This window comes from Moraxella nasicaprae (assembly GCF_025643275.1).
GTDB lineage: Bacteria > Pseudomonadota > Gammaproteobacteria > Pseudomonadales > Moraxellaceae > Moraxella > Moraxella nasicaprae.
The window spans coordinates 978411-1036081 of record NZ_CP089977.1; the positions used below are offsets into that span (position 1 = coordinate 978411).

Here is a 57671-nt window from a genome sequence, read left to right on the forward strand (position 1 = left end):
GTACCAATATTGACTTTGGTCACTCTTAGGCGGTCAGCGTCAGGGTGCTGAATACATTCGATGACCTCGCCCACCACCACGCCTGTGAACGGTGGAGCAACCATTTCCAAGCCGTCCAACTCCAAACCTGCCATCGTCAGTTGCTCGCCAAGCGTCTGACTATCTACGCTTGGATTTGCCCATTGTCTTAGCCATTGTTCACTGATTTTCATTGTATTTGCCTCATTAATTTTTTGTGTTTATGCGTTTTTAATTGAACATTCAATTAACCAAATTGTTTTAAAAATCTTAAATCATTTTGGAAGAATAAACGCAAATCATCAATGCCATAATACAACATGGCAAATCGCTCAATACCCAATCCAAAAGCAAATCCTGTATATTCATCAGGATTGATGCCACAATTACGCAGCACTTGTGGGTGTACCATGCCACAACCAAGCACTTCTAGCCATTTGCCATTGTCGGACAAAATATCCACCTCAGCCGATGGTTCAGTGAATGGGAAAAAGCTGGGACGAAAACGCACGGTCATTTTTTTACCGAAAAATGCGTCCAAAAATTCATGAATCAGCCCTTTAAGCTCAGCAAAATTTGAAGATTTACTAATCATCAAACCCTCCATCTGATGAAACATGGGCGAATGCGTTTGGTCGCTATCGCAGCGATAAACTCGACCAGGGCAGATGATACGAATTGGCGGTTCACTTTGTTCCATCGTGCGAATCTGCACGCTGCTGGTGTGCGTACGCAACAAATAATGAGCATCAAAATAAAAAGTATCATGCATGGCACGAGCTGGGTGATGGTCTGGGATATTTAGTGCCTCAAAATTATAATAATCGCTCTCAACCTCAGGACCTGTCGCCACGCTAAACCCTGCTTGCACAAAGAACTGACGCATACGCTCGGTGGTCTGCGTGATGGGGTGTAATGTTCCTTTGGCGATACCACGAGCAGGCAGTGTGATGTCGATTTGTTCGCTGGCAAGTTTGGCATTCAACGCAGCAGCGGCAAGCTGTGCTGATTTTTCATCAAGTGCTGCACCAATGCGTGTGCGAAGCTCGTGCAAGTAGGCACCGTACTGCTTTTTTTGTTCAGCATCAAGACTGCCCATTTGCTTGGACAAAGCGGTCAAAACCGCTTTTTTGCCAGTCAGTTGCACACGAAATTCTTGCAAAGTTTTTTCATCGCTGGCGGTATTGATGAGCAAAATCGCCTGATCGCCAAACTGTGTCAGCATCTGGGCATCAATTTGTGCCAAAGGCAACTCTAAACTGGGTAAATCAACTAAAATATCTGACTGAGTCATATCATCATCTTATTGTTTTGGATAAAAAAATGTGCCAAATTTTGGTGTACGCCTCGCCCACATCATCTCATGCCAACTTAGTACACGCCAATCTGACGGCTGATTCTTGGGAATTTATTTTAAAGAATTGATAAAATTTTGTAAATATTTTTGGGCAGTTTTCTGATGTTTTTCGATGATTTTTTACAAATTTATCATCAACTTACATCACTTACCGCCAAAAAACAAAAACCCCACTCCAAAGAGCGGGGCTTGTTGTCTTGTATTGGCAACAACTTATGCCAAAGCAGCTTTTGCTCTTTCTGCGATTGCAGTGAAAGCAGCAGCATCATGCATGGCGATGTCAGCCAAAATACGGCGGTCAATCTCAATGTTTGCCTTTTTAAGACCATTGATTAGACGGCTGTAAGACAAACCATTTAGGCGAGCACCAGCGTTGATACGAGCAATCCACAGACGGCGGAAAGAACGCTTTTTGTTGCGACGGTCACGATAAGCATATTGACCAGCTTTCATTACCGCTTGTACGGCAACACGATACACACGAGAGCGAGCACCATAGTAGCCTTTTGCACGGGCTAGAACTTTTTTGTGACGGCGGTTAGCTTGTACACCACGTTTTACACGAGCCATTTTATTCTCCTAAATATCCACAATTGATTAGATGTATGGGCACATACGGCGGATTGACGCAACGTCAGACGCATGAACCATCACGCAACCACGAAGTTGGCGGATACGCTTTGGAGATTTTTTGGTCAAAATGTGACGCTTGAATGCTTGCTTACGCTTGAAGCCATTTGCGGTTTTTTTGAAACGCTTAGCGGCACCGCGTTTGGTTTTTAGTTTCATAATTACCTCTTGTCAATCAAAAGCCAGATGGCTTGATAAATACCTGTTCGCCAAGCAAATGCTTGTCTAAAGGTGGGGACTTGCCATTATACGCCAAAATCACTGGTATCGCAAGCATTATTAAATATTAGCGACTGCTTTTGGCAATTTTGGTGTCTTTTATCAAAATCATCGTCATCTTAGCATCAATCCAACCATGTCCAATGTGTCATTATTTTGTGCAATTATGCCCAAATTGTGATAAAGTAGCTAAACAACCAAGCAAGCCACACTTGAAATGCTTGCAACGACCAAACACAAGAGAATCAGGCTGTTTTCTTGTATTTTTTTCTGATGATTTAATTGCAAAACTAAATATCATGACGATGTCCAACACCACCAACCAACATTGGCTTGATGCCATCAAATTTAACGCAGACGGCTTAGTGCCGACCATTGCCCAAGACCATCAAACAGGACAGATTTTGATGATGGCTTGGCAAAATCGTGAAGCCTTATTATTGACCAAACAAACAGGCACGGCGGTTTATTTTTCTCGTTCTCGTGGCAAACTGTGGCACAAAGGGGAAAGCTCTGGACATACTCAGCTTGTGCATGATATTTTTACCGATTGCGATGGCGACACGGTCATCTTATCCATCACTCAGCTTGGTGGCATCGCTTGTCATACAGGTCGTCAGTCCTGTTTTTATCAAAGACTTGACGATGATGGGCAATGGCAAATCAATCAGGCGGTCATCAAAGACCCTGCCCAAATCTACACAGCAGACAACCAAGTCGCCAAATCAAACCATCATGCAATGGTCAGCGTATTGACCACACTTCACCAAACACTGCAAGAACGAAAAACTGCCGACAAAGACACCTCCTATGTGGCAAGCCTATATCACAAAGGCATCAACAAAATCTTAGAAAAAGTGGGCGAGGAAGCGGTCGAATCCATCATCGCTGCCAAAGAATTGCAGCTAATCAAAGCAACCAATGGCAAGGATTTGGCACAAAAACAACATGATTTTGTCTATGAAGTGGCGGACACTTGGTTTCATCAGATGGTGGCGTTGTCAGCATTAGATTTGTCAGTGTTTGATGTCATTGATGAGCTGGCTCGTCGTGTCGGGATTAGCGGTATTGACGAAAAAAACAGTCGCACCCAATGATTGACCCGAATCGTCAGAAAAATAGACAAATTATCTCAACTTATCGTCCAAATTTACCAAATTCATCGAAAAATCTGGACGACAAATTCCCAGCAATGGATAAATGTGCTATGATGAGATAACATCAATGATGACACGATTTTAAGGAGTTTTTATGGGTACATTTTCTATCACACATTGGCTGATTTTGTTGGTGGTGGTTGTGGTTGTGTTTGGCACAAGCAAACTACGCAACGCTGGCAAAGACTTAGGTCAAGCGGTCAAAGGCTTTAAAGATGCCGTCAAAGATGGCGAAAATGGCGACACCAAAACGCTGGACAATCAACCCAAAGTGATTGTTGCCGAAAAAGTAGAAATCAACAAAGATAACACCTAATTTTTTCAAAGCGACAGACACCGTGATGAATCTTGGTTTTTTTGAACTGGCGCTATTTGGCATCATCGCCTTAGTCGTACTTGGCCCTGAAAAACTGCCCATCGCTGCTCGCACCATTGGCAAATGGTACGGTATGTTTCGCCGTGCCAGCACTCGCCTGCAATCTGAAATTACCAGCGAGTTGCAGCTACTAGAAGCCCAAGAACAGCTCAAAGTAGAACTTGCCAAAATCAAAGAATCTGAGTCAGCGATGAAAGCACAAATGACTCAATTACAGCAGTCACTCAATCAGACCCAAAAACAGCTACAAGACAGCGTCTGGCTTGATGAATCTGGCAATAAAGAAGAAAAGAGTGCTTGGCAACTCATTGCTGAATCTGCCGATGATACCACGCAACATCATCAGGACTTTCACCAGCAAGCTGCAACTGAGAATGCCTTGAACATACCGTTGGTCAATCGCTGGTTTTTGCTTGGCGATTACGACAAAAAACGCCGTCTGCCGTCTGCTCCATTCATGCCAAATTATGTCGCTGACCCCTTATTACATCAGAGTTCATCATGACCGCACAGCACGAACAAGACATGCCTTTGATGTCGCATTTTGTGGAATTACGCAGCCGACTGATTCGCATCTTTATTGCCGTCATTGCGGTATTTTTGGCGTTGGTTGGGTTTAGTAGGCAGCTTTATGACTACATATCCAATCCTTTGGTTGCACTACTACCCAGTGAAGCCAGTATCATCGCCACCGATGTTACCTCAGGATTTTTAGCACCGATTAAGCTGACTTTTTTTGTGGCATTATTTGTATCCGTGCCGTTTATTTTGGCTCAAATTTGGGGCTTTGTCGCACCTGGCTTATACAAACACGAAAAAAAGATTGCCTTGCCACTTTTGCTCTCCGCCATCGTCCTGTTCTATGTTGGTGTGGCGTTCGCCTACTTTGTGGTGCTTGTCCCTGCCCTCAAATTTTTTGTGATGTTCTCTCCTGACAATGTTTTGCCAATGACCGACATTGACAGTTATTTAAGTTTTGTGGTGAAGCTATTTTTGGTCTTTGGCGTGATGTTTGAAATCCCTGTTGCCACACTCATTTTGGTCATCATGCGATTGGTCAGCGTGCAAAGTCTGGCCGCCAAACGCCGCTATATCATTGTTGGCTGCTTTGCCATTGCCGCCATCGTCACGCCTCCTGATGGAGCGAGCATGGTGATGCTTGCTGTGCCGATGGTGCTGTTGTTCGAATTTGGGCTGCTGATGGCAAAACTACTGATTAAAGAAGCCCACACCGACCAAACACCCGCCCTGCACGAATGACCCACAAAAAAGCGAGCTTATTGCCCGCTTTTTTATTTGGATTTCTTTTCAAGTAAATAAACACCCGCCAGCAAACTGATGATGATTGGCAAAATCGCCATCACCAAAGGCGAAAACCCTGTGGCAAGTGCGACAAATCCTGTCAAATCGGTCAGATAACTAAACAACAGTCCCGTCAATAGTGCCAACACCACACGAATGCCCAGACCCTGAGAACGCAGCGACCCAAACACAAAAGATGACGCCACCAGCACCAACGACAATACGGCAAATGGCGAGAGTAATTTTTGCCAAAATGCCAATTCATGACGAATGGAACGAGATTCTTGATGTTTCATCAATTTGCCATGTGCATACAAATCCGTCAGGGACAAATCCTCTGGCTCTTTGGTCAAAAGATGTACATCATTTGGTGCGATTGGCAAAGTCAAAGAACGACTAACGGTATGATTTTTTTGCACGCCTTGTGCATTGATGGCAATCTCATCAATGTCAGATAATTGCCACACATAGCGTCCATCTTGCTGATTGTCTGGCTGATAAATGCCCTTGCCTGCTTGTATGGCGTGCGTCAAGTTGCTGTCCAAAAGCTGATATTGCTTGATTTGTCCCAATTTACCATCGCTGTCAGCATAATTGATGTAAGTGATTTTTTTGCCAGTCTCCTCATCAGTAACCGACCAATAACCATTGATGGTAACCAGACGATTTTTGGCGGTATCCGACTTAATGGCGTGAGCATACTGATTGGCGATGGGTAAGGCAAACTGATTCACCCCCAATGAAATGGCAACGAATAACAAGGCTGGCAACATCGCCCAACCGATGATGCGATACAAGCTGATGCCAGCTGCACGCATGATGACCAGCTCGCTATTATTGGCAAGCAATCCTAAGCCAATGACCGCACCCAATAATGCACCTGTTGGGATAAACTGCACCAAAAAATACGGGGAACGATAGAAAATAAACCACAACGCATCGCCCAAAGTATAGCTATCATTGATATTTTCAAGCTCTGCCAAATAAGCAAAAATCATTTGTAGCAGCCATAAGCCAACCACTGCACCCAGCATCGCCAGTAGTGCCGAGCGAATGACATATCTGGGTAAAATATACGACTTCATGATGATTGCTCGCTATGGCGTTTTAGGCGTAATCGTGCCACAATAGTTTGATGATAATTTAGATACAAGGCAAACGCCAGCAATGATACGACTGCCACAGGATAAGTCCAGATGGACAATTTGCCTTTGGTGATGCTTTCTTTGAGGGAAATGAGCACCAACACATTTGCCACAAAAATAAAAATCGCTGGAATCAGTTTTAGCCACCTGCCCTGTCGTGGACGCACATAAGACAACGGCACAGCCAGCATCACCGCCAAAATAATCAACCACGGTAAACTAAACCGATAACCAATCTCCGCCAATACTTCATTGACATTATCTCGCTTGGCGTTGCCAGACAGCACCTCAAACAGCTGAGCGGTACTCACGCCCTCAATACGCATTGAGCGTTCTTCACTTTTTTGGGCGGCTGACAGCGTGATACGATAGCGTTCAAAGCCAATCTGACTGTATTTCTTGCTCATCGGATTGACTTCATAGCGACGACCTTGATGCAAATCTAAGGCAATCGTCCCATCATTGGTATCCACCTGCGTGGCTGATTTGGCAAAAATCAAGGTATCTTGACTGCTGATGAATTTTTCGGGGATTTTTTGCAAATCCTGCTGGTCGATTGCCACTTGGTTGTGAATGGCGGCGTCAGTGTCTGGCTTGACATTCGTCTGAATGACAATGACCTCATTGAGTGATTCTCGATTTGCACCCACTTGCCCCACATACAGATGATAATCGCCACTACTGATGAATTCTTTTGGACGAATCATCTCAAAAATCTTTGTCACCGATTGCTCTTGCCAGATGTTGGTCGCCCTCTCCATGCCCCAAGGCTTGGCAATCAAAGTTGTCCACGCCTCAAACAGCATGAGTAGCAGTATGAGCGGTGCAAGCAGTCTTGCCAATCTGCCACGACTGATGCCTGCACCATTGATGACTGCCATCTCATGGTCCGAATACATTCTGCCAAGCACCAGCATCAAGCCAATAAAAAACGACAGCGGTAAAATCAGCTCCAAAAAATAGGGCAGATTATAACCAATCAGCGTAAACAGCACGCTCACATCAAGACCTCCCTCTGCCGCCATACCAAAATAGCGAATCAATCGCCCACCAAGCAACATCACCACCAAAAACCCTAATACTAAGGCGGTGGTCATCGCAACTTGACTGGTCATGTATCGGCGTAAAATCACAGCTTCATCTCTATGGCAAGCACTAAAACAGATTATCATACCAAAAAAGTGGTGTTTTTTTAAGACAAAGACCCATTTTATTTTGTTGCCAGATGATACAAAAATTATCGCCAAAACCGATGAGAAAAATCATTTTTTCAAATGTTCAATCCACCGCTTTTGTGCTACACTAATCAAGATTTTTCACAACAAGGCAACTTTATTAAGGAATTTTTATGCCGACATCAAACATCGCTTTGGCAGTACAAGCCAAGCTGACACTCAAAAAAGCCAGCAAAACCAATCCACTACCTTTGATTGTTCTGTTCGCCACCGACAAAGGTGAAATTTTGGGCAATCTTGAACACGCTGAGTACATCGACCGTGCTGGTGCGTTGATTAAACAAGCCAATTTTAAAGGCGGCTTGGGCGAAACCGTGACTGACTACGCCCTACACGCCACCGACTTTCCAGCAGTGACCATCATCGGTACAGGCAGTCTAAACAAACTGGCTGACAACATCGCCAAAGTCGCCAAAGCCACTTATCAAGCCATCAAAAATAACAAATCTGCCGCCATCTTGTGGGGCGACACCATCTGCCAAAGACACTTCACGCAGTTTGTCATCGCACTATTGGACGGTGCGTATCGTTTTGAACGCCATAAAGCTAAGCCAAAAGACGCTGATGCCATCACCAACATCACCATCATCTCCAATAAAGACGAACAGCAAGACTACGATGCCGCTCTTGCTTTTGCCATCGCTACTGACAGCGGTATTGTACAAGCCAAAGATGTCGCCAATGAAGCACCAAACATTCTGACTCCAAGCCAGCTTGCCAAAGCCGCCAAACAACTTGGCAAAGACTTTGCCGATAGCATTGATGTGACCGTGCTTGGCGAAAAAGACATGGAAAAATTGGGCATGGGCTGCTTCTTATCTGTGTCACAAGGCTCTGACCAAGAAGGCAAACTTGCCGTCATCGAATACTATGGCAAATCAGGCAAAGGCAAAAAAGCCAAACTGGACAACCCTATCGCCCTAGTTGGCAAAGGCTTGACTTTTGACAGTGGTGGCATTTCCATCAAGCCATCAGCAGGCATGGAAGAGATGAAGTTTGACATGGGTGGTGCAGCGGCCGTGCTGGGTGCAATGCGTGCAGCAGCAACCGCTGGCTTGGAACTGGACATCGTGGCGGTGCTTGCTTGTGCTGAAAATATGCCATCGGGCAGCTCAGTGCGTCCAAGCGACATCGTGACAGCGATGAACGGTCTGACCGTAGAAGTGCTAAACACCGATGCTGAGGGTCGTCTGGTATTGTGCGATGCTCTATGCTATGTCCAAGAAAACTATACCCCAAAAGCCATCATTGATGTGGCAACCTTGACAGGGGCTTGTGTTGTTGCACTAGGCTCACACCGCTCAGGTCTATACAGCAATGATGAAGACACTCTATTTGCCTTAGAAAATGCTGGCGAATTCATCAATGACCTAGCATGGCACATGCCGCTTGATGCCGCCTATGATGAACTGATTAACTCAAACATCGCAGACATTCAAAACATCGGTGGCCCTAAGGGCGGTTCTATCACCGCAGCCTGCTTCTTGCAACGCTTCATCAAAGAAGGTCAGGCATGGGCTCACTTGGACATCGCTGGCACAGCTTGGATTAGCGGTAAGGACAAAACCTCAACAGGTCGTCCTGTGGCACTTTTGACACAATATCTACGCAGTCAAGCCAAATAACTGACGATTTTACCAAAAAAACCGCTTGTTAAGATGACAAGCGGTTTTTTTATCATCAATATTTTAAATTGATAGATAAACCATAATTTCGCCCCTGCTGCGGCACAAAAGGCAAAAACGAATTATGCACATAGATTTTTTCATTAAGCAAATTATTGGCACGAATTGACCATGTGGTATCCAGACTACCAAAGGATTTGCGATAATCTAGCCCCACATTAAGAAGATTGTAGCCAGCAGTGGCATCTTCTTGAATATAGATGGGGCATAGCTTGTCTCGTCCTGCATCATGATAAGGGCATTCGCTGTCATATTTGCTGGCAACCGATTGCGAGGTGCGTTTTTGTCCACGCACATGAGTGTATTCTAGCGATGATGAGAGATTGCCATGCTCGCCATTCACACGAAAACCGATGCGGTCAGGCGATAAGCGTGGGGCATGACGGTCAGGGCGTGCGATGGTCTCTTGCCCGATGATGGGGCGTTTATAGATGGCACATTCCTCTTCATAGTCAGGGTGAGTTCTGCTCCACCCGCAATCCTCTGGGTCTTCATAACCGACCAGCTCTGGCTTGCCATAGATATTACCCACAAAAATCGGCTCAAATCCATACAAACGACCACGCACTTTATCGCCAAACACCGCCACTTTATAATTTGGGCTGATTTGATAGCCAATTTCAAGCTCCGCTCCACGAATCTTGGCTTTGGACTGAGTATAGCGTCTCATTGCTAAGTTGCCCAGTTTGTACAGATTTTCTGGGTGAATAAAATTATCAAAGTTATTGCCATACACGCTGCCTTTGATGCTCCACTGCTCACCCTTGAAAGTCGCTCCAAATTCTAGGTTGTCTGATTTTTCTTTGGATAGATTTTTGTTGCCAAACATAAAGGAGTTGGTCGCCAGATGTTTGCCATGATAATACAGCTCCATTGGGCTTGGAATGCGTTCGTTGTGCGAGTAGGTGGTGTCTAGGCGAAGTTTGGGGCTGATGTCCCACAAAGTTGTGATAGCATAGGATTGAGCGTGATTTTTATAAGGCGTTAAATCAGGATACTCTTGGCGAATGCGTCTGCCAAAACTTTTTAAGGTATGGTCAATCTCGTTCAAATCATAACGCACAGGGATTTTTGTATCTTCATAGCGATAGCCTGTTTCTAGCGTGACATCGCCCAGCTTGGTGCTGGTTAGGACAAATGCTCCCAGCGATTTTTGGGTATTATCGACCAAAGAACGGCGATTGTCTGATTTTTCCTTGATACTGGGTGTCAAAGCGTGCGTGCGATTGCGTTGATAATCAACACCCCAAATCAGCCCAAATCTATCGCCAGCTTGATGATGAAAACTTAGCTTGCCAAGATAGGCATCATTACCAAAATAAACAGGCTCGCCCCGACCAAACATCTCCCTACGACCACTAAAATAAATCTTGCCCTCGTCCATTTCGATGTGCTTATAATCACTTACCCCCAAGTTTAGACGAACTTTATCCAGCCAAGACAATGGCTGATTTAACTCGCCTTGTATGGTGGTGCTGGCAGATTTCATCGTCAAAGTAGGCCCTGCATGGCTTAGGTCATGTTTATGCCCATACACATGCTCATGGTCATGCTCTGGGTCAGAGGTCAAATCGCTAGGGCAATGAAAATGCAGCGAATCAATCATGTCTTTATCGTCCATCAAATGCGGATAGATGGTCAGATAATGACGACCCCAGCCCAATCTGGCTTTATCGGTGTCTTGTACATGGGCGGCACAATCATCAAATTTGTGATTATGCCCCACCAGCCCATAATTTTCACGGCGATGGCTGTGTGCAATGCCAAAATAGCCCTTTTGACCGATGTAAGACAATCCAATCGTGCCAACTTTGGTGTTGTTTTGAGAATCTGGCAGATGATTAAGTAGCGTTTCATCAAATTTGATGGCAGGGACATTATACGGGTTGGCGTCTCGGTGTAGCACTTCGGCACGCAAGACCATCTTGTTGTCTATCGGCACAGTCACGCTGGCAGTGGCAAGTTTTTCATCACTACCTGTATTAAATCGCAATAAGGTCTCGCCTGTAACACCGTCTGGCATGTCGGACGGCACTCGCCCATCGATGACATTGATGACCCCAGCAGGCGAGGCATTGGCGTGCATCAGCGTACTCGCCCCACGCACCAGCTCCACTCGACTGGCAAGTAGCGTATCGACCGCAACAGCATGGTCAGGGCTGATATTAGACATATCTGCCACCGCCAAATTGTTGTTCAAAATCTTAACTCGCACACCCTCTTGCCCACGCACCACAGGAGCAGACGCACCACCGCCAAATGGATTGCTATGCACACCCAGCTCGCCTGCCAACGCATTGCCCAGCGTCGATGAACGCTGCTGCAAGACTGTTTTGGCAACGCTGGTGTCAGAGGCTTTTTGATTGGCGGTAAAGCCTGTGGCGGTCTGACCCTCTTTTTTAACGGTAACGACCACCGCCCCCAAATCCACGCTCTCATCATCGCTCGTATCATCAGCATACGCCATGACACTGCCAAGAAGCCCAATAATCGCAAGGCTTAACGCATTGTATTTCATCATCTTTAACAATCCCTGAACAAGAAAAAAGTATATTATAACATTGATACATTATTGTTACAATATTACATTATAATAATGTCGTGATTGTACTGCTTATCCATCTTAGCAGACATGATAACCCAATACACCAACAATAAAAAAACACCCATCGCTGGGTGTTTTTTTGGGTGGATATTGATATTTGGTGGTGGTCTAAACAGTATGCCAAACTGGTTTTTTCGTTCGCCATTAAGCTTGTCTGCGGGTGGGAAAACCGTGACGGTTCGACAAGCTCACTACGAACGGTTTTCTTTGTAGCATACTTTTTTGAACCAGAACCTAATATTTAAAGTTCACGCCCAAACTAAAATTTCTGCCCATTTGTGGAATGTATGGCAGGTAGGTTTCGTGGGCATATACCTGCTGATTTAGCAAATTATTCGCCTTAAAGAACACCGAATAATCGCCCAAGCCTAGCGTGGTTTGATAATCCACACCAAGATTTAGCAAATGATGTCCTTTGGTTGGGCTTTCAAAATTAGAAGTTTTGGTTTGTTCAAAGGTTTTGACATATTCCACATTGCCCGACCAACGCTCATTAAAGTTGGCTTTGATGTTCGCACCCAATCGCATTGGCGGCAAGCGTGGCGTATGACGGTCATCAGGTTTGGTGTACTCAGTTACACCATTGCTCCAAAAACTTGGTGCTTCATATTTGCTGATAATCGGTGGTAAATCGTGCAACTTGCCATCAATATAATCGCCAAAAATCGACCCATAATAGGTGTCATTAAATTGATAGCCAATTTTACCCTCAAAGCCATAAAATCTAGCAGGACTCTGGTCATAGCGATTGATACGCAAATGATAAGGGTGGGCAACTTTGGCAGTGCCTAGATATTCATTGATGGTATGCAAGTAGATATAATTATCAAAATCATACAAATAGCCAGACAGTTTATAATCCAGCTTATCGCCTTGATACGCCAAGCCCAACTCATAATTATTGGCTTTTTCTTTGGTGAGATGGCGATTGCCCACCTCAAATGAGTTGGTAGCAAGGTGCATACCGTGCGTATAAAGCTCTTGGCTATTAGGCAGTCTTTCTTGCTTGCCAATATTTAAGGACAATTTATAATTAGGCAAAAATTTCCAATGCACGCCCAGTGCATAAGAATGGGCAGTTTTTTTGTGTGGCTTGGCTGCCTCTTTGCCGTAGGCGATGACCTCTTCTAGTCGCTCTGGCGTTAAGCGAGTATGACGACGGCGAGTTACCTCCTCGATATAATCCAAATCATAATCCATTGAAACCTTTTGTTTTTCGATACGGCTGGCAAGCTCTACCTGAACTTTGCCTGTATCGTATTGCCCCATTGCAAACAGGCTTTGATTTTTTAGATTATTTTGGGTTAATAGTGGCAGTTTTCGCCACTCAGTTTGTGGTGATAATCCTTGATTATCCTGCTCAATATATTGTACACCCCACAAAGCTTTTAGGCGGTCGCTGAGCGTATGGGTCAATTCAAGTCGTGCTACTTTGCCCTTGTTAATGAATGAGGTATTAATAATATCGCCTTCTTTTTCGTCATGTTGATAATCCACATAGCCGATATTGCCTCGCACCTTGCTCACAAAAGGCAGCGGATTATCCCACTCGGTGCGTAAATCATAACGGCGAGTGGTTAAATCCACATAAGGCGGTGTGGCATGGTCGTGCTGTCTATGCACGCCGTGCGAGTGGTTGAAATTCTCGTGGGCATGTGTGGCACAGTCAGGGCGTGGATTGATATAATTGATGTCCGCCTCGTCCAATAGTTGTGGGTATCTTGCCAAATAAGGCTTGTCTCGCAAACTGTCGTGCGTGGTAATCACACCACAACCCTCATACAGATGATTGTGTGCAGGCAAGCCATATTTATCCTTTCGCTCGCTGGCGGCAATGCCAATATATCCCTGATTGCCAACCCAAGACAAACCGATACTACCCGCCTTAGAGTCCGCCCAACTTTCTGGCAAGCGGTCAAGCTGCTGATATTTTGCCCCTGCCAAATCCTTATCCAAAATCGCTTTTTGTTTTAGATAACCTTCCTCATCTTTGATGAAATAGGTTTTATCACGCCAAGACAACGCCACACCCTCTTTAAGTGCCGTCCATTCTTTTTCTAGGGCGGCTAAGCGTTCTGGTGCTTTGGTATAACGATTTAAAGTTTCCCAGTTTTCAAAATCCTGTTTGGTATAATTTGGTGTTTTATAATCGTCAGAAGTTTTGTGCAAACCCTCTGCTCGCCATACCAAATTTGAACCCATTTGTACCGTAACGCCACCTGTCAAAAGTTTTTCATTATTGCCTGTGTTATAGCGGACACCTGCTTCTAGTTCGGTGCGTTTTTGCGGCAAAGCAGTTGGGATTTTATTGTCAATAATATTAACCGCTCCCGCCAAATTACCTGATTTATACAACAAGGTACTTGCTCCACGCACGACCTCAGCACGATTGGCAAGCACGGTATCCACCATCACAGCGTGGTCTGGCGATAAATGTGCCATATCAATGACATCAGCATTGTTTTGCAAAATGGTAATGCGTTTGCCCTCTTGTCCACGAATAATAGGAGCTGATGCACCGCCACCAAACTGATTAGAATAAATGCCTAGCTCGCCATCTAAGGCATCGCCCAGTGTGGTTGGGCGTTGTTTTAGCTCTTTGGCTTTGATGGTTTGGTCAGAGATGTTTTGGCGTTTGCCCAAAAGATTGGCTTGATTTGGCACTGCCGAAGAGATTGTGATGGTCTGCACACCCAAATCAACCTCGTCATCATCGTGCCCAGTATCATCAGCTGTGGCAGCATTCATCGCAAAAACCACGCTCATCGAAAGCGTCAAGGTGGTCAGTTTGGCTATGGTCATGGGAAATCCTTACAATGGCTATTTTTTGTTAAAATAATGTTATAAAATTGCTATTTTGTAAAAATTCGTAATAATATAGTATAATAATAAGCAAGTCAATAAATGCTCATTCAAGTGATTATTTTTTGTACAAATACGGATTTGTAAGAAATTTCGTACAAGATTTGACGAATTTTGCCACTTTATCGAACAAGGTGCATTTGGCATAATACACCCAAGCAGCAACGGAACAACGGCAAATGACTTGCCAACTAAGGATAGACTGGCTGCGATATGGAAATACCTTATGGATAGTTAGCATGAATGCTCCAAAAAAAACCACAAGCGAAAGTTTGTGGTTTTTTGCCATTTTATCAGGCGAATTAACAGCCCTCCTCGTCCAAAACCTGCCCAAACACGCCCAAACTTTCGATGAATGCTGACCGTTTTGCCAAATCCATCTGCACGCTCATCTGCACCTGATTGGCATAATCTACCGTCACAATCTGCCCATCTACGGCTGACACCAGATAGCGGATTTGGGCTTCGTGAGCAAAAGTTGTCTGTACAGTCACCTGACAACGAGCCACGAACGGCACTAGCACCATCTGCTCTACCGCAAGCTGTGCTGCTGTACCGTACGCACGAGTCAAGCCACCAGCACCAAGCTTAATACCGCCAAAATACCGAACCACGACGATGATGACATTACCAATGCCTTTGTGCTGCAACACATTCAAAATCGGTCTGCCTGCCGTGCCATTCGGCTCGCCGTCATCATCAAACCCTGCACTGGTGGTGTTGTGCGGATTGCCAATCACATAACCATAGCAATGGTGGCGAGCATCTGGGTATTGCTCTTTTAGCTGCATCACACAAGCCATCGCCTGCTCCCTATCATCAATGGGATAAGCAAACGCCAAAAACTGACTCTTTTTGATGTCGTAGATGGCTTGACAAGGTGCGGCAAGGGTTTGATAGCTCACAAACAGTCTCCAAGTGGTTTTTGGGTAATTGTTGGTAAAATGGGATAAATTTTTACAATCTTATACAGCCAAGTCAAATTGTACCAAACAAAATGTGCTACACTAAGCATATTTTTACATTGAAGTCCAATTTTGACCAAAAAACTATGCGTTTAGATAAATTTTTAAGCAAAGCCACCGAGCTGTCTCGCAAAGATGCCAAAAAAGTCCTGCACGCAGGCGAAATCACCGTCAATGACATCGTTGTCAAAGACAGCAGTCATCACATCGACATCGCCAATGATGAAGTGCTATGGGCGGGCGAACCTTTGTCTGTTGCTGAGGGTAATCGCTATATTTTACTGTATAAACCTGATGGTTTTGAATGCACCCTAAAAGCCAAAGAGTACCCCATCGTCACTGATTTGATTGCCGTGCCAGAAGTGGCAAGCATTCGTATCGCAGGACGGCTTGATGTGGACACCACAGGAGCGTTGCTACTGTCTGATGACGGCTCTTGGCTACACCGTGTGACCAGCCCAAAACGCCATCAACCAAAACGCTATGAGCTGACCCTTGCCGACCCAATGGACGAAGCCGCCCAAGCACACGCCATCAAACAAGTCGCCAATGGCATCTTATTAGAAGGCGAAACCGAAAAAACCCGTCCCGCCACACTGTCCTTCGTGGACGAGACACACGCTGTCTTAATTTTGACCGAAGGCAAATACCATCAAGTCAAACGCATGATGGCATATTTTGGCAACAAAGTCATCGAGCTACACCGTGCCAGCATTGGGACAATCACACTTGATGGGCTAGAAATGGGCGAATGTCGCTTTTTGACCGCTGATGAAATTGCACAATTTTAACTAAGAAAATACAATATGACTATTAAACAATACTACAAATTAGCACTGGCAAGCTGTTTAACCTTTTGTTCGATTGGCAGTCAGGCAGGCATTGATACCCAAACAATCCAACAAACCCTAAATCAAGCAGGACTAAACGCCCCTGTGCTTGGCACGCAAGACAGTCCACTGTCGGGGATTAGCACCATTAAGCTGGGCAATGGCGGGCAGATTCTCATCAGTGATGACTTACGCTATCTGGTGGCAGGTTCGCTAGAAGCCAATCCCAGCCCCATCACGCCCATCAATCCTGCCGTGATGGCAGACCAGCCTGCTGGCACACCAGTATCGGCAGCATACAAAAAAGCCTTGCTTGCCAATATGAGTGCCTTGCCAAACATGAATGAGCATTCAGCATTTTTCCATACCAACTTACCCAGTCTGCTTTGGGGTGTGTCTGGCAAAGGCGGTGTGCCATTTTTGGTCAGCAAAGATGCCAAATATCTAGCCAGTGGCGATATTGGCGTACTTCATGATGGGCAATTTTCTGCCAATGACGAAGCCTTTGAGATTGCCAAAAATCGCCATGTTTTGCACGCTCTGCCAGAGGCTGCCTTAGCAATCTATCCAGCCATTGGCAAGGAGCGAGCGGTGGTCTATGTGGCAACCGACATTCATTGCCCTTATTGCCGAATGTTTCACGAAAAAATCCACGAATTCAACCAAAAAGGCATCACCATCAAAGCCATCGGCTATCCTGTCTATGATGAATCCGCCAAACCAATGCGTAAACTGTGGTGTGAAACTGACAACGCCAAGCGAGCCACTCTACTCAGTGCTGGCATGAAAGGCATTTTTGACAAAGACACCAGCTGCCAGTCACCAGTCATTGACCAGACATTTTTGCAAACCCAAGCCTTGGGCATCTATGCCACACCAGCCATTTATAGCGATAAAGGCGAGTTGTTTATGGGTGATTTTACTGGCAAGTCCTTTTATGAATTTTTGGGTTTATAATAAACCACTCCAACCGACCGCCAAACTTGCTTGGCGGTTTTTTTGGGCAAAATTGATGTTTCACATGAAACAATAGCAATCTTGGCGACAATCCTGCTTGGTTTTTTAGAAAATTTTTTACCCAAATCCACACTTTTTATCCGTCTTTGGCTTGATAAATTGGCAAAAAACTCCATAAACAGGCAAGATTTTGACAAATTGACGAGAAACTAAGCAATGAGCAAAGATTTTTATAGTGTTTTGGGCGTGGAACGCTCGGCTGACGAAAAAGAAATCAAAAAAGCCTACCGCAAGCTGGCAATGAAATATCACCCAGACCGCAACCCAGACGACCCTGCTGCCGAAGAAAAATTCAAAGAAGCCAGCATGGCATACGAGGTGCTGTCTGATGCCGAAAAACGAGCCGCTTATGACCGCATGGGGCATGCAGCCTTTGAACAAAGTATGAATAATGGCGGCTTTGGTGGCGGTGGTTTTGGTGGTTTTGAAGGCTTTGGCGGTGGCAGTTTCCAAGATATTTTTGGCGACTTATTCGGTCAAGCCTTTGGTGGCGGCGGTGGTTTTGGCGGTCGTGGTCGCCGTGCCAGCAAAGGGGCAGACCTGCTATACCAAGTCAGCTTGACGCTAGAAGAAGCGGTGGCTGGCTGTAAAAAAGAAATCAGTTTTAGCAGTGCTGTCAGCTGTGATACCTGTGATGGCAAAGGGGCAAAATCTGCTGGCGACATCGTCACTTGTAGCCATTGTCAAGGTTGTGGACAGGTGCATATGCAGCAAGGTTTCTTTGTGATGCAACAAACCTGCCCTGTATGTCAAGGCAGCGGCAAACAAATCAAAAATCCTTGCCCTGATTGCCATGGCGAAGGCAAACAACAAAAACAGCAAACATTGCAAGTCTCTATCCCTGCTGGTGTGGACAATGGCGACCGTGTGCGACTGGCTGGCAAAGGTGAAGCAGGCGAAAATGGCATGCCAAATGGCGATTTGTATGTCGAGATTCATGTCAAACCGCACGCCATCTATACCAGAAATGGGGCAGATTTGCACATCGATGTGCCCATCTCTATCGCCAGTGCCGCTCTTGGTGATGATATCGAAATCCCAACGCTGGACGGCAAAATCAATCTAAAAATCGCCGAAGGCACACAAAGTGGCAAACTGCTGCGTGTGCGTGGCAAAGGCGTTACCACCGTGCGTGGACGAATGCAGGGCGATTTGATTTGTCGTGTCATCGTGCAAACACCGACCAACTTGACCAACGAACAAAAAGAGTTGCTTGAAAAATTCCAAGCAACCTTAGGCGACGAAAATAGCCAAATTGGCAAGAAAAAAGGATTCTTTGACAAAATCAAAGATGATGTCAAGGACTTATTTGACTAAGTCTGTCAGCACACCTCATTAAGCCCTTAGCAGCAGCTGGGGGCTTTTTGTTTGATTGTTGCTCAAACTTAACAAAAAAGTGAATTTTTGCAACGACATCATCTTGCTTTTACCCCTCTTTTATTGAATAATAGCGAAAATTTCGTTTTCTTTTATTTGGTCAGATTCTGGAATGGATTCTTATGAAAATCAAACGCACCCTTCTTGCCACCGCCATCGCCAGTGCTGTTGCCAGCAGTCTATCGCACGCATCAAGCATTCGTCAGGACATCGATTTACAAACCTATCGTGATTTTGCCGAAAATAAGGGCGAATTTGTCGCTGGGGCAACCGACATCGTCATTCGCAACAAAAATGGCGACATCATTGGCACTTTATTGCCAGCAGGTGTGCCTGTACCTGATTTTAGTGCCGCTAACGCCAAATCAGGCGTGGTTACACTCATTTCCCCACAGCTGACTGGCACCGTGCAACACAATCCCACCTATGTCCTGCTGGGGCAAGACCATCAACAGTTTGCCAAAGACCGTACCTCTACCAATGCTCGCAATCTACAACTGGTCTATGATGGGCTAAGTTTTGGGGCAAATGACAGCCATCACGCCCCAAAGAATCATTATTTTGTCGTCAAACGCAATGATTTAGAAAAAGACCTCAATGTACACGGCTCACACGCAGGACGCTATCCTAGGGGATTTAACACCCGCAAAATCATCAAAACCGAAGATGAAGCCACTTCCAATGACCCAAACAATGACTTTTGGTCATGGTATGGAGCAAACTATGTCTATGACCTTGCCCTACCACGCCTACATAAGCTGGTTACCGAAACCGCACCAACACCCACTTTGAATGATTTAAGCGAATTTAAAGTCGAAAATTATAGTGCTTTTGTCCATGTGGGTTCTGGTGTGCTAGAACAGGTCGATCCAAGCACAGGCGACCCCATCTCGTTCAATGGCGTGTATCCACATCGCACTGACTTAGGCGAAAATACTTTCGTTCACGAATTTTTGACCGCAGGCATGTCCCCTGCCCTAAAATCACAAATCGCCATCAACGGCAGTAAAAACAACACAGACGCTGGCAATGTGTCCTTTTATTTGGTGGGCGAAGACACCGATTATCGCCAATTTTATGACGAACAAAACACGCCTATCGTCACACCAGACGGTGTACGCTTACCGCTGGCGGCTGCGATACAGCCTGGCGATAGCGGCAGTGGATTTTATGGCTTTAATAAGCTGACACAGCAATGGGAGTTGATTGGTTTTGTCCAAAGTGGCAATGGTGGGGCGACAGGCGACGAACGCCAAAATCGCCTCAATGCTTACAGCGACCAATACACTTTATTTGACCCTTACTTTAAGCAATTAACCGATTATCAAGATGCCGTTGCCGCTCCCCAAAGTGATGATTTGGTCTGGCAACAAGCAGCAGAAAACACCCTGCTTAATGATGAAACATTGCTCGAAAAACACAAAGACTTGTACATCGATACCGATGGCACTTTGACGCTGGCGACCGACATCGACCAAAAAAGTGGTTCAATCTATGTCGGTACGGCAGGCACGCCCACCACATTAACCATCACAGGCGATGGCACAACACACACAGGCGGTGGTATCTATGTGGGCGATGGCAGTCAGGTTGATTATCAAGTTGGCATCAAAGAAAAAATCACGGTGTACAGCCAGCTGGGGCAAACAGATGAATACCTAGCCAAACTGGGCGGTGGCACACTCACCATCAGCGGACAAGGCGATAACTTGGGCGGTATCAGCGTGGGCGATGGTACGGTCGTGCTGGATAAAGATGGACAAGCTGCCAAATATGTCGAGCTGGTCAGCGGTCGTGGTCAAGTGATAATAAATCGTAATCAGCAGGTCAAAAATGAAGATTTTCGTTTTGGGCATCTAGGCGGTACACTGGATTTGAATGGTCAATCCATCACCACCAATTATCTACACAATGTGGATCGTGGTGCAAAAATCGTCAATAACAACGCCCAAGCAGACTCTACCCTTGTCTGGCGGTCGTCTCGTGATTTTGTGTTTGGCAAAGATGCACAGGGGCATTATGCCGTCATTGGCAATGCCCATCTTGACCGCCAATCAGGAGCCAATGCTGCCAACTACATCAATCTAGGCAAGACCACCGAAGAAGCTGAGCAAGCCAAAACAGCCCTACTAAACAGTCAGGGTGTTGCGACCGCCTTTGCTGGTCAATTAGGCGACCAACAACAAGCAGGCAAGCTCAATGTCGTCTTTGACCCAACACATCATGACGCCAAATGGCTACTGACGGGTGGCAGTTTTGTCAATGAGCTGACCGCCAATCGTGGCACGCTGATTTTGGCAGGCAGACCCACGCCCAGAGCCTTTGACCATCTTAGCCAAAGCGATTTTGACCCCAATCAAAACACTTGGCTAGATGCCCAATACACCGCCAATACCATCACCGCTCGTCATGACGCTACCGTCAAATCAGCACGAGGAGCCAGCACCATCACCGCCAATCTTGTCGGTCAAGATGAGGCAAACTTTGACATTGGTTTTATGCCAGATTCTCAGGATAAGCTGTGCGTGCGTTCGGATTATCATGGCTTAATCGAATGCCAAGCCCTGACACCCACCGACAACCAAGACCACCAAGTTCGCACCACTTTATCAGGCGATGTCACACTCAACCATCACGCCAAAGCGACCTTGTTAGGCAGCGACTGGACAGGGGTGGCATCTGGGGCAGCTGACACACAGCTGACACTGAATCAAAGTTTATGGCAAATGAGCCAAAGCAGCACCGTTGGCAAGCTAACGCTCAATGATGCCATCATCAAACTTGGTCAAAATGGTCATTTTAATACCTTGACCGTGCTGGGCGACCTGACTGGCAAAAGCCAGATTCACTATCGCACCAACATCAAAAATTTAGCAGGCGACAAGATAGTCGTTCATGGAAAAACCGCAGGAACACATACGCTACATATCGAGAATGATGGCGTAGAACCTGCCGTCCCAGACAGCAAGCTGATACTCATTGAAACCAAAGGCGAGCAAGATAATCCAAACATCGTGCTGGCAAGTGGCACGGTGGATTTGGGAGCGTATCGCTACACACTAGGCAATGATGCACAGGCATTTTATTTGTATAATCCAGAACTGGACAAACAAGCCGAACAAGAACGCCTAGAAGCCGAACGCCTAACTAAGATTGAAGAAGAAAAACGCTTAGAAGCAGAGCGTTTAGCTAAAGAGGCTGAAGAAAAACGCTTGGCAGAAGAAAAAGCCAAAGCTGAACAAGCCGAGCGTGAGCGTTTGGAAGCTGAACGACTTGCTCGTGAAGAAGCTGAACGCTTAGCTAAGATTGAAGAAGAAAAGCGTTTGGCAGAAGAAGCCAAACAAGCCGAACTTGCTCGTCAAAAAGCAGAGCAAGAACGACTAGAAGCGGAGCGTTTAGCCAAAGAAGCCGAAGAAAAACGCCTAGCGGAAGAAAAAGCCAAAGCTGAACAAGCCGAGCATGAGCGTTTGGAAGCTGAAAGACTTGCCAAAGAAGCAGAAGAAAAAGCTCAGCAAGAAGTATTAGCAAAACAAAAGGCTGAGCAAGAACGACTCGAAGCCGAACGCTTAGCCAAACTTGAAGAAGAAAAGCGTTTAGCAGAAGAAGCTGAAAAAGCAAGGCTTGCTCAACTTGAACAAGAGCGTTTAGAGGCGGAAAAACTTGTCCAGCTTGAAAAAGAGCGTTTAGAAGCTGAAAAACTTGCCAAAGAAGCAGAAGAAAAGCGTCTAGCTGAAGAGAAAGCCCGTCAAGAAGAATTGGCAAAGCAAAAAGCTGAGCAGGAACGACTAGAAGCAGAGCGTTTAGCCAAAGAAGCCGAAGAAAAACGCTTAGCGGAAGAAGCTGAAAAAGCAAGATTGGCTCAACTTGAAAAAGAGCGTCTAGAAGCAGAAAGACTTGCCAAAGAAGCTGAGGAAAAAGCTCGTCAAGAAGAATTGGCAAGACAAAAAGCCGAACAAGAACGTTTAGAAGCAGAGCGTTTGGCTAAAGAGGCTGAGGAAAAACGCTTAGCAGAAGAAAAAGCCAAAGCTGAACAAGCCGAGCGTGAGCATTTGGAAGCCGAACGACTTGCCAAAGAAGCTGAGGAAAAACGCTTAGCGGAAGAAAAACGCCTAGAAGCAGAGCGTTTAGCCAAAGAAGCCGAAGAAAAACGCTTAGCGGAAGAAGCTGAAAAAGCAAGATTGGCTCAACTTGAAAAAGAGCGTCTAGAAGCAGAAAGACTTGCCAAAGAAGCTGAGGAAAAAGCTCGTCAGGAGCAACTTGCTCGTGAAGAAGCCGAACGATTAGCCAAACTTGAAGAAGAAAAACGCTTGGCAGAAGAAAAAGCTCGTCAAGAAGCCGAAGAAAAAGCTCAGCAAGAAGCATTAGCAAAACAAAAAGCAGAGCAAGAACGACTAGAAGCTGAACGCCTAGCCAAACTTGAAGAAGAAAAACGCTTAGCAGAAGAGGCTGAAAAAGCAAGACTGGCTCAACTTAAACAAGAGCGTTTGGAAGCTGAACGACTTGCCAAAGAAGCTGAGGAAAAGCGTTTGGCAGAAGAAAAAGCCAAAGCCGAACAAGCTGAGCGTGAGCGTTTGGAAGCTGAACGACTTGCCAAAGAAGCCGAAAAAGCAAGACTTGCTCAGCTTGAAAAAGAGCGTTTAGAAGCTGAAAGATTTGCCAAAGAAGCTGAGGAAAAACGCTTAGCGGAAGAAAAGACTCATCAAGAACAACTTGCTCGTGAAGAGGCTGAAAAAGAAGCTGAACTTGCTCGTCAAAAAGCTGAGCAAGAGCGTTTAGAAGCCGAACGCTTAGTCAAACTTGAAGAAGAAAAACGCCTAGCAGAAGAAGCTGAAAAAGCAAGATTGGCTCAACTTGAACAAGAGCGTTTAGAAGCCGAAGAAAAATCTCGTCAAGAACAACTCGCTCGTGAAGAAGCTGAACGCTTAGCTAAGATTGAAGAAGAAAAACGCTTAGAAGCAGAAAGACTTGCCAAAGAAGCTGAGGAAAAGCGTTTGGCAGAAGAGAAAGCTCGTCAAGAAGAATTGGCAAGACAAAAAGCCAAACAAGAACGACTAGAAGCAGAGCGTTTAGCCAAACTTGAAGAAGAAAAACGCTTGGCAGAAGAAGCTGAAAAAGCAAAACTTGCTCAACTTGAACAAGAGCGTTTGGAAGCCGAAGAAAAAGCTCGTCAAGAACAGCTGGCTCGTGAAGAGGCTGAAAAACTTGCCAAAGAAGCCGAAGAAGCCAAACAAGCTGAACTTGCTCGTCAAAAAGCCGAAGAAAAACGACTTGCAGAAGAAAAAGCCAAAGCTGAACAGGCTGAGCGTGAGCGTTTGGAAGCTGAACGCTTAGCCAAACTTGAAGAAGAAAAACGCCTAGCCGAAGAAGCTGAAAAAGCAAAACTTGCTCAACTTGAACAAGAGCGTTTGGCAAAACTTGCTCAACAAAAACAAGCACAGCTCATCAGTCGTTATACCAATGCCGCTTTGTCAGATTTGTCATCACACGCTTATGGTGTTTTGCAGATGGGGCACCACCTTAGCCAAACCTTGCGTGGCGATTTGAGTAATATCTGGCTGCACGCTGACCACAGCCAAAGCACACATCAAAGCGAGCTATACCGACCCTTTGAACGCACATCTCACGGTCAGCAAATCGGTCTTAGTGGACAGACAGACCAGCTACGCTATGGTGTGGTTGTTGCCACACAAGACAGCCAAGCAAAACTTGCCGATGCGATGCACGCTGAACATCGTAGCACGCTTGCCAGCATTTTTGCCAAATACCAGTGGCAAGATACTGCTGTCATGATTGATGTTGGCGTTGGTCGCACCAAAACCATGGTGGAAAACATCGATGGCAAACGCAATTTTGCCAACATCGGTCTGGGCATCAACCATCAATTTGGCAGTAAAATCATCGTCGTACCAAGCGTCTATGTCAGACATCATCAGCTTGATGGGGCAAATTATCAATTAAACGGAGCAAACATCACGCTTGATAACACCAGCATCAACCAAACCGGTGGCGATGTACAAATCCAAACCGACATCAAACACGGTGCATGGACCATCACGCCAAGCATTGGGGTTGGTTATCAGCAGTATCAAGGTAAAGGCGTTGTTACGGTCAATGGTCATCAGTTTGAACAACGCTTTGGTGATGGTCAATATGCCAATATTGGCGTGCAGATACAACAAGGGGCTTTTGGTCTTAAAGCCCAGCTAGAACAACATCATGGCGATGAAATTGACAAACACACGCAGGCAAGCATTCGCTTAGGTTATACTTGGTAAACCAACTGCTCATCGTCCCAAAGTGATGCTTTGGGATGACTTTTTTTGGATAAAAAAACAAACTTTTATTCGCAAATAGCGATGAAAAACTTAGCCAGCTCTGCTATAATCAAAATCATTTCAACTGATACTTATTTGAACCAATCTATCAAGGATACACGATGAGCAATCTTAATATCGGCATCATGGGTGCATCAGGTCGCATGGGCAGAATGTTGATTCAAGCAACTTTGAATCACCCAAACGCCACATTGGCTGGGGCGTATGTTCGCAGTATTTCTAGCTTGATTGGGGCAGATGCTGGCGAATTCATCGGTGCTGGTCGCACGGGTGTGGCACTTTCTACCTTGTCGGCACAAAATTTGGGCGTGCTGATTGATTTTAGCTTGCCAGAAGCCCTAGATGAAGTCTTGGCACAATGTATCGAGCATAAAGTACCACTGGTGATGGGCGTGACTGGCTTAAATGCAGAACAAGAAGCCAAGCTTAAAAATGCCGCTCAGCACATTGCCATTGTCTATGCAGGCAACTACTCAACTGGGGTCAATTTATCACTCAATCTGCTGGCAACCACCGCTCGTGTGCTGGGGCTAAATGCTGATGTTGAAATCATCGAACATCACCACAAGCACAAAATCGACGCCCCCTCTGGCACGGCACTGATGATGGCTCGTGCAGTGGCAGAAAGTCGTGGTCAGCAGCTAAACAATGTGCTGGTGCATGGCAGACAAGGCAGTGCCAAGCGTGAACTGGGCCAAATTGGCATGCACGCTTTGCGTGGTGGTGAGATTATTGGTGAGCATACGGTTGAATTTATCATGGACGGTGAAATCATCGAAATCACCCACAAAGCCCAAAGTCGTGCCACTTTTGCCACAGGAGCGGTGCGAGCGGCGATTTGGGTTGCCAATCAGCCAGCAGGTCTTTATGACATGAAAGATGTGCTTGGTTTACAATAAATACAATAAAGCCCCTATCTTGGGGCTTTATCATTTGGCAATGAGACATCAGAGCGTCCCACCACATCAATAATCCAAACCTCAGAGCGAGACCCAAGCCGCAACGGCACACCCCAAAATCCGTAGCCAGACGACACCACCACCGCCATACCATTGATGACATCATGCCCATAGCCAACACGATTGAGTGCCTTGATAATAAAGTTGGCAGGGAATACTTGCCCATTATGCGTGTGTCCTGATACCTGCAAATCGATGGGCAATCGGCTATTTTCATCAATCTGGCTAGGACGATGATCCAGCAAAATGACAGGATAATCGGTATTGACGCTTGCCATCAACGCTTGGGTTGTCAATCGCTGTGTGTGATGGTCATCAAAACGACCCACCAAACTGATGGGAATCTCTTGACCGTTTTTATGCACAGACATCAGCATGGTTTTATCATCAAGTAAGATTGCACCGCTGGCAGTGATGGCATTGATGATACTTTGGTAAGCCTGCGTCTGATACAAATCATGATTGCCCAAACTGACCACCGCTCCATTGGTGGTTGCAGACACCAGTTTGGCAAAATGTGGCTGCATCTTTTTGGCTTCAAATGCCAATGTATCATCGTCCATGATGTCGCCAGGCATGAGCAATAAATCCACCTGCTCACGACGCAAAATGTCTGACAATAAATCAAGCTCACGATTGCCAAACAACGCCCCCAAATGCAAATCACTTGCCACCGCCAGACGAACACTATCTGACATTGGCTTATCCAGTCTGACTGTCAAATGACGAGTGGTTGGCATATAGGCATTAAACACCGAGTAGCCCAAAAGCCCCATGAAGCTAAGCACCCCAATCGCACGCAAACCATGCCCAAGATTGATGCTAAGTTGATTGACCAAAAAAGCCAGCAAGCAGGTAAACACGATGGCAAGCACCCCAATCCACAGCACCGCCAAATAGCCCATCGTCAGGCGAAATGCTCCAAACAACAATCCCGCCAAAAACAGATGACTAATCACAAACCCGCCAATCATCAACCAGCGTTGAGCCTGTGCATCAAGCACTGGGGAGGTCAGCCAGCCCAAGCCTTTAAAAACCACAAAAGTGCATAATTCAAACAGACATATCACGCCTGCCAAAAATAACATTCGCATCTTATCCTCTTAGGTCATCATTGCCCAAAAAATGCCAAAGCACGGTCAGCCACAAAACCAAGCTCAAACTGACGTGCTTGATAATCATAATCAACAAAACCAATATGACCGCCATAGCGAGTGTCTAACAGCTCAACCGATGACGAGACATCGCCAGCTTCGGCAGTCACGCCCAAAAATGGGTCATCTTTGGCGGTAATAATCAAGGTAGGCTTAACAACATTTGCCAAATATGGCAAGGCTGATGCTTGACGATAATAATCATTTTTTGAGCGAAAACCGTGTCTGGGTGCGGTGAATACATTATCAAAATCGCCCATTCGTTTGGCTTGTTTTAGGGCAATGATTTCATCAGGGGTCAAACGGTTGTCCAATGCTTTTTTGATGATGGGATTAAGTAAATACGGAGTATAAATATGCTTACCCAGCAATCGCTCCATCGCCACCGATGCACTTGCCAAATCCACAGGGGCTGAGACCACCACCGCACGCTGTGCTATGGCATCTGTGCCGTATTCGCCCATGTATTTTGCCAAAGCATTCCCGCCCAGCGATACTCCGATGGCAAAAATAGAGTCAAACTCTTTGGATAATAAACTCAAATAATGATGTAATTCTGCCGTATCGCCAGCATTATAAAACACCTCGCCAGCCACCGCCACACCACCGCAGGAACGAAAGTGAGCCACCACAAAATGCAAGCCAGCAGCCTGCACCGCCTTTGCCAAAGTTTTGGCATAATGACTTTGGCTTGACCCCTCCATGCCATGAAACAACACCACCAAAGGCTTGCCATACCGACCATCATCACACTTGGTATCATCGGTCAGCAAATAATCAAACGCCACATCACTTTGGTTGAGCGAATCTTTCACCAAAACCCTGTGATAATCAGGCGTGTGCTTGACCAAAAATTTTGGCAAAATGGTTTGTAAATGTGGATTTTTTAGCCACAAAGGTGGGTTAAAATCGGTCATGATTCATCTCTTGATTTGGTTAAAATAAGGCATGATTAAAACATATACGACAAATGAAATACTCATGGCAAGCCTAGCAAGCCATCAGGTCTTATTTGGCATTAAAATATATCATCAAATCGCCAGCCTCTTGCCCATCATCAATGCCACGACCTGACAAGGTGATGCTGGCTGGTAGTGATGTATTTGCTGGCAGTTTTAGTTGTAGTGACCAAGGTTTTGGTAAATCAACCAAACCACAAGACAGCATTTTTTCATCAAGCCAAAGCAGATAATGCACATCTTTGCCGTGTACTTTGATGTCCTTTTGCCTGATGTGAATTTTAAATTTTTCTACACCAACATCAATCACATCGCCATCAGACAGACCTTTTGGTAGGGCGATTTTTTGTCCATTCATCAGCACCACACCCCCTTGATAAGCGGTGCATAAATCAATCACGCACACACCAAGCTCGGCATTTTGTGCATGGATTTCGTCCAAGATGGGCGATGATGGCAAATGTTGCCAGAGTTTTTTGGCACAGGTTTTGGCAAAATGACCCAACTGCCACGCTGAATGATACAAACGCTGCCCTGCTTGATACAGTCGTCTTTGGCGATGAAACTGGGCAAACTTGGCATCATAGCTGGCTCGTTTGGCTGGATTTTTGAGTGTTTCATAAGCCATATTAAGCAATAACGCCTGTTCATCACTGCCTTGTTTATCTGGGTGATGCTGAGCAATCTGACGGCGATAGGCTTGTTTGATGGCTGACAAATCAGCATTCATGTCCACACCAAGTAGCTGATAGTAGTCAGGCAACATCAGACAAGCTCCTGCTCCAATGTTTCTAGCTCGTCCATTGCCAACAGCAACGCCTCTTCGATGTCAGCAAGTCGCTTTTGTTCTTCATTTTGCTTGGCAAGCAGTTGCAGCAACTGCTCTTTATTGGCATCATCGTACAGCTGACCATCGCCAAGCAGTTCATCAATCTGAGCAAGCTTACTGGTTATTTGATTCAGCTTATCTTCAAGATGAGCAATCTTTTTACGCACAGGTGCGGTCTGCTCTCGCAATTTGGCATTCTTTTTTCGCCGCTCTTCTTTGCTTAGCTGCTCATTTTTGGGTTCGTCTTGGGCGGTCTTGGCAGAATTAGCCGATGACTGCTGGGCGGTTTTGGCAAGTCTTGCTTGTCGCAAATGCTCAGCGTAGTCGCTCATGTCGCCCACAAAGGTTGTCGCCTTGCCATCTGCCACCAATAATAGCTCGTCACACACCGATAAAATCAGCTCCCTATCGTGCGACACCAAAATCAATGCCCCTTGATAATCCTGTAAAGCAAGCATGAGGGCATTTCGCATTTGTAAATCTAGGTGGTTGGTTGGCTCGTCCAGCACCAAGACATTGGGGCGTTGCCAAACCAATAGTGCCAGCATCAATCTGGCTCGCTCGCCACCTGAAAACAACCGTGCCACCGTATCAATGCGGTCACCACGAAAATCAAAACTGCCCAAAAATGCTCGCAACTGTGCATCTGATGTCTGTCCTGCCAAGCGTCTTAGCATTATCATGGGTGTGGCATCATCATCTAGACTGTCCATCTGATGCTGATTAAAATAGCCCAATTTGAGCGTCTGTGAGACCTTATGCACACCGCTGATGAGTGGCAACTGCCCCACCAACGCCTTAATCAGCGTGGATTTACCTGCACCATTTGCACCCAAAATGCCCAAACGAACCTCTGGCGTGATTTGTACATTGACTCGGCTGATTAACGGAGCATCAGCAGTATAGCCAATCGTTGCATTATCCAGCGTGATGAGTGGCGATGCCATGTGTGATGGTTCATAAAATTGGAAACTAAATGCACTGTCTGCCATCACAGGGGCAAGCTCATTCATGCGGTCAAGTTGCTTGATGCGACTTTGGGCTTGCTTGGCTTTGGTTGCTTTGGCACGAAAACGGCGGATATAATCTTCCAAGTGAGCCTTGACTGCCTGCTGTTTTTCGTAAGCTTGTTGCTCTTGGGCGAGGCGTTCGGCACGCATCTTGACAAACTGGCTATAATTACCCGAATACAGCGTGATTTTTCCATGTTCGATGTGCAAAATATGCCCACAAACCGCGTCCAAAAATGCTTGGTCGTGACTGATGAGCAGGACCAAGCCATCAAAACCTGCCAGCCATTCTTCTAGCCACAAAATAGCGTCCAAATCCAAATGGTTGGTCGGCTCGTCCAAAAGCAACACCTCAGCACGGTGCATCAAGGTGCGAGCCAGATTCAGTCGCATTCGCCAGCCACCAGAAAACAGTGCTACCTGCCTTGCATGGTCTGCCTCGCCAAAACCCAAGCCCGACAAAATAATCGCCGCCTTAGCACGAGTACGATAGCCATCAATCTCCTCAAAGCGTTGGTATAACGCAGCGATTTGCTCAGTAGATAGCCCATCTTGCTGTGCCAGTTTGTCAGACAACGACCACCATTCGCCATCGCCTGACAGCACATAATCCATCGCCGTCATGTCTGTGGCATGAATCTCTTGTGCCATGTGGGCAATCTGCCAATCTTGTGGCATCACAATCTGCCCTGCATCTGTGCCATATTCGCCCAAAATGGCGGCAAACAAGGTAGATTTGCCCGTGCCATTATTGCCTGTCAGACCGATTTTTTGGGTTTTGTGCAGTTGTAAATTCACATCACTAAACAGCACTCGCCCCTCACGGCGTATCGCCACTTCTTTAAATTCAATCACGATTTTTTCCATTTATTGATTTGATTCATTTGGCGGCTATTTTAGCATAATTTTTCTCAAAACAAGACTTGCCATTACCCCCCCCTGTGCTAGATTATGTGTTTCTTAGTTTGTCAGGCTGCGATATTTGTTTAGGCGGTCAGCTTAGGCTATCAGCAATGCCAAATACAGTACAATCAACAGGAGTTGTGATGAAAAATTTTACCATTGTCAGCTTGGCTTGTGCCAGTTTATGCCTTACCCCAATGACCGTCCACGCCAAAAAGCTAGACAACAAGGACAAGGAGCTGATTGTTGGCTTGGCAGGCGTCCTAATTGGCGGTATTCTATCAAACAAACAAAACCAGCAGCACGCCAAGCAACAACAAAACCAACAACAAAATCAGCAACAAACCATCTTTGACAACCAAGAAAAAGAAAAATTTGTCCGCCAAATTTACGAAAAAACGCTTGAATTGTCATTGGAACGACAAATAATGGCTGGCAGGGAATCTGAAAAAGACCTTGACTTTATCCCCAACGCATCACTTAGCCCAAAATATATGAGCCGTGCCTTGCTATCGGTGGATTATCTACAACTTAAACACAGTCAAAGTCTTCCAGAATTCTATGGCTTAGATGATTGCAATGAGAGTGGCTTTGATTTGTTTTGGGGTTATCAAGACTCAATTCTCTACCACCCCAATCATCAAATAGATTATACCGCCCAAGATGACGGCACGGTCAAAGTCGCCATCAAGCTGTATGACCAATGGAGTGATACATACCGTTTGCAAGATGTCATTTATCATCTGGTGCAAGAAGATGGTCAGTACAAAGTTGATGACATCGGCTATATCGACCACACTTATCAAGTTCGTATCCCAAGCCAAAAAGCAGCACTCACAAACTACTGTTCATAAATCCATCGGGCAAAGACATTTTGTGACAGTTTGAGATAAAAAATCGCTTATTTTTATATCAAAAACCTTGTATAATTGATAATCGCTCATATTTAAAGCGTAATTGATTAACGACACGAGTTTTTATGAACACCGATTTGACCCTCACAGACAATGCTGCCGCCAAACTTGCCAAACTAAAAGCCGCCGAAGGTAATGATGCCTTGATGCTCAGAGTCTATGTGACAGGCGGCGGCTGTTCGGGGTTTAGCTATGGCTTTGATTTTGCCGAAGAACTCGAAGAAGATGACACCACTTTTGACAACGGTGGAGAGATTTTGGTGGTTGATAGTCTCAGCTATCAATATTTGGCAGGTTCAACCATCGACTACACCGAAGGCTTAGAAGGTTCTCGCTTCATCGTGGACAATCCTAACGCCACCACCACCTGCGGCTGTGGCTCATCATTCTCCATCTAGTCAATCGCACACGCTGGCTTGTTTTATTGGATTTTGCCTATCAATATGCAAAATCAGCACAATAAATCATCAAAAAATAACTTTTCCAAGCCAGCGTTTATCCTTATAATGACACATCATATCCCATCATTTTTTTAAGTATATTATTATGACAAATTCCACTTTTGTACTGCCAGCTTGGTTTGAATCAAAGTTGGTTGCAGGCATGCAACGAGGTGTTGAAAAAGAGGGCTTGCGTATGCAGCCAGATGGTTTTGCCGCCAAGACTTTTCACCCTGCCAAACTGGGTTCGAAACTCACTCACCCTTACATCACAACCGATTATTCTGAAAATCTTTTGGAGCTAATCACATCGCCCAAGCCAACCATCAAAGAGGCGTTGGATATGCTAAGAGATTTGCATGTCTTAGTACATCGCTCGCTAGAAAATAATGAGCTGATGTGGCCTTTGTCTATGCCGTGTATGAGTTCGGATACTGACAGCGATATTCCTTTGGCGGACTATGGCACTTCTAATATCGGTAAGCTAAAAACCCTATACCGCTCAGGTCTTGGGGTGCGTTATGGTCGCAAAATGCAGACCATCGCTGGCTTGCATTACAATCTGTCAATCGGCGATGACCTATTTGCAGCGTGGCAAAACGCTGAGGGTGCTGATGACCTGACCGCCTTTAAAAACGCCAAATATCTTGCTTTGATTCGTAATTTTAAACGCCTAACACCGCTGGTGCTGTATCTGCTTGGGGCAAGTCCTAGCGTGTGCGGTACTTTTGTCAGTGGTCGTGAACATGACCTGATACCATTATTTGAAAATAGTTGCAGTTATTATCAGCCCAATGGCACAAGCCTTAGAATGGGCAAACTGGGCTACACCAACAGCGTCCAAGAAGACCTAGACATTCGCTACAACGACCTAGATGAATACATCGCAGGACTAAGACGAGCCATCGGCACGCCGTTTGATGAATTTGCCAATATTGGTGTTGATGACAAAGACGGCAATCCGATTCAGATTAACAGTCATATTCTACAAATCGAAAACGAATATTACAGTCCAATCCGCCCAAAACAAGTCACCAAATCAGGCGAAACACCCACCGCCGCCCTTGCTGCTCGTGGCATCGCTTATGTGGAATTTCGAGCCATCGACCTTGACCCATACAGCGACATTGGCATCACCAAAGAGACAGCGTGTTTCCTAGAAGTGCTGGCATTATACTGCCTACTGACCGACTCGCCTGCCTTGTTGCCAGAGGAAGAAAAACGCCTTGCCGCCAATATTGACACCGTTGTCAATCACGGACGACAAGCAGGGGTGCAGATTGATGATGGTGCTAACTTGGTTGATTTGCACGATTGGATTGTCAATCATCTAACCAACATGCAAATCATCGCTGATGCGTTTGATGCTCATCATGGCGGCAATGATTATCGCTCGGCATTATCCTTGATGCAAGGCAAGGCCACCAATCCAAACTTCACGCTATCCGCCCAAATCGAAGAAGACAGTCGTCGTGCTGGTGGTACTTGGGCATTGGGTAAAATTCTTGCCCAAAAACACCAACAAGAACTGCTCACACACGCTCTAAGCCAAGAACAAGAACAAGCCTTTGCCAAGATTGCCCAAGATTCTGTGCGTGAGCAACAAGACATCGAAGCATCTGATACGATGAGTTTTTATGATTTTGTGCAGACCTACCGCTAAGGAAAGATGATGACTTATCGCTTACTGAACGGTCTGCTGGTGCTGATTGCCGCCGCTGCAAGCCTATTTGCCATCGGTTATTTACAATTAAGACTGGGGCTTGACCCCTGTCCGTTGTGCATTTTCCAGCGGATTGGGCTGTGGTCTATGGCGGTCTTTGCTCTACTTGCCAGTCTCATCAATCCACAAGGCAAGATTTTGCGAGCGTTATTTTGGCTTGGGAGTGTGGCTGGCACACTGTGGGGTCTGGGTGTGGCACTACGACATACTTGGCTGCACTATTCGCCATCAGCCGTGCCCAGCTGCGGTGCAGGCTTGGGCTACTGGGTGGACACCCTGCCAATGGCGGAAGTCATCAGCATTGTGCTGGCTGGCAATGGCGATTGTAGCATGATTGATTGGAGCTTTTTGGGTTTATCAATTCCTGCGTGGACGGCAGTGTTGTTTTTGGTGATTTTAGGCATACAATTTGTCATCTTGACAAAAATCATCAAAAAACTTCCTTAACTTTCGTCAATTTTGCTTTATAATGGGTGGAAATTTTTTCCACCTTTTTATTTAGGATTGTTATGCATATTCATATTTTGGGCATTTGCGGTACTTTTATGGGGTCGCTTGCCCTGCTGGCTCGTGATTTGGGGCATAAAGTAACAGGCTCAGACACAGGCATCTATCCACCGATGAGCACTCAGCTTGCCAATGCTGGTGTTGAGATTTGGGAGGGTTATAAAGCAGAACACCTACAACCTGCTCCTGACTTGGTTGTGGTTGGCAACGCCTGCAAACGAGGCATGGAGGCGATTGAATACATGCTAGATGCTCGCCTGCCCTACACATCAGGCCCTCAGTTTTTGTACGAAACCGTCCTAAAAGACCGCCATGTCCTAGCGGTGGCAGGCACACACGGCAAAACCACCACAACCACGATGCTTTCTTGGATTATCCAATACGCTGGCATTGACACAGGATTTTTGATTGGCGGTGTGCCACTGGTCAGCACCGACGATGAACGACTAAAATCCGCTTTCGCCCACAGCTCACATTTGGGCGATAAATACTTTGTCATCGAGGCAGACGAATACGACAGTGCGTTTTTTGATAAGCGTTCTAAATTCGTACATTATCGCCCCAGCACCGCTATTTTGAATAACTTAGAATACGACCACGCTGATATTTTTGCGGATTTAAACGCCATTCAAACCCAATTTCATCACATGATTCGCATGATACCCAGCAACGGACAAATCATCATGCCAGCAGGGACAGACAGTCTAGAACAGACACTAGAAAAAGGTGTCTGGACACCAGTGCTGCGTACCAGCGTCGATGGTCAAAGCGACTGGCAAGCCAAATTACACCAAGATGACGGCGGTGCATTTGAGGTGCGATTTGGCGATGAAGTTGGGCAGGTTGTTTGGCAAATGAGTGGTTTGCACAATGTCAATAACGGTCTGTGTGCCATCGCTGCTGCCCATCATATTGGCGTAGAGATTAGCACCGCCTGTGAAGCATTATCCAACTTTGGTGGCATCAAACGCCGCATGGAGCTGATTGGCGAGGTGAATGACATTCAGGTTTATGATGATTTTGCTCATCACCCAACCGCCATCACCACCACGCTGGACGGAGCAAAAAAACGCCTACAAGGTCGCACCATTTGGGCAGTCATTGAGCCTCGCTCCAACACAATGAAGCTGGGCAGCCACAAGGCAAGTCTTGCCCCATCAGCGGCGATTGCCGACCATGTGCTATGGTATGAACCAAAAGATTTGGCGTGGGGCTTGACCGATGCCATCGGCAATGCCACCAACCAACAAGTGCTAGACAGCACCGATGCCATCATCGAACATCTGGTCACGCACGCCAAAGCAGGCGATGCGATTATCATCATGTCTAATGGCGGTTTTGAAGGCATTCACACCCGATTGGTTGAGGCATTACAACGCTAAACCAACCAAAAAAACCATCGGTCCGCTACTGATGGTTTTTTTATTCATCACTAAGTGCTATGCAGTCTTATATCTATTGCTGTTTTGGCGATGAAAAATAAACATGGTCTATATCCTAGAACAGGATATCTTGGCAAGCCTCATCGCTTTTTTGGCATTGGCAAGCCTCATCGTGGCTTATGTGGATTATCGCCCAAAGATGGCTGATTATCTGGCATTTGCCGCCATTTTTGCCATCTTTGGTTTTGTGGCGTGTTTGTATTTTAGTGAAGCAAATTGGACATATCTGATTGCTGGCACACTCTGCTATGGCATCGGAGCGGTGGTGGTGCTATTTGCCAAATCAACATTCATCAAAAGCAAACAACAATAGGTCTTAAAAAAACCATCAACTCTTCGCTGATGGTCATGAATTATCTTTTACAGATGGGTCAATTGTTGTCGCTCATCATCACGCCAAGCCATCTTTTTGCCATCAGCATCTGCTTTGACCATCACGGCATCGGCGGTTGCCACGATGGCAGACTGGGCAGTGCTATAAAATGCTTTTTCAAAAACCACGCTCGTTGTGCCCATGCTTTTGACACGCACACCAACAAGCAATGTATCAGGATAAGTCACAGGGCGTTTGTATTGACAGCTATTTGCCGCCAAGATGGTCGAAATGTCGGTGCGTGTCTGCACCAGACCTGTCGCACGCAGATAGCTGATGCGTGCTGATTCGGCATAGCGATAGTACACCACATTATTCACATGATTAAAACCGTCCATGTCGCCCCACGCCACAGGTTGCACATGCACCACAGGGAAGTCCATCAGTTCTTTGGGTCTGTCATCGCCCATCAATATCGGTTCAAACACGCCATCAACTTTTAGCATTATCGCTCCTTGACCTAGTCTTTGGGCTTAAACCCTGCTGGGCGTTCATAATCGCCATTGTCTAAAAACAACTCTCGCTGCTCAGCGATGAATTTTTTGGCATCTTTGTCCACCATGCTTAGGTGCTTTTCGTTGATGAGCATGGTTTGTAGCTCAATCCACTCGTCCCATGCTTTTTTTGAGACGGTATTTTGGATTTCTTCGCCTTTGGCATTGGGAAATGGTGGCTTAGGTAATTTGGGTAAATTTTGTTGATATTTGCGACAAAACACCATGTGTTCGGCTGGGTTGAAAGTTTGCATGACAGTCTCTTTTATCTACATTATCATAAAAATTGACTTGATTATAGCAAAATTTTGGGCATTTGTGCCAAATTTCACGACCAAAAACCCAAGCAAAATATGGCAAATCCTACCAAAAATGCTATACTAAATGACGCTTAAAAGTAGTTTTTGGTAATGATTTTCTTGTTTTGGTATAATGACTTATGGGCAATAGACTTTCAAAAATCACCACTCGCACAGGCGATGATGGCACAACAGGCATGGCAGACGGCAGTCGTCTTTCCAAAGCGGATTTACGATTTGATGCGATGGGCGTGATTGATGGGCTAAATGCTCATATTGGGCTATTGCAAGCCTATCTTGACGACCCAAAAATAATCAAACAGCTTAGTGACATTCAGCATCGCTTATTTAATATCGGTGGAGAACTCGCCCTGCCCAACCATGCTGACATTGGCTACATCGCCATCACAGATACTGACATCATCTTGCTAGAAGAGCAGCTTGATGAGCATAACGACACCCTGCCTTATCTTAAAGAATTTATTTTGCCAGCTGGGTCTGTTGCCACTGCACAGACGCACATTGCTCGTAGCATTTGCCGTGATGCCGAACGCACGCTGATTAAGCTGTCATTAAGAGACGGCAACATTCGCAAGCAAACCCTGCAATACCTAAATCGCTTGTCTGACTATCTGTTTGTACTGGCAAGAGTGGTGGTGCGTCTTGATGGCGGACAAGAAGTGCTATGGCAAAAGGATTTATGATGAAAGCCCCAAAGTATGTACTTTGGGGGTTATAATCCAATTAAAAAATACGAGACCTAAAATCCCCTCCAAAGTCATTTACACCTCGAGGATCGCTATTAAAGAATTTAAAGCCTAAGCATTTTATTTCTTGGTAATTTTTGGATTTGACTTCCTCCAAATATTGGGGATTATCCACATTGTCATTACCTGCTTTAAAGCTCACTTGACTATTTTTCTCCAAGGAAATCAAAGCCTTTTCTTTCCATTCATCGTGTGCCAATAAATGTCCACCTTTTGGTTCAATCAAACATTGATAATACATTTGTTGATTGATAACATCATTGATGATTAGCATATAGTCAGGACTAAATCGTCTTCCATCCTCAAGGTTAAACAAATAATAATCCAATTCATTACGAATTAAAAAGATTTCAGCACCTTGATATTTTTGCTTTAATTCATCAATTTGACTATCAATAAATTTAACAAAACGCTTTTCTTCGCTTGTACCATAGTTTTCATTATAAGCATACCAATCTGATTGACTAATATCTAAACTAAGCTCAGTATTTTGATGATTGGTTTGTTCTTTTGCCCGCTCATTTGGCGTTATGTACTCTCGCTCACCCGTATTTTCGTTAATGCTTGGATAAGCCACCAAATAGATGTTTTTTTCTTGTTCAAAGACTTGTGCCAAAGGCTTTGGTCTAAACACTTTTGAACCAATGATTTGTGGCAAATGTTTGTCAATCAATTTGCGAATCTCTGGCAAAATAACATTAACCAATAATTGCAATTTTTCATTGGCACTCAGCTCGTCAATATCCTTACCTTGTTCATAAGAAAAACAAATATCATATTTTGGCAAATAATCCTCAATCAAAGTATCAATGCTATCTAAATCAGTAATGTGATTTTTGATATTTTTAAACCAAAAAAAGCCGTTTTCTGCACCAATCAGGGCTTTTCTTAGTAAAGCACGAGAAAAAAATTCATCCGTTAGCCTGATATTTTTTTCTTGAATGCTAGCTTGTCGCTTATTTTGCTCAACATCGGTCAAGCCACGACTATGCAAACGATAAAAACTCGCTTTAATAGAGCGATTAAAGGCTTTATCAATATCGCTTTGCTCGGTTTTTTTACGATATTCTTGTTCATTAACCAATACAAAGCCGTGCTGATAAGTCTGACTTTGCATAAACGATGTTTTTAGACGAATGGTGCGTTTTTCCACGCCTTGATTGACAATGCCTTCGTCTAATAATTGCTTTTGCAATTCGTCCAAAAACACACCAGTTTTGACAAAATGATAATAAAAAGTTTCTAAGATTCTGCCATTTTCGGTAGGGGCGTGATCAAATTTTCTTTGATATTTTTTATTCTCAAGTTGCACCCCAAACCAATCTCCCTTTAAAAGAAAGTTTTTTGGTACATCATAAGGACATAATCTTGCTCCACGCCCAATCAACTGAATATCTTGCAATGATACTTTTTTGCTTGCCGAAATATCAAAATGCACAATATCAAACAGACTTAATACATCCCAGCCCTCGTTTAATGCATTAACCGAAAAAATCGCCCGAATGGTATTTCTGACATTGTCCAACAATGGCAACAAATCTGCACGCTCTTTATCTTTACTGTTATAAATCATCGTATTATTTTCAGCAAAGCGTTCTTTGATATGCACAATAAATGTTCGTAAACCACGCTCATCATTTGTAGAACCCAAATGATTTTTAATCCATTCAAACATTTGACGGATTAAAACCTGACTGTCATCAAGCAAATCGGCTGGATGATTTTGCTGCAAATGTTCAAAGTCCTCAATACGCAAAGATGCAATCACACGATGAAAAAATTCACGATCTTTGGCACTTTGAGCGATTTTGATTGATTTAATTAACACAATCGGATTAATGATGGCTTTCATTTCTCGTTCAGCATACAGCCGACGATATTCGCTCAATGCCACCGCATTGACAATCAAGCGTCTTTTTTGGTCTTCAATTTGCGTTTCTTCATTAAATAAAAACTTCACATCTTTACTAAAACCGTCTTTATTAAACTGCAAAAAGTCGTATTTATAAACCAGTTTATCGCTATACTTTTTGTGAATGGCTTCATTTTGCAAATCCACAGTCGCCGTAAACTCCAACAACAGATTGTTTGGATTGGCATACAAAACAGATTGTACGGCTTTTTCCCAGTTATTTTCATCAGCAACTTCGGTTTTTCTGCGAGTATCTACATTTAAACGATGAGCCTCATCGGCGATGATGACCGTCTGATGATGCTGAAAATGTTCTGCGGTAATGGCATTTTCTTTGGGTTCGGTAATGCGTTTAAAAAGCAGTTGCGTGCTAAAAAACAAAAAGTTAATACCTTCTTTTTTGGTATCTTCAAATCGCTCTATGGCTTTTATAGGGACACTTTTACCATTTAATTTAACCGATTTTTTAAACAAAAATTTTTCAAAAGTGGAATCGGTAAAGTTTTTAATCGCCTGATCTTTAATTTGTACTTGATGCACCAAAAACACAAAATTACGATAGCCCTGTTCATACAGATACAGCACAATCGCTGCCATAGTCAGTGTTTTGCCAGAGCCTGTCGCCATATTAAACAGCAAATGTTTGGCTTTTTCTAAGCCTTCATTTTCATATAAAAAAATAAAGGCTTTGACGGCATTTAGCTGATATTCACGCAATGGTTTTGCCAAATTATCGCTAATAAAATTCGGTAATTCAAAATCAGCCAACCACGCTTGATAATCCTGACGATCTTGAATTTTTTTAAACAAAAAATCATCCAAAGTATGCTTTAACTTCACTTTTTTACTGGTCTTAGTCATGACGCTCTCCATAAAATGCCTTTGATAATGCCTTGTCTGCATCCGATACCTGATAGCGAGCGTCATCAATATCTGCATAATTAAGATAAAGTTGATTTTCGTCCAAAATTTCTAGCAATTTATTTTTGCGTTCACTCAAATCCTCAATCAAATCATCGTCATCATCTTTAAACCACTCTTTAAAATCATCAGCTTCAAACCAAAACTTCAAAAAGGCATTTTCTTTCATTTGACGATAAACGGCATTAAGTTCCGTTTTATTATTTGCCGATATAATTTGTTCCACAAAAAGCTGATTGTACTTTTTGAGCTCAAAATAGACAAACGAGCCGCCACCTTGCCAATTGACAGCCTTGCTAATACCGCCTTGTTCGCCATCTAATACCTTTAAAAGACGAGTTTTGGTAATATCCTCAATATAATCCATCTGTTCAATGCCAATCCAACGGCGACCCATTTTATGAGCGACCGCACAAGTTGTGCCACTGCCCAAATGATAATCTAGGACGATATCGTTTTCGTTTGTACAACTTTGGATAATTAATTGAAATAGGCTTTCAGGTTTTGGAAAGTCAAAAACTTTATTATCAAACAATTTAATTAATTCTTTTGTTGCAACTTGATTTAAATATTGATTATCAGCAGTATCTAAACTACCGATTAATTTAAATGTGCTTTTAACTTCATTTTTATATCTTTTAAAAATAAAACCACGCTCATTTTCGCCATGTGATTTCTTAAAAACAATTTTTCCACTTGCTACTAAATCATTAAATGAACTTTCTGCAAAACGCCAACGCAAACCCGCATTTGGAACATCAATTTTTCCTGTATAGGGATTTTTAATTTCCATTAGATTTTTAGTTTTTCTACCATCATCTTGTGCTGTAGGGTCAGCAGACACCCAATCACCATTAGGATCATTATCAGGATTTTTATAATTATCAAATGTTTTTTCATCACCAATTAAAAATACATTTTCTTTTATTTTTGCAAAAATCAAAACATATTCATGTTGGATATTTAATCCCGTTTTAACATCATTGGCGGTTGATTTCGTTTTTCTAATCAACTCTCCAATAAAATTATTACGCCCAAAAATTTCGTCCATTAAAACTTTTAAATAAGCATGCTCATTTTCATCAATTGAAACAAAAATCACCCCATCATCAGCCAATAATTCTTTGGCGATTTCTAGGCGGTTTTTCATAAAAACCAGCCACGATGAATGGTTAAAATTATCATTATATTTAAAACTGTCATTACTGGTATTATAAGGCGGGTCTATATAAATCAGTTTGATTTTTCCACTTAATCGAGATTTAAGCGAATGCAAGGCAAGTAGATTATTGCCTTTGATGAGTAGATTTTGAGTTAGGTTATTATCATCATCAAAAAAATTGATTTGACTGACTTGACTTAGGTCTAAATCAGGCGATAATGGTTGGTTGGTTGGTTGGTTGGTTGGTTGGTTGGTTGGTTGGTTGGTTGGTTGGTTGGTTGGTTGGTTGGTTGCCAATATTGTGTGCGTGATATTCAAAGCCTGTCAATACTTTTTGTTCAAAAAGTACATCGATGTCTTTGCCGTCCATTTCAAGGTGCAAAAAGCGTTCATTTCGTCCTGCATCTTCCTTATTCATGCCTGCTTCTAATACGCAGTCTTTAAACGGAAAATTCAAAACCACATCATTTTGTGTTTGTACAAAGCCTATACGCTCTGGATTGGTGCTATACAAACCAATTTTATTGCTATGCGTGGTGTAATGCCCTTTTTTCAATGAATTATCAGACATATTATATACTCCTGTTTTTGTAAAAATCAAAACAGACCAATAAGCATTGATCTGTTTTATCAATCTTAAAATCAAGCAATCCGCTCTCGCCCTTTGGCAATCGCCAATTTTACCGCCTGTGGGGCTGTACCGCCAAGATGGTTACGAGCGTTTAATGAACCTTCAAGGGTCAAACACTCAAACACATCATCGCCAATCAAATCACTAAATTGCCTTAATTCATCAAGCGACAATTCTGCCAAATCCACGCTTTTTGCCACGCCAAGCCCCACAGCTTTACCCACGACTTCGTGAGCGTCCCGAAACGGCAAGCCTTTTTTAACCAAATAATCCGCCAAATCGGTGGCGGTGGCATAGCCTTTTAAGGTCGCTTGTCGCATATTTTCGGAGTTTGGCACAAGGTTTGGGAGCATATCGGCAAACGCCAAAAGCGAACCTGTCAAAGTATCCACAATGTCAAACAAAGGCTCTTTGTCTTCTTGATTGTCTTTATTATATGCCAACGGCTGATTTTTCATCAAAGTCAAAAGCGTGGTCAAATCGCCAAATACTCGTGCCGCCTTGCCTCGTACCAGCTCTGGCACATCAGGATTTTTCTTTTGGGGCATAATAGATGAGCCTGTACAAAAGCGGTCAGGCACTTGTACAAAGTTAAATTGAGCCGACATCCACAAAATAATCTCTTCGCTCATTCTGGATAAATGCATCATCAAAATGCTGGCGGAGCTTGCAAATTCAATGGCAAAATCACGGTCAGAAACTGCGTCCAGCGAGTTTTGGCAAATGCCTTCAAAACCCAAAAGACGAGCGGTCATCGTACGGTCAATCGGATAAGTCGTGCCAGCAAGGGCGGCACTGCCTAGTGGCATTTGGTTAATTCTTTTACGAGTGTCCGTCAATCTTTCACTATCACGCACCAGCATTTCAAACCACGCCATCAAATGATGGGCAAAGCTAATCGGCTGGGCGGTCTGTAAATGGGTAAAGCCTGGCATAATGGTATCGGTGTGCTTGTCGGCAAGGTCAAGCAGTCCGCTTTGCAGGCGTTTGAGTAGTGCCAAAATGTTGTCGGTCTCATCTCTTAGCCATAGGCGAATGTCGGTCGCCACTTGGTCGTTGCGACTTCTGCCCGTGTGCAGTTTTTTGCCAACATCGCCAACAATGGCGGTCAGACGGCTTTCAATGTTCATATGCACATCTTCAAGCTCCACACGCCAGACAAATTGACCGCTTTCTATTTCATCTTTGACTTGATTTAGACCGTCTATAATCGCTCTACTTTCGTCTTTTGTGATAATGCCACACTCGCCAAGCATGGTGGCGTGGGCGATGGAGCCTTGTATGTCGTGGGCGTACAGGCGTTTATCAAAATTGACCGAGGCGGTAAATTCGGCAACAAATTTGTCGGTGGCCTCAGAAAAGCGTCCGCCCCACATGGAGGAAGTTTGGGTCATCGTCATACTCCAACAATGGTTAATTCTTACAAAAAGTATATCATAAAGGATTTTTTTGATGATAGTTTTTATCCTAAATATTTTTTCACTTGCAAGTTTGGCAAAAAGCCATTAGAGTAAGTCCATTTATGCCAATGATGACTCATGCGTATTTTATGCCATTTATCGGATTATGATGCCCAATTTGATGCATTGCCACCAGATTGGCAGGTGGTTTTTTTGCCCAGCCATCACCTTGATGATACCAATCTACTAGATGTCATCATGTGTCACCTTGCCCAAGACAGCACCATCGTCGCTGTCATGTTGCCAGCTGCTTGTGCCGTCATGCAACATCTTGATGCACTCAAATCGCACGCCATCATCTTGGTGCATGACGATGAATCTTTGGCAATGAAAGCATGGGAGCTTGGTGTGGACGACTATCTTGTCACGCCCATCACCACAGAAAAATTAGCCAATAGCTTAGCCAAAATCAGTCAGCCCACGCTGGCAACCTTAGCTTGGCACACCCAAAATCAGCCAACCAACCATCTCATCACCAACAACAAACACGGCACAAAACTCATTGATGTATCAAACATTTATTACATCATCGCTGATCACAAATACCTGACGGTTCATCATACCCAAGGCACGACACTGTTTGGTGGCACACTCAAATCGTTGGCTGATACCTACCCAACCTTATTACGCATTCATCGAAATACCCTCATTAATCCTGCTTATCTGCACGCCATTGACCAGCATTTGGGGCAAGTGATGGCGGTTGTGGCAGATGATGCTCGCAAATTTTATCAACCCTTGCCAATTTCGAGGCGAGCCTTGCCAAGCGTTCGCAAATGGCTACGCAAGGCGTTTTGATTGGCTATTTTGTCAAGAAAGTTTTATAATGATGATGATTGATAGACCAAAAAATAGGAAATCTTATGACCACGCCCAAGACATTAACCATCGCCACTCGTCAGTCTCCGCTGGCTCTGTGGCAAGCCAATTTTGTCAAAGATGAACTGCAAAAATTATACCCACAGATGGACATTCGCCTGTTGGAGTTGGTGACCAAAGGCGACAAAATCCTAGACACCCCTCTTGCCAAAATTGGCGGAAAAGGCTTATTTGTCAAAGAGTTAGAAACCGCCCTTTTAACAGGACAGGCAGACATTGCGGTGCATTCCTTAAAAGATGTGCCAATGGTTTTGCCAGAGGGTCTCACCATTGGGGCATATCTTGACCGTCATAGCCCTTTTGATGCTTTTGTCAGTAACGATTTTGAGAGTTTAGATGAATTGCCACAAGGGGCAAGAGTTGGCACTTCAAGCCTACGCCGTGAATGTCAGCTTAGAGCCTACCGCCCAGATTTGACCATCATCAGCTTGCGTGGTAATGTTGGCACTCGCCTATCCAAGCTTGATAATGGCGACTATGATGCCATTATCCTTGCCCAAAGTGGCTTGGAGCGATTGGGGCTACACGAACGCATTCGCCACAGCCTACCTGCTGATATTTGCCTGCCTGCGGTCGGTCAAGGAACGCTTGCCATCGAATGCCGAGACGATGAGATTAAAGCACTCATCAAACCTTTAAATCATGACACTTCCGCCCTAAAAGCCATCTGTGAACGGGCGATGAATCATGCCTTAGAGGGTGGCTGTCAGGTGCCGATTGCTGGATTTGCTACTTTGGTGGATAATCTTTTACACTTGGAGGGGCGAGTGGGTACGCCTGATGGCAACACCCTCCTAAAAGTGGTCAAACAAATAAGCATCACAGACAACGCCCATCATGATGCCATCGAACTGGGTCAACAAGTCGCCACAGAACTCTTGGCACAAGGGGCGGACAAGATTTTGGCGACTGTTTATGCCAATGCCTAAACCCATCTTAATCAACACTCGCCCCAGTCATCGTGCTGGGGCAATCGGTCAGTTGTCTGACTTGTGTGTATTGGACTTACCCCTTTTGACCATTTGTGACCTACCCATCGGTGCAGCTGAGCGACAGATGATGCTTGATTGGCAAGCTGGTCATTACCAACTGCTCATCATCACCAGCGTAGAGGCGGCACGAAGAGCATTACTATTTTTAAAAAACACAGACTTATCCACTCTGCCTGCCACACCCATCATCGCTGTTGGCGATGCTACCGCTGATGTGCTGACACAAGCAGGTCTGACAGCGACCACACCAGCCATCGCCAACAATGAAGGCATGCTGGCAATGCCTGTGGTACGCTCGCTACAAGCCAAAGACAAGGTGCTGATATGGCGTGGGATTGGTGGTCGTAGGCTAATGCATGATACTTTGGTCAAAAAAGGTGTCATGGTCGATGCGTGCGAGTGGTACAAAAGAGACAGACCCGATGATTTGACCGCAAATTTTGCCAAACTACAACCCAAACTTGATGGCACGCCTTTTGTTCTCATCAGTAGCCAAATGGCACTAGAACACTGGCAAACCCTACCGCACACACACGATTATCACTATTTGGCATTGGGCGACCGACTGACCAAGCTTACCAAACAAGTCTATCCAACCAGCCTTGTTAGCTGCATTGCCAACCTTGACCCCAAGACGATTGCATCAAGCATTACCAAGATGACAGCCTAGCCAATCTTATCATGGTGCAGTATCTTTGCATCTTTTTATCCTTTGTCACGCCCAAATCACCCAAAAAACCGCCCAATTTGACAAAAATATCAAAAACTTTTGTTTTTTGTCTTGAAAATTACCGCCTTAACCTTTATCAAGTTGGGGAATTTAATTGTTAAACATTGGGGCAACGAAAAATGACGACCGAACCAACCACCGAAGAAATCATCGAGCAGACGACCGAGCAGGACGAAACCAGCCAATTACAAGAGCAGCTCATTGCCTTGCAAGAAGAAGTCAAAGCAGCCAAAGAAGCTGCCGCTCGTGCCAATGCCGAAAGCTATAACGCTCAGCGTCGCATGGAACAAGAAACCGACAAAGCCAAAAAATACACCCTACAAAAGTTCGCCAAAGACTTGCTTGATGTGGTGGATAACTTGGAGCGAGGCTTGGAGGCTTCTGAAAAAGCAGGAGCGGACGAGAGTGTGTTGGAGGGCTTGCGTTTGACTCACAAATCATTGCTCAGCGTCCTTGAAAAGCATGGCGTGAGCGTCATCAACCCAGCAGGCGATAAGTTTGACCCAGAAAAACACGAAGCGGTCGGCATCGCACCTGATGTGGAAAAAGATGTGGTTGGCACAGTATTGCAAAAAGGCTATGCCCTTAATGACCGCACGCTACGCCCTGCCATCGTGATGGTGGGTGGCTAAGGATTTTATCAATAATTTCAATGGGTTAAAGACAAATAATTTTTTAAAAATATAAAAAATTTTTGATAATCTGCCCTTGAAAAGCAAATTTGCAACCAAATATAGCACTCAAAGTCCAAGCGAATGTATGACTTGGAAAGCTGAACAAAATTTTAAAATAATCGGAGAAAAATTATGGGTAAAGTTATCGGTATCGACTTAGGTACAACCAACTCTTGTGTGGCAGTGCTTGAAGGCGACAAAGTTAAAGTCATCGAAAATGCAGAAGGTGCTCGCACCACGCCATCAATCGTTGCCTTTAAAGATGGTGAAACGCTGGTTGGTCAATCAGCCAAACGCCAAGCCGTCACCAATCCAAAAAACACCCTATTTGCGGTCAAACGCCTGATTGGTCGTCGCTATGATGATAAAGTCGTTCAAAAAGACATTTCACTTGTGCCTTTTAAAATCGTCAAAGCTGACAATGGTGACGCATGGGTAGAAGTCAACGACAAAAAACAAGCACCGCCTCAAATCTCGGCAGAAGTTTTGAAAAAAATGAAAAAAACCGCCGAAGACTATCTGGGCGAGACCGTAACCGAAGCAGTTGTGACTGTTCCTGCTTATTTTAACGATGCTCAGCGTCAAGCCACCAAAGATGCAGGTAAGATTGCAGGTCTTGATGTCAAACGCATCATCAACGAGCCAACCGCTGCTGCCCTAGCCTATGGCGTGGACAAAAAAGGCGGCGACCGCACCGTAGCAGTTTATGACTTAGGTGGTGGTACTTTTGATGTCTCTATCATTGAGATTGCTGATGTGGACGGCGAACAACAGTTTGAAGTGCTGGCAACCAATGGCGATACGCACTTGGGCGGTGAAGACTTTGACCTTGCGTTGATTGACTTCTTGGTTGATGAGTTCAAAAAAGACACAGGCGTCAATCTAAAAGGCGACCCACTTGCCATGCAACGCCTTAAAGAAGCTGCCGAAAAAGCCAAAATCGAACTGTCAGGCAGCCAATCTACTGAGGTAAACCTGCCATACATCACTGCTGATGCGTCAGGCCCTAAACACCTTGAAATCACCATCAGCCGTGCTAAGCTAGAAGGCTTGACCGAAGAGTTGGTATCTCGCACCATCGCACCGTGCAAAATCGCCCTAGAAGATGCAGGTCTATCAGCGTCTGAGATTGACGATGTCATCTTGGTTGGTGGTCAAACTCGTATGCCACTTGTCCAACAAAAAGTGCAAGAATTTTTTGGCAAAGAGCCTCGCAAAGACGTGAACCCTGACGAAGCAGTAGCGATGGGTGCTGCCATTCAAGGTGCGGTACTTTCTGGCGACAAAAACGATGTACTATTGCTTGATGTAACACCACTAACCCTAGGTATCGAGACCATGGGTGGCGTGATGACTGCCATTATCGAAAAGAACACCATGATTCCTACCAAAAAATCACAAGTGTTCTCAACCGCTGCCGACAACCAGCCTGCGGTCAGCATTCAGGTGTATCAAGGCGAGCGTAAGATTGCCAATCAAAACAAACTGCTTGGCAACTTTGACCTAACCGACATTCCGCCAGCACCTCGTGGCGTGCCACAGATTGAGGTTACCTTTGACATCAACGCAGATGGCATCATGAACATCTCTGCTAAGGATAAAGGAACTGGCAAATCACAGTCTATCCAAATCAAAGCAGACTCTGGTCTGTCTGATGAAGACATCGAAAGAATGATTCGTGAAGCCGAAGAAAATGCCGAAGCAGATAAGAAATTTGCTGAGCTTGCAGGTGCTCGTAACGAAGCAGATGGTCGAATCGCTGGCGTTCAAAAAGCCCTAAAAGATGCCGCTGACAAAGTCACTGATGAAGAAAAAGCCTCAGTAGAAGCTGCCATCAGCGAACTAGAAGCAGCCACCAAAGAAGATGATGTTGATGCCATCAAAGCAAAACTTGAAGCATTGGACAACGCTTTCTTGCCAATCGGTCAAAAAATCTATGCTGACACTGGCAATGCTGGTGCAACAGAGCAGCCGACTGCCAACCAAGCTGCCGATGATGGCGTGGTCGATGCTGAGTTTACCGAAGTCAAAGATAAATAATCTTTTGACATCGTCTTAAAAAAATAAATGCACCGTCCAACATAATTTGGGCGGTGTTTTTGATGATACCAAGCAAACTTTGTATCAAGCATAAACAAACTTAATACAAAATACTGATGCTGTATTTGCTATAATGTGTCCAATATTTAAACAACAAACCAACGATAGCAACGAATAAGAGAGCCAATGATGAGCGATATTCTTAGCCAATTCCTACCAATCCTTGCGGTAACTTTTGGGGTGTTTTTGCTGTTCTTTTTATTCATGGGCGTGGGTTATCTGGTCAAAAAACAACCACTCAAAGGTTCATGCGGTGGTGTTGCCAATCTGATGGGCGATGAATATTGCCAATTTTGTGGCAATGACCCAAATAAGTGCGAAAGTCAAGCCAAACTTAGCCCAGAAATTCAGCACAAGGCTCAAGCCATCTCAAAATCCGCCTAACACAAACAGCCACAACTTTTTTTGTTGTGGCTGTTTTATTTTTGGTACATCTTGCACAAGATTTGGCATACTCACTTTGAATACCACTATTTTATGACAAGCTACCAACAAACCAAAAAATAAAATTCAGCGTTTTGCCTTAAAATAGCTTTTTATTTTTATGATTCATATAAAAACCCTTATCTGATGTGCTAAATTTTATCAATTTTATCCATCACTGAACGCTTTTTGATATAATCAAAAAGCTTTTTTTACTCCTACCACTACCCATGAAATCCAAGCCTGCTTCCAACACGCCTGCTCTTATTATTCTGCTCATTGGGCTAGTCTTGGCTGCGGTCAATATGCGTTCGCCTCTTGTGATGATTGGCTCAATCGCCAGCACCTTACAAGAACGACTGGGATTGACCGCCAGCGACATCGGCTATCTTGGTGCGTTGCCCATGCCTTTATTTGCAGTCGGCTCACTGTTTGCCCCAGTGCTTGCCAGACGCTTCGGCTTAGAAAAGATGATGATTGGCATGACATCACTGCTGGCAATCGGGGTGGCTACTCGGGTTTGGTTTGGCGTGATGGCGTTGTACATCGGCACACTGATTCTATCTTTTGCCATTGGCATGCTCAACGCCTTAACCGCCCCATTCATCAAACAATATGCACCCAATAACATCGCACTTGCCACAGCAATATTTAGCCTTAGTATGTCCACCATGGCAGGTATTGGTGCATGGGTGGTACTGCCCATCGCTACAAGCACCTCATGGCAGATGGCGATGAGTTTTTGGGGAATATTTGGATTGGCAGCGGCACTGGTGTGGCTTTATGTGTATCGCACCCATCACAGTCCTCGCCAAAGTTCACTCATCACCAATCATCAAAAATTTAATGCATGGCGGTCGGCAGCAGCTTGGCAAATGGCGGTATTGCTAGGCTTGCAGTCATTTTTATTTTATGCGGTGGCAAGTTTTTTACCGTCCATCGCCACTTGGTCAGGATTATCCACCAGCGACGCCAATTTTTCGGCATTTTTATTTCAAATCATGGCACCCTTAGCGATTTTATCCCTAACCATTCTCATCAAACAAGGCTGCCCTACTCGTCTGATTGGTGTGACAGGGTGTGTATTTAATGCTTTGGGAATATTTGGCATCATCTATCTGCCCACTTATTTGCCCTATTGGGCAGCGATGATGGGTTTTGGTTGTGCGATGGTATTTACGCTTAGTCTGATGATGTTTTCGTTTCGCACGCAAAATACCGACCACGCCCGAGATTTGTCAGGCATGGTGCAGGCGGTAGGGTATTCATTGGCGGTATTTGGACCGCTTGGAGTGGGGCTGTTGTTTGAATATACAGGCGACTGGCAAGTAGCGTTGTGGCTACTTGCAGCATTGATGCTCATCAATCTGCCATTTGGCTATTTGGCAACTTCTGATAGGCAGATTGATTGATTTGAAGATGAATAAACTGCCAACCACCAACCGACCGTCACGGCAGGATTGTTTTAGGGTTGCCATTTGATGAAATTGGACAACAGTCTTAATCCTGCTTCATGGCTTTTTTCGGGGTGAAACTGAGTGATGAACAGATTATCACGAATGACGCTGGCACAAAAAGACTGCCCATAATGGGTATTTGCCACAATCAATCCAGCCGTATCATCAGGGTCGCAATAATAACTGTGGGTAAAATAAAAATGCTGATGATTGCAGCCTTGCCACAGTGCATGATTGGTGTCGGCACTCACCACATTCCAGCCTACATGAGGAATTTTGATGGGCGTGCCATTGTCACACCACGCATCATCAAATCGTCGAACCGTACCAGATAAGACACCAAGACACGCCACATCGCCCTCTTCAGAGTGATTAAACATCGCCTGCATGCCCACACAAATCGCCATCACAGGCTTGCTATCAAGTGCTTGCTTAACCGCCACATCAATGCCATGCAATCGCATATTTGCCATCGCATCACGCATCGCACCCACACCTGGCAACATCACTTTATCAGCAGCGTTGATTTGCTTTGGGTCGCTGGTGATGACAACATTACCTCCTGCCACAGTCAAGGCATTGGCAACAGAATAAAGATTGCCCACACCATAGTCAAGCAGGGCGATGGTTGGTGATTTCATGATATTTTCCCAAAATCCAAAAAAGAGTTATAGCATTTCTTTGGTTGATGGCAACACGCCTGCGGCTCTTGGGTCGTATTCAACCGCCATACGCAAGGCTCTTGCCAATGCCTTAAAAACGCTTTCGATTTGATGGTGGCTGTTTTTGCCTTTTAGGTTATCAATGTGCAGCGTGATAAAAGCGTGATTGACCAGACCATAAAAAAACTCACTGAACAAATCCACATCCATTGTACCAATGTGCGAACGAGTAAATGGCACTTGCATGTGCAGACCTGGACGACCAGAAATGTCCACCACCACACGGCTTAGGCTTTCATCAAGTGGTGCATAAAAATGCCCATAACGGCGAATGCCTTTTTTATCGCCCAAAGCGGCTTTAAGTGCTTGCCCAATGGCAATGCCAACATCTTCGACACTGTGATGGTCATCAATGTGTGTATCGCCCACACATTTGACATCAAGATCAATCAGTCCGTGTCGCTTGATTTGATCAAGCATGTGATCCAAAAATGGTACGCCTGTGTCCAACACGCCCTGACCTGTGCCATCAAGATTGATGCTGACACTGATTTGAGTTTCGGCGGTATTACGAGTGATGGTGGCGGTGCGTGCGGTCATAAAAATCCTTGTAACTAATGGCAAAATACAGGTTGAATGGCTTTATATTTTTGCACAAAAGGTAAATTTTTCCAACTGATTTTTATTCATTATCTACGGTCAATGAAGGGGCGGTACAGTCAGATTTTTATTTTTGCGTTTTTTGTTTTATAATGAGACACAGTCACTTAATAACATAAAGAGTATCCCATGGCACTACTTCCTATTTTAGCATATCCTGATCCACGCCTACGCACCATCGCTCAGCCTGTGGCACAGATTGATGACGACATCAAGACTTTGATTGATGATATGTTTGAGACCATGTATGCCGCCAAAGGCATCGGTCTTGCCGCCACCCAAATCGACCGCCATGTACAGGTCATCGTGATGGACTTGGCTCGTGATGGCGAAGAACCTGCTCCACAGGTGTTTATCAACGCCAAAGTCACTCCCTTGACCGAAGAGCTTGCCCCCTACCAAGAAGGCTGTTTGTCAATTCCTGAGGTGTACGACACCATCGAACGCCCAAGCCGTGTACGAATTGAGGCATTAGACAAAGAGGGTAAGCCATTTAGCATCGAAGCAGATGGCTTGCTGGCGGTGTGTATCCAGCACGAGATGGACCATCTAAACGGCGTATTGTTTGTGGATTATTTATCTTCGCTCAAACAAAGCCGAGCCAGAGATAAGGTCAAAAAAGTCATCAAAGCTCGTGAAAGAAACAGCTAACCACAAGCCCCAACTGGGGCTTTTTTAGAAATCAGGCACGCTCCCACCGCCCAAACCATACGCCCCAAACTCGCCACTCTTACACCGCATAGGTGGTTAAATCAATACTGATACAAAAAACCACCAGTTCATCGCTGGTGGTTTTGGTTTAGTGGATTTGCACAAAATCAGCATCGATTTCCACACGATTGGATTTACGACTGATGTCCACCTCGCCTGTGATGGTGACATTTTTGCCGACCAGCTCTTGTGGGTTATGGTAATAATCATCATCAATCTCCACAATAACCTTGCCTGAGGTATCTTGTAGTTCAAATTTCTCTCTACCAAGCACTCGCACAATCTTGCCCGTGATGCTTACATGGCTGTCGTCCATCATTGTTTTGACGGCAGCGGCTTGCACAGTCTGTGTGCCATAGTTTGCCTGTGCAGTCATTGCAGTGGTGCCAATCAGCAGGGTTGCTAGCATTGTCTTTAAAACTTTCATAAAAATCTCCAAAATTAATTCTTTAATATACAAAACGATTCATCGTTTCGATGGATATATTTAATCACAGTAAACTTAAAGAAACCTTAAACACCCTTAACATTCGTCAAAAATATCAAAAAAGTTTGTAATCAATTGATTTATATAAGATATTTTTTATCAATCAGACTATTCTTCCGCCAAGAATCCACCAGATTGCCTTGCCCAAAGACTGGCATACACGCCATTTTTGGCAATCAATTCATCATGACTACCCATCTCAACAATCCGCCCCTGATCCATCACCACCAGCTTATCCATTGAGGCGATGGTCGAAAGTCTGTGGGCGATGGCGATGACGGTTTTGCCCGCCATCATCTTATCAAGGCTGGTGGTAATGGCGTGTTCTACTTCGCTATCTAACGCACTGGTCGCCTCATCAAGAAGCAAAATTGGTGCATTTTTTAGCATCACACGAGCGATGGCAATACGCTGACGCTGACCACCAGAGAGCTTGACACCTCGTTCACCCACTTGGGTGTCCAGCCCTGTATTGCCGTGTTTATCTTGTAGTGTCTGGATAAATTCCCACGCATGAGCTGCTTTAGCGGCGGCGATGATTTCGTCATCGGTGGCATTAGGGCGACCGTAAGCGATGTTTTCTCGTACGGTGCGATGCAAAAGCGAGGTATCTTGGGTAACCATACCAATCTGCTGGCGTAGAGATTCTTGGGTTAATGTGCTGATGTCTTGTCCATCAATCACGATTTTACCACCGCTGACATCATAAAATCTAAGCAATAGATTTACCAAAGTGGATTTGCCAGCACCAGAACGACCCACCAATCCCACTTTTTCGCCTGCGTTAATGGTCAAATTAAACCGTTCAAGCAGTCCGATTTTGTCATCGCCTTTACCATAATTGAACGATACTTGGTCAAACTCAATCTTACCCTGTTCCACATGAAACATTTTGGCATCAGGGCTATCTACCACAGCGTGTGGCGTAGTCAAGGTGTTCATGCCGTCTTGTACTGTACCTAAATGCTCAAACAAAGATGCCGTCTCCCACAGCACCCAGTGTGTCAGACCTTGTAAGCGAATTGCCAATGCACCAGCTACTGCCACCGCACCAGCACCCACCACGCCTGTATACCACAGATACACACTCATGGCGATACTGCCCGATACAGTGATGACTGCAATCAAAGACACCAAAATTTCAAGAATGGAGACCAGACGCATCTGGTTATGCACCTTACCCAAAAAATGCTGCATGGCTTCTTTGGCATAAGACAGCTCACGGCGAGAATGACTAAACAGCTTGACCGTGCTGATGTTGGCATAGGCATCGGTGATGCGTCCTGTCATCAAAGCTCGTGCGTCCGCCTGCTCTTGGCTGACTTTTTGTAATTTTGGCAATAAAAACACCAAAAGACCAACCACCATCAGCACCCACGCCACAAAAGGTATAGCAAGTAGCGGATGAATGCTGACCAGCACCGTGCCAGCCCCCACCAAAAAAGTACCAATGAATACAAATACACCAATGAGCGTCATCGCCACATCACGCACCGCCAAAGCAGTTTGCATCACTTTGGCAGAAACTCGACCAGAAAACTCATCTTGATAAAACTGCATGGACTGTCCTAGCATATGCTGATGAAAAATCCAGCGAAGTCTCATCGGTACAACACCTTGTAGCACCTGATGATGAATGGTGGTTTCAAATAAAAGAACCATAGGAATGATGGCGGTAATGGCAAGCATGGTTAGCAGCTCAGTCTTTTTGGTTTGCCAAAACTCCTGTGGGCTATACATACCTAGCCAATCAACAATTTGCCCCACCCATGAATAAATAAATGCCCAATAAAGCCCAGAGATTGCGGTTAATACCGTAAACAAAAGTAGCCAGCCACGATAGCCTACTGTACAAGCATAAATGAACGAAAACAGTCCACCTGAATACTTAGGCAGGTTAATGTCTGGATAGGAGTCTAGGCGTTTTTCAAAATACGAAAAAAAAGACATTCTCTTTACCTATTTTTTAATTTTTTCATATTATAGCAGATTTTTAGACACGCCTTATTGACAAAGTATTCATCTATCAAACCAAAATAGTATAAATAAAACAACTTTTCTAATAATAGTGTATCGCTTGACAATCCAAAAAAAAAACGATAATAAATTTTTATGTTCTTTGTGTTTATCAAGGAATTTATCATGAAAAAGCTACTGGCAATTCTAGCATTTACCCTACCCATGACTGTTTTAGCAAATGGCAATCTGCCTTTTGTGGGCAAGAAGCAGTTTTGGAGCTACTGCATCAGCGGTATGGGCTACACTCATTATCTGGAAATCAAAAAGAATGGCAATGCCAAAATCTATACGGTCAGCAATAAAACAAACAGAGTGGGAATGGTCGAATATCAAGGCAAGTATCGCACAGTGATGGAAGATTCAGAAGGTCGGTATTTTAAAGTGTTAAATCGCCGACAAATTGCCCTAACTGACAGTCAAGGTAATATTGACTATGATTCTTGCGGCGAAGAGGCTGTGATGAGATTACAATAATTCAAACCGCTCCACAAAAAAACAAAGCCATCAAAAAACGGCTTTGTTTTTTTATTGAGATACATTTAGGCTTTTAAGTACAGCTCACTCCCTTGCTCGGCAAATTTCTCTTTCATTTCTTCCATACCTTTGGCGTATTCACGCACATTTTGGGTAATTTTCATTGAGCAGAACTTTGGCCCACACATCGAGCAAAAATGAGCCGATTTATGAGCCTCTTTGGGCATGGTTTCATCGTGCATTGCCCTTGCCGTATCTGGGTCTAGCGATAGATTAAACTGGTCTTCCCAGCGAAACTCAAATCGTGCCTTAGACAGGGCATTATCTCGCACCTGAGCGGACGGATGTCCTTTGGCAAGGTCGGCAGCGTGGGCGGCGATTTTATAAGTGATGATACCGTCTTTGACATCTTTTTTGTTGGGCAAGCCCAAATGCTCTTTTGGCGTAACATAGCACAGCATTGCCGTGCCATACCAGCCAATCATCGCCGCCCCTATTGCACTGGTGATGTGGTCATAACCAGGTGCGATGTCGGTGGTCAAAGGTCCTAGCGTATAAAAGGGGGCTTCTCCGCAGTGTTCTAACTGCAACTCCATATTTTCTTTAATCATGTGCATAGGCACGTGTCCTGGCCCTTCTATCATCACTTGTACATCATGCTCCCACGCTCGTTTGGTCAGCTCGCCTAAGGTTTTAAGCTCGCTAAATTGAGCTTCGTCATTAGCATCTTGGATACAGCCAGGGCGAAGTCCATCGCCCAGACTAAACGAGACATCATAGGCTTTGGCAATTTCACAAATCTCATCAAAATGCTCATAAATAAAGTTTTCTTTATGATGAGCCAGACACCACTGAGCCATAATAGAGCCACCCCGAGAGACGATGCCCGTCAAGCGATTGGCGGTGAGTGGCACATAGCGAAGTAGCACACCAGCGTGAATGGTAAAATAATCCACGCCTTGCTCGGCTTGCTCAATGAGTGTATCCTTAAAAATCTCCCAAGTCAAGTCTTCTGCCACGCCATTTACCTTTTCTAAGGCTTGATAAATCGGCACTGTACCAATCGGTACAGGGCTATTGCGGATAATCCACTCCCTTGTTTCGTGAATATTTTTACCCGTTGATAAATCCATAATGGTATCGGCTCCCCAGCGAGTTGCCCAAGTCATCTTGGCAACTTCTTCATCAATGGACGAACCTAGGGCGGAATTGCCGATATTGGCATTGATTTTGACCAAAAAATTTCGCCCAATAATCATCGGCTCACTTTCTGGGTGATTGATGTTACAAGGGATAATCGCTCGCCCACTAGCAACTTCTTGACGCACAAATTCTGGGGTAATTTCTGTTAGGTTATTTGCCCCAAAGTTTTCGCCTTTGTGCTGACGCATATCCACGCCCTCGCGCTGTTTTTGGTTTTCACGAATGG

50 protein-coding genes (2 of these 50 cut by a window edge) are annotated in these 57671 nt (G+C 44.8%); 26 read left to right on the forward strand and 24 right to left on the reverse strand.

Annotated features, from left to right (window positions below):
- The 4 genes from pheT to rpmI form a co-directional block, all read right to left on the reverse strand.
- A protein-coding gene (pheT, locus tag LU297_RS04600; RefSeq protein ID WP_263077235.1) for a phenylalanine--tRNA ligase subunit beta crosses the window boundary here: on the reverse strand, positions 1-212 show its beginning. The gene continues 2185 nt to the left of window position 1, outside the view; only the first 212 of its 2397 coding nucleotides appear in the window; it begins with the start codon at positions 210-212; the stop codon falls past the left edge of the window.
- Between the two features lie 53 nt (positions 213-265).
- Positions 266-1243 (reverse strand): phenylalanine--tRNA ligase subunit alpha, encoded by a 978-nt coding sequence (gene pheS, locus LU297_RS04605; RefSeq protein WP_263077327.1) that lies wholly within the window; start codon positions 1241-1243, stop codon positions 266-268.
- A 345-nt stretch (positions 1244-1588) separates the two neighbouring features.
- Positions 1589-1945: a 50S ribosomal protein L20 gene (gene rplT / locus LU297_RS04610; RefSeq protein WP_263077236.1), complete on the reverse strand. Its 357-nt coding sequence runs from the start codon at positions 1943-1945 to the stop codon at positions 1589-1591.
- Between the two features lie 27 nt (positions 1946-1972).
- Complete coding sequence (gene rpmI / locus LU297_RS04615; protein ID WP_036331620.1) at positions 1973-2167, reverse strand: 50S ribosomal protein L35; 195 nt, start codon at positions 2165-2167, stop codon at positions 1973-1975.
- Between the two features lie 356 nt (positions 2168-2523).
- Here rpmI and hisIE point away from each other — a divergent pair, with 356 nt between their 5' ends.
- The 4 genes from hisIE to tatC all read left to right on the forward strand — a co-directional run bounded on the left by hisIE (position 2524) and on the right by tatC (position 5017).
- Positions 2524-3321 (forward strand): bifunctional phosphoribosyl-AMP cyclohydrolase/phosphoribosyl-ATP diphosphatase HisIE, encoded by a 798-nt coding sequence (hisIE, locus tag LU297_RS04620; protein WP_432806270.1) that lies wholly within the window; start codon positions 2524-2526, stop codon positions 3319-3321.
- Positions 3322-3475: 154 nt separating this feature from the next.
- A complete protein-coding gene (gene tatA / locus LU297_RS04625; protein ID WP_263077237.1) occupies positions 3476-3697 on the forward strand; it encodes a Sec-independent protein translocase subunit TatA in 222 nt (73 codons plus the stop codon).
- 25 nt (positions 3698-3722) lie between these two features.
- A complete protein-coding gene (gene tatB, locus LU297_RS04630) occupies positions 3723-4262 on the forward strand; it encodes a Sec-independent protein translocase protein TatB (protein ID WP_263077238.1) in 540 nt (179 codons plus the stop codon).
- Complete coding sequence (gene tatC / locus LU297_RS04635; protein WP_263077239.1) at positions 4259-5017, forward strand: twin-arginine translocase subunit TatC; 759 nt, start codon at positions 4259-4261, stop codon at positions 5015-5017. The genes tatB and tatC overlap by 4 nt, the downstream gene beginning before the upstream one ends.
- A 32-nt stretch (positions 5018-5049) precedes the next feature.
- Here tatC and lptG read toward each other — a convergent pair whose 3' ends face one another.
- Both lptG and lptF read right to left on the reverse strand, forming a co-directional pair.
- A complete protein-coding gene (lptG, locus tag LU297_RS04640; protein ID WP_263077240.1) occupies positions 5050-6144 on the reverse strand; it encodes an LPS export ABC transporter permease LptG in 1095 nt (364 codons plus the stop codon).
- The gene (gene lptF, locus LU297_RS04645; protein WP_263077241.1) at positions 6141-7376 is read right to left on the reverse strand and encodes an LPS export ABC transporter permease LptF; all 1236 of its coding nucleotides are present in this window, start codon (positions 7374-7376) and stop codon (positions 6141-6143) included. Before lptF ends, lptG begins: the two co-directional genes overlap by 4 nt.
- Positions 7377-7552: 176 nt before the next feature.
- Between lptF and LU297_RS04650 the strand changes: the two genes are divergently transcribed.
- Positions 7553-9064 (forward strand): leucyl aminopeptidase, encoded by a 1512-nt coding sequence (locus LU297_RS04650; protein ID WP_263077242.1) that lies wholly within the window; start codon positions 7553-7555, stop codon positions 9062-9064.
- A 55-nt stretch (positions 9065-9119) separates the two neighbouring features.
- Here the strand turns inward: LU297_RS04650 and LU297_RS04655 are convergent, their stop codons facing one another.
- The 3 genes from LU297_RS04655 to LU297_RS04665 form a co-directional block, all read right to left on the reverse strand.
- The gene (locus LU297_RS04655; protein ID WP_263077243.1) at positions 9120-11645 is read right to left on the reverse strand and encodes a TonB-dependent receptor; all 2526 of its coding nucleotides are present in this window, start codon (positions 11643-11645) and stop codon (positions 9120-9122) included.
- 318 nt (positions 11646-11963) lie between these two features.
- Positions 11964-14531, reverse strand: coding sequence for a TonB-dependent receptor (locus tag LU297_RS04660; protein ID WP_263077244.1), 2568 nt, complete (start codon positions 14529-14531; stop codon positions 11964-11966).
- 362 nt (positions 14532-14893) lie between these two features.
- A complete protein-coding gene (locus LU297_RS04665; RefSeq protein ID WP_263077245.1) occupies positions 14894-15496 on the reverse strand; it encodes a YigZ family protein in 603 nt (200 codons plus the stop codon).
- Positions 15497-15642: 146 nt separating this feature from the next.
- On the opposite strand from LU297_RS04665, the gene LU297_RS04670 reads away from it, so the two are divergent.
- From LU297_RS04670 to dapB, 5 genes are all read left to right on the forward strand, one after another.
- On the forward strand, positions 15643-16347 hold the full coding sequence (locus LU297_RS04670) for a pseudouridine synthase (RefSeq protein ID WP_263077246.1): 705 nt from the start codon (positions 15643-15645) through the stop codon (positions 16345-16347).
- Between the two features lie 15 nt (positions 16348-16362).
- On the forward strand, positions 16363-17343 hold the full coding sequence (locus LU297_RS04675) for a thioredoxin fold domain-containing protein (protein WP_263077247.1): 981 nt from the start codon (positions 16363-16365) through the stop codon (positions 17341-17343).
- A 216-nt stretch (positions 17344-17559) separates the two neighbouring features.
- Positions 17560-18720, forward strand: a complete 1161-nt coding sequence (gene dnaJ / locus LU297_RS04680) for a molecular chaperone DnaJ (RefSeq protein WP_263077248.1) — start codon at positions 17560-17562, stop codon at positions 18718-18720.
- Between the two features lie 182 nt (positions 18721-18902).
- Positions 18903-25055, forward strand: coding sequence for a S6 family peptidase (locus LU297_RS04685; RefSeq protein ID WP_263077249.1), 6153 nt, complete (start codon positions 18903-18905; stop codon positions 25053-25055).
- Between the two features lie 161 nt (positions 25056-25216).
- Positions 25217-26014, forward strand: a complete 798-nt coding sequence (gene dapB, locus LU297_RS04690; RefSeq protein WP_263077250.1) for a 4-hydroxy-tetrahydrodipicolinate reductase — start codon at positions 25217-25219, stop codon at positions 26012-26014.
- A gap of 14 nt (positions 26015-26028) precedes the next feature.
- On the opposite strand, the gene LU297_RS04695 is transcribed toward dapB, so the two are convergent.
- The 4 genes from LU297_RS04695 to LU297_RS04710 all read right to left on the reverse strand — a co-directional run bounded on the left by LU297_RS04695 (position 26029) and on the right by LU297_RS04710 (position 30881).
- A complete protein-coding gene (locus tag LU297_RS04695; RefSeq protein ID WP_263077251.1) occupies positions 26029-27168 on the reverse strand; it encodes a metallophosphoesterase in 1140 nt (379 codons plus the stop codon).
- Between the two features lie 17 nt (positions 27169-27185).
- On the reverse strand, positions 27186-28145 hold the full coding sequence (locus LU297_RS04700; RefSeq protein ID WP_263077252.1) for a YheT family hydrolase: 960 nt from the start codon (positions 28143-28145) through the stop codon (positions 27186-27188).
- Positions 28146-28236: 91 nt separating this feature from the next.
- Complete coding sequence (locus LU297_RS04705; RefSeq protein WP_263077253.1) at positions 28237-28953, reverse strand: J domain-containing protein; 717 nt, start codon at positions 28951-28953, stop codon at positions 28237-28239.
- Positions 28953-30881 carry an ABC-F family ATP-binding cassette domain-containing protein gene (locus tag LU297_RS04710; RefSeq protein ID WP_263077254.1) on the reverse strand — a complete coding sequence of 643 codons (1929 nt, stop codon included), beginning with the start codon at positions 30879-30881 and terminating at the stop codon, positions 28953-28955. Before LU297_RS04710 ends, LU297_RS04705 begins: the two co-directional genes overlap by 1 nt.
- A gap of 191 nt (positions 30882-31072) precedes the next feature.
- On the opposite strand from LU297_RS04710, the gene LU297_RS04715 reads away from it, so the two are divergent.
- The 6 genes from LU297_RS04715 (at position 31073) to LU297_RS04740 (ending at position 36268) form a co-directional block, all read left to right on the forward strand.
- The gene (locus LU297_RS04715; protein ID WP_263077255.1) at positions 31073-31783 is read left to right on the forward strand and encodes a hypothetical protein; all 711 of its coding nucleotides are present in this window, start codon (positions 31073-31075) and stop codon (positions 31781-31783) included.
- Positions 31784-31908: 125 nt separating this feature from the next.
- A complete protein-coding gene (erpA, locus tag LU297_RS04720; protein WP_263077256.1) occupies positions 31909-32241 on the forward strand; it encodes an iron-sulfur cluster insertion protein ErpA in 333 nt (110 codons plus the stop codon).
- Between the two features lie 148 nt (positions 32242-32389).
- Positions 32390-33946 (forward strand): glutamate--cysteine ligase, encoded by a 1557-nt coding sequence (gene gshA / locus LU297_RS04725; protein ID WP_263077258.1) that lies wholly within the window; start codon positions 32390-32392, stop codon positions 33944-33946.
- Positions 33947-33955: 9 nt separating this feature from the next.
- A complete protein-coding gene (locus LU297_RS04730) occupies positions 33956-34453 on the forward strand; it encodes a disulfide bond formation protein B (protein WP_263077259.1) in 498 nt (165 codons plus the stop codon).
- Between the two features lie 62 nt (positions 34454-34515).
- Positions 34516-35895: a UDP-N-acetylmuramate:L-alanyl-gamma-D-glutamyl-meso-diaminopimelate ligase gene (gene mpl, locus LU297_RS04735; RefSeq protein WP_263077260.1), complete on the forward strand. Its 1380-nt coding sequence runs from the start codon at positions 34516-34518 to the stop codon at positions 35893-35895.
- Between the two features lie 103 nt (positions 35896-35998).
- Positions 35999-36268 carry a hypothetical protein gene (locus LU297_RS04740; protein WP_263077261.1) on the forward strand — a complete coding sequence of 90 codons (270 nt, stop codon included), beginning with the start codon at positions 35999-36001 and terminating at the stop codon, positions 36266-36268.
- Between the two features lie 47 nt (positions 36269-36315).
- Here LU297_RS04740 and LU297_RS04745 read toward each other — a convergent pair whose 3' ends face one another.
- Positions 36316-36774, reverse strand: coding sequence for an acyl-CoA thioesterase (locus tag LU297_RS04745; RefSeq protein WP_263077262.1), 459 nt, complete (start codon positions 36772-36774; stop codon positions 36316-36318).
- Between the two features lie 14 nt (positions 36775-36788).
- Positions 36789-37076 (reverse strand): oxidative damage protection protein, encoded by a 288-nt coding sequence (locus LU297_RS04750; protein WP_263077263.1) that lies wholly within the window; start codon positions 37074-37076, stop codon positions 36789-36791.
- 185 nt (positions 37077-37261) lie between these two features.
- On the opposite strand from LU297_RS04750, the gene LU297_RS04755 reads away from it, so the two are divergent.
- Positions 37262-37825, forward strand: coding sequence for a cob(I)yrinic acid a,c-diamide adenosyltransferase (locus tag LU297_RS04755; protein ID WP_263077264.1), 564 nt, complete (start codon positions 37262-37264; stop codon positions 37823-37825).
- Between the two features lie 40 nt (positions 37826-37865).
- Here LU297_RS04755 and LU297_RS04760 read toward each other — a convergent pair whose 3' ends face one another.
- The 4 genes from LU297_RS04760 to argH form a co-directional block, all read right to left on the reverse strand.
- Positions 37866-40661, reverse strand: a complete 2796-nt coding sequence (locus tag LU297_RS04760; protein ID WP_263077265.1) for a DEAD/DEAH box helicase family protein — start codon at positions 40659-40661, stop codon at positions 37866-37868.
- Positions 40654-42180 (reverse strand): DNA methyltransferase, encoded by a 1527-nt coding sequence (locus LU297_RS04765; protein ID WP_263077266.1) that lies wholly within the window; start codon positions 42178-42180, stop codon positions 40654-40656. The genes LU297_RS04760 and LU297_RS04765 overlap by 8 nt, the downstream gene beginning before the upstream one ends.
- On the reverse strand, positions 42092-42454 hold the full coding sequence (locus tag LU297_RS04770; protein ID WP_263077267.1) for a PT domain-containing protein: 363 nt from the start codon (positions 42452-42454) through the stop codon (positions 42092-42094). Before LU297_RS04770 ends, LU297_RS04765 begins: the two co-directional genes overlap by 89 nt.
- A gap of 71 nt (positions 42455-42525) precedes the next feature.
- A complete protein-coding gene (gene argH, locus LU297_RS04775; RefSeq protein WP_263077329.1) occupies positions 42526-43890 on the reverse strand; it encodes an argininosuccinate lyase in 1365 nt (454 codons plus the stop codon).
- A 162-nt stretch (positions 43891-44052) separates the two neighbouring features.
- Between argH and LU297_RS04780 the strand changes: the two genes are divergently transcribed.
- The 7 genes from LU297_RS04780 to LU297_RS04810 all read left to right on the forward strand — a co-directional run bounded on the left by LU297_RS04780 (position 44053) and on the right by LU297_RS04810 (position 51184).
- Positions 44053-44772: a LytR/AlgR family response regulator transcription factor gene (locus LU297_RS04780; RefSeq protein ID WP_263077268.1), complete on the forward strand. Its 720-nt coding sequence runs from the start codon at positions 44053-44055 to the stop codon at positions 44770-44772.
- 65 nt (positions 44773-44837) lie between these two features.
- The gene (hemC, locus tag LU297_RS04785) at positions 44838-45782 is read left to right on the forward strand and encodes a hydroxymethylbilane synthase (protein ID WP_263077269.1); all 945 of its coding nucleotides are present in this window, start codon (positions 44838-44840) and stop codon (positions 45780-45782) included.
- Positions 45769-46515: a uroporphyrinogen-III synthase gene (locus LU297_RS04790; RefSeq protein ID WP_263077270.1), complete on the forward strand. Its 747-nt coding sequence runs from the start codon at positions 45769-45771 to the stop codon at positions 46513-46515. The genes hemC and LU297_RS04790 overlap by 14 nt, the downstream gene beginning before the upstream one ends.
- Before the next feature lie 179 nt (positions 46516-46694).
- A complete protein-coding gene (gene grpE / locus LU297_RS04795; protein ID WP_263077271.1) occupies positions 46695-47207 on the forward strand; it encodes a nucleotide exchange factor GrpE in 513 nt (170 codons plus the stop codon).
- Between the two features lie 174 nt (positions 47208-47381).
- Positions 47382-49289 carry a molecular chaperone DnaK gene (gene dnaK, locus LU297_RS04800; protein WP_263077272.1) on the forward strand — a complete coding sequence of 636 codons (1908 nt, stop codon included), beginning with the start codon at positions 47382-47384 and terminating at the stop codon, positions 49287-49289.
- A 189-nt stretch (positions 49290-49478) separates the two neighbouring features.
- Entirely contained in the window at positions 49479-49733 is a 255-nt protein-coding gene (nqrM, locus tag LU297_RS04805; protein ID WP_263077273.1) for a (Na+)-NQR maturation NqrM, read from the forward strand.
- 269 nt (positions 49734-50002) lie between these two features.
- A complete protein-coding gene (locus LU297_RS04810) occupies positions 50003-51184 on the forward strand; it encodes an MFS transporter (protein ID WP_263077274.1) in 1182 nt (393 codons plus the stop codon).
- Positions 51185-51237: 53 nt separating this feature from the next.
- On the opposite strand, the gene hisH is transcribed toward LU297_RS04810, so the two are convergent.
- Together hisH and hisB are read right to left on the reverse strand one after the other, a co-directional pair.
- Positions 51238-51873, reverse strand: coding sequence for an imidazole glycerol phosphate synthase subunit HisH (gene hisH, locus LU297_RS04815; protein WP_263077330.1), 636 nt, complete (start codon positions 51871-51873; stop codon positions 51238-51240).
- A 24-nt stretch (positions 51874-51897) separates the two neighbouring features.
- Positions 51898-52491 carry an imidazoleglycerol-phosphate dehydratase HisB gene (gene hisB, locus LU297_RS04820; RefSeq protein ID WP_263077275.1) on the reverse strand — a complete coding sequence of 198 codons (594 nt, stop codon included), beginning with the start codon at positions 52489-52491 and terminating at the stop codon, positions 51898-51900.
- Between the two features lie 189 nt (positions 52492-52680).
- Here hisB and def point away from each other — a divergent pair, with 189 nt between their 5' ends.
- Complete coding sequence (gene def, locus LU297_RS04825; protein WP_263077276.1) at positions 52681-53202, forward strand: peptide deformylase; 522 nt, start codon at positions 52681-52683, stop codon at positions 53200-53202.
- A 148-nt stretch (positions 53203-53350) separates the two neighbouring features.
- On the opposite strand, the gene LU297_RS04830 is transcribed toward def, so the two are convergent.
- Both LU297_RS04830 and LU297_RS04835 read right to left on the reverse strand, forming a co-directional pair.
- The gene (locus tag LU297_RS04830) at positions 53351-53689 is read right to left on the reverse strand and encodes a NirD/YgiW/YdeI family stress tolerance protein (RefSeq protein ID WP_263077277.1); all 339 of its coding nucleotides are present in this window, start codon (positions 53687-53689) and stop codon (positions 53351-53353) included.
- Positions 53690-53857: 168 nt separating this feature from the next.
- Entirely contained in the window at positions 53858-55699 is a 1842-nt protein-coding gene (locus tag LU297_RS04835) for an ABC transporter ATP-binding protein (RefSeq protein WP_263077278.1), read from the reverse strand.
- Positions 55700-55891: 192 nt separating this feature from the next.
- On the opposite strand from LU297_RS04835, the gene LU297_RS04840 reads away from it, so the two are divergent.
- On the forward strand, positions 55892-56242 hold the full coding sequence (locus LU297_RS04840) for a hypothetical protein (protein WP_263077279.1): 351 nt from the start codon (positions 55892-55894) through the stop codon (positions 56240-56242).
- A gap of 65 nt (positions 56243-56307) precedes the next feature.
- Here LU297_RS04840 and thiC read toward each other — a convergent pair whose 3' ends face one another.
- On the reverse strand, positions 56308-57671 hold the 3' portion of the coding sequence (gene thiC, locus LU297_RS04845; RefSeq protein WP_263077280.1) for a phosphomethylpyrimidine synthase ThiC. Its footprint extends 490 nt past the window's final position; only the last 1364 of its 1854 coding nucleotides appear in the window; its start codon lies off the right edge, out of view; its stop codon occupies positions 56308-56310.

Excerpts from the sequence above, each read along its gene's own strand:
- LU297_RS04790 (WP_263077270.1), top strand. The coding sequence starts at position 45,769 with ATGCCAATGCCTAAACCCATCTTAATCAACACTCGCCCCAGTCATCGT.
- LU297_RS04740 (WP_263077261.1), top strand. The coding sequence starts at position 35,999 with ATGGTCTATATCCTAGAACAGGATATCTTGGCAAGCCTCATCGCTTTT.
- LU297_RS04780 (WP_263077268.1), top strand. The coding sequence starts at position 44,053 with ATGCGTATTTTATGCCATTTATCGGATTATGATGCCCAATTTGATGCA.
- LU297_RS04700 (WP_263077252.1), bottom strand. The coding sequence starts at position 28,145 with ATGACCGATTTTAACCCACCTTTGTGGCTAAAAAATCCACATTTACAA.
- LU297_RS04750 (WP_263077263.1), bottom strand. The coding sequence starts at position 37,076 with ATGCAAACTTTCAACCCAGCCGAACACATGGTGTTTTGTCGCAAATAT.
- tatB (WP_263077238.1), top strand. The coding sequence starts at position 3,723 with ATGAATCTTGGTTTTTTTGAACTGGCGCTATTTGGCATCATCGCCTTA.
- LU297_RS04770 (WP_263077267.1), bottom strand. The coding sequence starts at position 42,454 with ATGTCTGATAATTCATTGAAAAAAGGGCATTACACCACGCATAGCAAT.
- LU297_RS04695 (WP_263077251.1), bottom strand. The coding sequence starts at position 27,168 with ATGCGAATGTTATTTTTGGCAGGCGTGATATGTCTGTTTGAATTATGC.
- LU297_RS04830 (WP_263077277.1), bottom strand. The coding sequence starts at position 53,689 with ATGAAAGTTTTAAAGACAATGCTAGCAACCCTGCTGATTGGCACCACT.
- LU297_RS04675 (WP_263077247.1), top strand. The coding sequence starts at position 16,363 with ATGACTATTAAACAATACTACAAATTAGCACTGGCAAGCTGTTTAACC.
- lptF (WP_263077241.1), bottom strand. The coding sequence starts at position 7,376 with ATGATAATCTGTTTTAGTGCTTGCCATAGAGATGAAGCTGTGATTTTA.
- def (WP_263077276.1), top strand. The coding sequence starts at position 52,681 with ATGGCACTACTTCCTATTTTAGCATATCCTGATCCACGCCTACGCACC.
- hisB (WP_263077275.1), bottom strand. The coding sequence starts at position 52,491 with ATGACCGCACGCACCGCCACCATCACTCGTAATACCGCCGAAACTCAA.
- argH (WP_263077329.1), bottom strand. The coding sequence starts at position 43,890 with ATGTGGGGCGGACGCTTTTCTGAGGCCACCGACAAATTTGTTGCCGAA.
- lptG (WP_263077240.1), bottom strand. The coding sequence starts at position 6,144 with ATGAAGTCGTATATTTTACCCAGATATGTCATTCGCTCGGCACTACTG.
- hemC (WP_263077269.1), top strand. The coding sequence starts at position 44,838 with ATGACCACGCCCAAGACATTAACCATCGCCACTCGTCAGTCTCCGCTG.
- rplT (WP_263077236.1), bottom strand. The coding sequence starts at position 1,945 with ATGGCTCGTGTAAAACGTGGTGTACAAGCTAACCGCCGTCACAAAAAA.
- erpA (WP_263077256.1), top strand. The coding sequence starts at position 31,909 with ATGAACACCGATTTGACCCTCACAGACAATGCTGCCGCCAAACTTGCC.
- LU297_RS04760 (WP_263077265.1), bottom strand. The coding sequence starts at position 40,661 with ATGACTAAGACCAGTAAAAAAGTGAAGTTAAAGCATACTTTGGATGAT.
- LU297_RS04810 (WP_263077274.1), top strand. The coding sequence starts at position 50,003 with ATGAAATCCAAGCCTGCTTCCAACACGCCTGCTCTTATTATTCTGCTC.
- LU297_RS04715 (WP_263077255.1), top strand. The coding sequence starts at position 31,073 with ATGAAAAATTTTACCATTGTCAGCTTGGCTTGTGCCAGTTTATGCCTT.
- hisIE (WP_432806270.1), top strand. The coding sequence starts at position 2,524 with ATGACGATGTCCAACACCACCAACCAACATTGGCTTGATGCCATCAAA.
- tatC (WP_263077239.1), top strand. The coding sequence starts at position 4,259 with ATGACCGCACAGCACGAACAAGACATGCCTTTGATGTCGCATTTTGTG.
- gshA (WP_263077258.1), top strand. The coding sequence starts at position 32,390 with ATGACAAATTCCACTTTTGTACTGCCAGCTTGGTTTGAATCAAAGTTG.
- pheS (WP_263077327.1), bottom strand. The coding sequence starts at position 1,243 with ATGCTGACACAGTTTGGCGATCAGGCGATTTTGCTCATCAATACCGCC.
- LU297_RS04650 (WP_263077242.1), top strand. The coding sequence starts at position 7,553 with ATGCCGACATCAAACATCGCTTTGGCAGTACAAGCCAAGCTGACACTC.
- LU297_RS04660 (WP_263077244.1), bottom strand. The coding sequence starts at position 14,531 with ATGACCATAGCCAAACTGACCACCTTGACGCTTTCGATGAGCGTGGTT.
- nqrM (WP_263077273.1), top strand. The coding sequence starts at position 49,479 with ATGAGCGATATTCTTAGCCAATTCCTACCAATCCTTGCGGTAACTTTT.
- LU297_RS04655 (WP_263077243.1), bottom strand. The coding sequence starts at position 11,645 with ATGATGAAATACAATGCGTTAAGCCTTGCGATTATTGGGCTTCTTGGC.
- LU297_RS04745 (WP_263077262.1), bottom strand. The coding sequence starts at position 36,774 with ATGCTAAAAGTTGATGGCGTGTTTGAACCGATATTGATGGGCGATGAC.
- dapB (WP_263077250.1), top strand. The coding sequence starts at position 25,217 with ATGAGCAATCTTAATATCGGCATCATGGGTGCATCAGGTCGCATGGGC.
- LU297_RS04755 (WP_263077264.1), top strand. The coding sequence starts at position 37,262 with ATGGGCAATAGACTTTCAAAAATCACCACTCGCACAGGCGATGATGGC.
- LU297_RS04685 (WP_263077249.1), top strand. The coding sequence starts at position 18,903 with ATGAAAATCAAACGCACCCTTCTTGCCACCGCCATCGCCAGTGCTGTT.
- dnaK (WP_263077272.1), top strand. The coding sequence starts at position 47,382 with ATGGGTAAAGTTATCGGTATCGACTTAGGTACAACCAACTCTTGTGTG.
- LU297_RS04670 (WP_263077246.1), top strand. The coding sequence starts at position 15,643 with ATGCGTTTAGATAAATTTTTAAGCAAAGCCACCGAGCTGTCTCGCAAA.
- LU297_RS04705 (WP_263077253.1), bottom strand. The coding sequence starts at position 28,953 with ATGTTGCCTGACTACTATCAGCTACTTGGTGTGGACATGAATGCTGAT.
- LU297_RS04835 (WP_263077278.1), bottom strand. The coding sequence starts at position 55,699 with ATGTCTTTTTTTTCGTATTTTGAAAAACGCCTAGACTCCTATCCAGAC.
- mpl (WP_263077260.1), top strand. The coding sequence starts at position 34,516 with ATGCATATTCATATTTTGGGCATTTGCGGTACTTTTATGGGGTCGCTT.
- grpE (WP_263077271.1), top strand. The coding sequence starts at position 46,695 with ATGACGACCGAACCAACCACCGAAGAAATCATCGAGCAGACGACCGAG.
- tatA (WP_263077237.1), top strand. The coding sequence starts at position 3,476 with ATGGGTACATTTTCTATCACACATTGGCTGATTTTGTTGGTGGTGGTT.
- LU297_RS04840 (WP_263077279.1), top strand. The coding sequence starts at position 55,892 with ATGAAAAAGCTACTGGCAATTCTAGCATTTACCCTACCCATGACTGTT.
- dnaJ (WP_263077248.1), top strand. The coding sequence starts at position 17,560 with ATGAGCAAAGATTTTTATAGTGTTTTGGGCGTGGAACGCTCGGCTGAC.
- LU297_RS04730 (WP_263077259.1), top strand. The coding sequence starts at position 33,956 with ATGACTTATCGCTTACTGAACGGTCTGCTGGTGCTGATTGCCGCCGCT.